General features: G+C 64.1%; 54 protein-coding genes and 2 tRNA genes (1 of these 56 running past the window's edge). 34 read left to right on the forward strand and 22 right to left on the reverse strand.

Going from position 1 to position 55,493, the window contains the following annotated elements; genetic code table 11:
* Positions 1 to 183 precede the first annotated feature (183 nt).
* Positions 184 to 1,707: a xylulokinase gene (gene xylB, locus AC0QTX_RS03315; RefSeq protein ID WP_474602407.1), complete on the reverse strand. Its 1,524-nt coding sequence runs from the start codon at positions 1,705 to 1,707 to the stop codon at positions 184 to 186.
* Between the two features lie 107 nt (positions 1,708 to 1,814).
* Between xylB and AC0QTX_RS03320 the strand changes: the two genes are divergently transcribed.
* Positions 1,815 to 2,564, forward strand: a complete 750-nt coding sequence (locus AC0QTX_RS03320; protein ID WP_474602408.1) for a sigma-70 family RNA polymerase sigma factor — start codon at positions 1,815 to 1,817, stop codon at positions 2,562 to 2,564.
* Positions 2,565 to 2,781: 217 nt separating this feature from the next.
* The gene (locus AC0QTX_RS03325; protein WP_474602409.1) at positions 2,782 to 3,213 is read left to right on the forward strand and encodes a hypothetical protein; all 432 of its coding nucleotides are present in this window, start codon (positions 2,782 to 2,784) and stop codon (positions 3,211 to 3,213) included.
* A gap of 20 nt (positions 3,214 to 3,233) precedes the next feature.
* Here the strand turns inward: AC0QTX_RS03325 and AC0QTX_RS03330 are convergent, their stop codons facing one another.
* Complete coding sequence (locus AC0QTX_RS03330; RefSeq protein ID WP_474602410.1) at positions 3,234 to 4,403, reverse strand: RtcB family protein; 1,170 nt, start codon at positions 4,401 to 4,403, stop codon at positions 3,234 to 3,236.
* Positions 4,404 to 4,419: 16 nt separating this feature from the next.
* Positions 4,420 to 4,713, reverse strand: coding sequence for a hypothetical protein (locus AC0QTX_RS03335; protein WP_474602411.1), 294 nt, complete (start codon positions 4,711 to 4,713; stop codon positions 4,420 to 4,422).
* 191 nt (positions 4,714 to 4,904) lie between these two features.
* Here AC0QTX_RS03335 and AC0QTX_RS03340 point away from each other — a divergent pair, with 191 nt between their 5' ends.
* The 3 genes from AC0QTX_RS03340 to AC0QTX_RS03350 are packed head-to-tail and all read left to right on the forward strand — an operon-like array spanning position 4,905 to position 7,737.
* Positions 4,905 to 6,614, forward strand: a complete 1,710-nt coding sequence (locus tag AC0QTX_RS03340) for an ArnT family glycosyltransferase (protein ID WP_474602412.1) — start codon at positions 4,905 to 4,907, stop codon at positions 6,612 to 6,614.
* A gap of 47 nt (positions 6,615 to 6,661) precedes the next feature.
* Positions 6,662 to 7,396: a glycosyltransferase family 2 protein gene (locus AC0QTX_RS03345; protein ID WP_474602684.1), complete on the forward strand. Its 735-nt coding sequence runs from the start codon at positions 6,662 to 6,664 to the stop codon at positions 7,394 to 7,396.
* Entirely contained in the window at positions 7,396 to 7,737 is a 342-nt protein-coding gene (locus AC0QTX_RS03350) for a lipid-A-disaccharide synthase N-terminal domain-containing protein (RefSeq protein WP_474602413.1), read from the forward strand. The genes AC0QTX_RS03345 and AC0QTX_RS03350 overlap by 1 nt, the downstream gene beginning before the upstream one ends.
* A gap of 44 nt (positions 7,738 to 7,781) precedes the next feature.
* Here AC0QTX_RS03350 and metC read toward each other — a convergent pair whose 3' ends face one another.
* On the reverse strand, positions 7,782 to 8,966 hold the full coding sequence (gene metC / locus AC0QTX_RS03355; protein WP_474602414.1) for a cystathionine beta-lyase: 1,185 nt from the start codon (positions 8,964 to 8,966) through the stop codon (positions 7,782 to 7,784).
* A 227-nt stretch (positions 8,967 to 9,193) separates the two neighbouring features.
* On the opposite strand from metC, the gene AC0QTX_RS03360 reads away from it, so the two are divergent.
* The 4 genes from AC0QTX_RS03360 to AC0QTX_RS03375 all read left to right on the forward strand — a co-directional run bounded on the left by AC0QTX_RS03360 (position 9,194) and on the right by AC0QTX_RS03375 (position 13,674).
* The gene (locus AC0QTX_RS03360) at positions 9,194 to 10,213 is read left to right on the forward strand and encodes an amino acid ABC transporter substrate-binding protein (protein WP_474602415.1); all 1,020 of its coding nucleotides are present in this window, start codon (positions 9,194 to 9,196) and stop codon (positions 10,211 to 10,213) included.
* A 126-nt stretch (positions 10,214 to 10,339) separates the two neighbouring features.
* A complete protein-coding gene (locus tag AC0QTX_RS03365; protein WP_474602416.1) occupies positions 10,340 to 11,551 on the forward strand; it encodes an amino acid ABC transporter permease in 1,212 nt (403 codons plus the stop codon).
* 8 nt (positions 11,552 to 11,559) lie between these two features.
* Positions 11,560 to 12,879 carry an ABC transporter permease subunit gene (locus tag AC0QTX_RS03370; RefSeq protein ID WP_474602417.1) on the forward strand — a complete coding sequence of 440 codons (1,320 nt, stop codon included), beginning with the start codon at positions 11,560 to 11,562 and terminating at the stop codon, positions 12,877 to 12,879.
* A gap of 78 nt (positions 12,880 to 12,957) precedes the next feature.
* Positions 12,958 to 13,674 (forward strand): amino acid ABC transporter ATP-binding protein, encoded by a 717-nt coding sequence (locus AC0QTX_RS03375; protein ID WP_474602685.1) that lies wholly within the window; start codon positions 12,958 to 12,960, stop codon positions 13,672 to 13,674.
* Between the two features lie 188 nt (positions 13,675 to 13,862).
* On the opposite strand, the gene sseA is transcribed toward AC0QTX_RS03375, so the two are convergent.
* The 4 genes from sseA to AC0QTX_RS03395 form a co-directional block, all read right to left on the reverse strand.
* A complete protein-coding gene (gene sseA, locus AC0QTX_RS03380) occupies positions 13,863 to 14,717 on the reverse strand; it encodes a 3-mercaptopyruvate sulfurtransferase (protein ID WP_474602418.1) in 855 nt (284 codons plus the stop codon).
* Between the two features lie 30 nt (positions 14,718 to 14,747).
* The gene (locus AC0QTX_RS03385) at positions 14,748 to 15,470 is read right to left on the reverse strand and encodes an alanyl-tRNA editing protein (RefSeq protein ID WP_474602419.1); all 723 of its coding nucleotides are present in this window, start codon (positions 15,468 to 15,470) and stop codon (positions 14,748 to 14,750) included.
* A 102-nt stretch (positions 15,471 to 15,572) separates the two neighbouring features.
* The gene (locus tag AC0QTX_RS03390) at positions 15,573 to 17,054 is read right to left on the reverse strand and encodes a cryptochrome/photolyase family protein (protein WP_474602420.1); all 1,482 of its coding nucleotides are present in this window, start codon (positions 17,052 to 17,054) and stop codon (positions 15,573 to 15,575) included.
* Positions 17,055 to 17,141: 87 nt separating this feature from the next.
* Positions 17,142 to 17,216: transfer RNA gene (locus AC0QTX_RS03395), tRNA-Asn, on the reverse strand.
* Between the two features lie 210 nt (positions 17,217 to 17,426).
* Between AC0QTX_RS03395 and AC0QTX_RS03400 the strand changes: the two genes are divergently transcribed.
* The 5 genes from AC0QTX_RS03400 to AC0QTX_RS03420 all read left to right on the forward strand — a co-directional run bounded on the left by AC0QTX_RS03400 (position 17,427) and on the right by AC0QTX_RS03420 (position 23,304).
* A tRNA-Cys gene (locus AC0QTX_RS03400) sits at positions 17,427 to 17,500 on the forward strand.
* Positions 17,501 to 17,522: 22 nt separating this feature from the next.
* Positions 17,523 to 18,185: a protein-L-isoaspartate O-methyltransferase family protein gene (locus AC0QTX_RS03405; protein WP_474602421.1), complete on the forward strand. Its 663-nt coding sequence runs from the start codon at positions 17,523 to 17,525 to the stop codon at positions 18,183 to 18,185.
* Between the two features lie 153 nt (positions 18,186 to 18,338).
* The gene (locus AC0QTX_RS03410) at positions 18,339 to 19,790 is read left to right on the forward strand and encodes a TolC family outer membrane protein (protein ID WP_474602422.1); all 1,452 of its coding nucleotides are present in this window, start codon (positions 18,339 to 18,341) and stop codon (positions 19,788 to 19,790) included.
* Between the two features lie 156 nt (positions 19,791 to 19,946).
* Positions 19,947 to 20,504 carry a PopZ family protein gene (locus AC0QTX_RS03415; RefSeq protein WP_474602423.1) on the forward strand — a complete coding sequence of 186 codons (558 nt, stop codon included), beginning with the start codon at positions 19,947 to 19,949 and terminating at the stop codon, positions 20,502 to 20,504.
* A 91-nt stretch (positions 20,505 to 20,595) separates the two neighbouring features.
* Entirely contained in the window at positions 20,596 to 23,304 is a 2,709-nt protein-coding gene (locus AC0QTX_RS03420; protein WP_474602424.1) for a valine--tRNA ligase, read from the forward strand.
* A 167-nt stretch (positions 23,305 to 23,471) separates the two neighbouring features.
* Here AC0QTX_RS03420 and AC0QTX_RS03425 read toward each other — a convergent pair whose 3' ends face one another.
* Positions 23,472 to 24,818, reverse strand: a complete 1,347-nt coding sequence (locus AC0QTX_RS03425) for an Nramp family divalent metal transporter (protein ID WP_474602425.1) — start codon at positions 24,816 to 24,818, stop codon at positions 23,472 to 23,474.
* A 226-nt stretch (positions 24,819 to 25,044) separates the two neighbouring features.
* Here AC0QTX_RS03425 and AC0QTX_RS03430 point away from each other — a divergent pair, with 226 nt between their 5' ends.
* The 6 genes from AC0QTX_RS03430 (at position 25,045) to AC0QTX_RS03455 (ending at position 29,832) form a co-directional block, all read left to right on the forward strand.
* A complete protein-coding gene (locus AC0QTX_RS03430) occupies positions 25,045 to 27,021 on the forward strand; it encodes an acetyl/propionyl/methylcrotonyl-CoA carboxylase subunit alpha (RefSeq protein ID WP_474602426.1) in 1,977 nt (658 codons plus the stop codon).
* Between the two features lie 54 nt (positions 27,022 to 27,075).
* Positions 27,076 to 27,513, forward strand: a complete 438-nt coding sequence (locus AC0QTX_RS03435; RefSeq protein WP_474602427.1) for a DUF1489 family protein — start codon at positions 27,076 to 27,078, stop codon at positions 27,511 to 27,513.
* A gap of 27 nt (positions 27,514 to 27,540) precedes the next feature.
* Positions 27,541 to 27,801 (forward strand): hypothetical protein, encoded by a 261-nt coding sequence (locus AC0QTX_RS03440; protein ID WP_474602428.1) that lies wholly within the window; start codon positions 27,541 to 27,543, stop codon positions 27,799 to 27,801.
* Positions 27,802 to 27,881: 80 nt separating this feature from the next.
* A complete protein-coding gene (locus AC0QTX_RS03445) occupies positions 27,882 to 28,238 on the forward strand; it encodes a hypothetical protein (protein WP_474602429.1) in 357 nt (118 codons plus the stop codon).
* 93 nt (positions 28,239 to 28,331) lie between these two features.
* Entirely contained in the window at positions 28,332 to 29,039 is a 708-nt protein-coding gene (locus AC0QTX_RS03450) for a glutathione S-transferase N-terminal domain-containing protein (protein WP_474602430.1), read from the forward strand.
* 82 nt (positions 29,040 to 29,121) lie between these two features.
* Positions 29,122 to 29,832 carry a DnaJ domain-containing protein gene (locus AC0QTX_RS03455; protein ID WP_474602431.1) on the forward strand — a complete coding sequence of 237 codons (711 nt, stop codon included), beginning with the start codon at positions 29,122 to 29,124 and terminating at the stop codon, positions 29,830 to 29,832.
* A 79-nt stretch (positions 29,833 to 29,911) separates the two neighbouring features.
* On the opposite strand, the gene AC0QTX_RS03460 is transcribed toward AC0QTX_RS03455, so the two are convergent.
* Positions 29,912 to 31,501 (reverse strand): SPOR domain-containing protein, encoded by a 1,590-nt coding sequence (locus AC0QTX_RS03460; RefSeq protein WP_474602432.1) that lies wholly within the window; start codon positions 31,499 to 31,501, stop codon positions 29,912 to 29,914.
* A 271-nt stretch (positions 31,502 to 31,772) separates the two neighbouring features.
* On the opposite strand from AC0QTX_RS03460, the gene AC0QTX_RS03465 reads away from it, so the two are divergent.
* From AC0QTX_RS03465 to AC0QTX_RS03480, 4 genes are all read left to right on the forward strand, one after another.
* Entirely contained in the window at positions 31,773 to 32,105 is a 333-nt protein-coding gene (locus tag AC0QTX_RS03465; protein WP_474602433.1) for a phasin family protein, read from the forward strand.
* Between the two features lie 271 nt (positions 32,106 to 32,376).
* Entirely contained in the window at positions 32,377 to 32,769 is a 393-nt protein-coding gene (gene clpS, locus AC0QTX_RS03470; protein ID WP_474602434.1) for an ATP-dependent Clp protease adapter ClpS, read from the forward strand.
* 28 nt (positions 32,770 to 32,797) lie between these two features.
* Complete coding sequence (gene clpA / locus AC0QTX_RS03475; protein ID WP_474602435.1) at positions 32,798 to 35,260, forward strand: ATP-dependent Clp protease ATP-binding subunit ClpA; 2,463 nt, start codon at positions 32,798 to 32,800, stop codon at positions 35,258 to 35,260.
* On the forward strand, positions 35,257 to 35,508 hold the full coding sequence (locus tag AC0QTX_RS03480) for a hypothetical protein (RefSeq protein ID WP_474602436.1): 252 nt from the start codon (positions 35,257 to 35,259) through the stop codon (positions 35,506 to 35,508). The genes clpA and AC0QTX_RS03480 overlap by 4 nt, the downstream gene beginning before the upstream one ends.
* 122 nt (positions 35,509 to 35,630) lie before the next feature.
* Here AC0QTX_RS03480 and AC0QTX_RS03485 read toward each other — a convergent pair whose 3' ends face one another.
* Positions 35,631 to 37,973 carry an HWE histidine kinase domain-containing protein gene (locus tag AC0QTX_RS03485; RefSeq protein WP_474602686.1) on the reverse strand — a complete coding sequence of 781 codons (2,343 nt, stop codon included), beginning with the start codon at positions 37,971 to 37,973 and terminating at the stop codon, positions 35,631 to 35,633.
* Positions 37,974 to 38,313: 340 nt separating this feature from the next.
* On the opposite strand from AC0QTX_RS03485, the gene AC0QTX_RS03490 reads away from it, so the two are divergent.
* On the forward strand, positions 38,314 to 38,895 hold the full coding sequence (locus tag AC0QTX_RS03490) for an NADPH-dependent FMN reductase (RefSeq protein WP_474602437.1): 582 nt from the start codon (positions 38,314 to 38,316) through the stop codon (positions 38,893 to 38,895).
* Here AC0QTX_RS03490 and AC0QTX_RS03495 read toward each other — a convergent pair.
* The 3 genes from AC0QTX_RS03495 to AC0QTX_RS03505 form a co-directional block, all read right to left on the reverse strand.
* Positions 38,892 to 40,067 carry a GNAT family N-acetyltransferase gene (locus tag AC0QTX_RS03495; RefSeq protein WP_474602438.1) on the reverse strand — a complete coding sequence of 392 codons (1,176 nt, stop codon included), beginning with the start codon at positions 40,065 to 40,067 and terminating at the stop codon, positions 38,892 to 38,894. The genes AC0QTX_RS03490 and AC0QTX_RS03495 overlap by 4 nt on opposite strands.
* A gap of 227 nt (positions 40,068 to 40,294) precedes the next feature.
* A complete protein-coding gene (locus tag AC0QTX_RS03500) occupies positions 40,295 to 41,047 on the reverse strand; it encodes a glycerophosphodiester phosphodiesterase family protein (RefSeq protein WP_474602439.1) in 753 nt (250 codons plus the stop codon).
* Complete coding sequence (locus tag AC0QTX_RS03505) at positions 41,044 to 41,514, reverse strand: RidA family protein (protein ID WP_474602440.1); 471 nt, start codon at positions 41,512 to 41,514, stop codon at positions 41,044 to 41,046. Before AC0QTX_RS03505 ends, AC0QTX_RS03500 begins: the two co-directional genes overlap by 4 nt.
* A 125-nt stretch (positions 41,515 to 41,639) precedes the next feature.
* On the opposite strand from AC0QTX_RS03505, the gene AC0QTX_RS03510 reads away from it, so the two are divergent.
* Positions 41,640 to 42,479 carry a cell envelope integrity EipB family protein gene (locus tag AC0QTX_RS03510; RefSeq protein WP_474602441.1) on the forward strand — a complete coding sequence of 280 codons (840 nt, stop codon included), beginning with the start codon at positions 41,640 to 41,642 and terminating at the stop codon, positions 42,477 to 42,479.
* Between the two features lie 17 nt (positions 42,480 to 42,496).
* Here AC0QTX_RS03510 and AC0QTX_RS03515 read toward each other — a convergent pair whose 3' ends face one another.
* Both AC0QTX_RS03515 and AC0QTX_RS03520 read right to left on the reverse strand, forming a co-directional pair.
* The gene (locus AC0QTX_RS03515) at positions 42,497 to 43,765 is read right to left on the reverse strand and encodes a DNA polymerase IV (RefSeq protein ID WP_474602442.1); all 1,269 of its coding nucleotides are present in this window, start codon (positions 43,763 to 43,765) and stop codon (positions 42,497 to 42,499) included.
* Positions 43,766 to 43,776: 11 nt separating this feature from the next.
* Positions 43,777 to 44,067 (reverse strand): DUF3572 domain-containing protein, encoded by a 291-nt coding sequence (locus AC0QTX_RS03520; RefSeq protein ID WP_474602443.1) that lies wholly within the window; start codon positions 44,065 to 44,067, stop codon positions 43,777 to 43,779.
* Positions 44,068 to 44,167: 100 nt separating this feature from the next.
* Between AC0QTX_RS03520 and AC0QTX_RS03525 the strand changes: the two genes are divergently transcribed.
* Positions 44,168 to 44,551, forward strand: coding sequence for a response regulator (locus tag AC0QTX_RS03525; protein ID WP_474602444.1), 384 nt, complete (start codon positions 44,168 to 44,170; stop codon positions 44,549 to 44,551).
* Between the two features lie 514 nt (positions 44,552 to 45,065).
* The gene (locus AC0QTX_RS03530; RefSeq protein ID WP_474602445.1) at positions 45,066 to 46,907 is read left to right on the forward strand and encodes an adenine deaminase; all 1,842 of its coding nucleotides are present in this window, start codon (positions 45,066 to 45,068) and stop codon (positions 46,905 to 46,907) included.
* A 213-nt stretch (positions 46,908 to 47,120) separates the two neighbouring features.
* On the opposite strand, the gene AC0QTX_RS03535 is transcribed toward AC0QTX_RS03530, so the two are convergent.
* From AC0QTX_RS03535 to AC0QTX_RS03555, 5 genes are all read right to left on the reverse strand, one after another.
* Entirely contained in the window at positions 47,121 to 47,966 is an 846-nt protein-coding gene (locus AC0QTX_RS03535; RefSeq protein ID WP_474602446.1) for an alpha/beta hydrolase, read from the reverse strand.
* Positions 47,967 to 47,973: 7 nt separating this feature from the next.
* On the reverse strand, positions 47,974 to 49,095 hold the full coding sequence (locus AC0QTX_RS03540; RefSeq protein ID WP_474602447.1) for an FUSC family protein: 1,122 nt from the start codon (positions 49,093 to 49,095) through the stop codon (positions 47,974 to 47,976).
* 74 nt (positions 49,096 to 49,169) lie between these two features.
* Positions 49,170 to 49,352, reverse strand: coding sequence for a hypothetical protein (locus AC0QTX_RS03545; RefSeq protein ID WP_474602448.1), 183 nt, complete (start codon positions 49,350 to 49,352; stop codon positions 49,170 to 49,172).
* A gap of 70 nt (positions 49,353 to 49,422) precedes the next feature.
* On the reverse strand, positions 49,423 to 49,797 hold the full coding sequence (locus tag AC0QTX_RS03550) for an SPW repeat domain-containing protein (RefSeq protein WP_474602449.1): 375 nt from the start codon (positions 49,795 to 49,797) through the stop codon (positions 49,423 to 49,425).
* A gap of 10 nt (positions 49,798 to 49,807) precedes the next feature.
* Positions 49,808 to 50,071: a glutaredoxin family protein gene (locus tag AC0QTX_RS03555; protein ID WP_474602450.1), complete on the reverse strand. Its 264-nt coding sequence runs from the start codon at positions 50,069 to 50,071 to the stop codon at positions 49,808 to 49,810.
* A gap of 260 nt (positions 50,072 to 50,331) precedes the next feature.
* Here AC0QTX_RS03555 and AC0QTX_RS03560 point away from each other — a divergent pair, with 260 nt between their 5' ends.
* Positions 50,332 to 50,598, forward strand: a complete 267-nt coding sequence (locus AC0QTX_RS03560) for a hypothetical protein (RefSeq protein WP_474602451.1) — start codon at positions 50,332 to 50,334, stop codon at positions 50,596 to 50,598.
* 22 nt (positions 50,599 to 50,620) lie between these two features.
* On the opposite strand, the gene AC0QTX_RS03565 is transcribed toward AC0QTX_RS03560, so the two are convergent.
* Positions 50,621 to 50,881 (reverse strand): hypothetical protein, encoded by a 261-nt coding sequence (locus tag AC0QTX_RS03565; RefSeq protein WP_474602452.1) that lies wholly within the window; start codon positions 50,879 to 50,881, stop codon positions 50,621 to 50,623.
* A gap of 149 nt (positions 50,882 to 51,030) precedes the next feature.
* Here AC0QTX_RS03565 and AC0QTX_RS03570 point away from each other — a divergent pair, with 149 nt between their 5' ends.
* The 5 genes from AC0QTX_RS03570 to AC0QTX_RS03590 all read left to right on the forward strand — a co-directional run.
* On the forward strand, positions 51,031 to 51,411 hold the full coding sequence (locus tag AC0QTX_RS03570) for a response regulator (RefSeq protein ID WP_474602453.1): 381 nt from the start codon (positions 51,031 to 51,033) through the stop codon (positions 51,409 to 51,411).
* A complete protein-coding gene (locus AC0QTX_RS03575) occupies positions 51,408 to 52,043 on the forward strand; it encodes an SGNH/GDSL hydrolase family protein (protein WP_474602454.1) in 636 nt (211 codons plus the stop codon). Before AC0QTX_RS03570 ends, AC0QTX_RS03575 begins: the two co-directional genes overlap by 4 nt.
* A 200-nt stretch (positions 52,044 to 52,243) precedes the next feature.
* Entirely contained in the window at positions 52,244 to 52,804 is a 561-nt protein-coding gene (locus tag AC0QTX_RS03580; RefSeq protein WP_474602455.1) for a hypothetical protein, read from the forward strand.
* 449 nt (positions 52,805 to 53,253) lie between these two features.
* Positions 53,254 to 55,197 (forward strand): methyl-accepting chemotaxis protein, encoded by a 1,944-nt coding sequence (locus AC0QTX_RS03585; protein WP_474602456.1) that lies wholly within the window; start codon positions 53,254 to 53,256, stop codon positions 55,195 to 55,197.
* 4 nt (positions 55,198 to 55,201) lie between these two features.
* Positions 55,202 to 55,493, forward strand: the start of a protein-coding gene (locus tag AC0QTX_RS03590) for a chemotaxis protein CheW (RefSeq protein WP_474602457.1). The gene runs 1,157 nt beyond the window's last position; 292 of the gene's 1,449 nt are visible here — the first part of the coding sequence; it begins with the start codon at positions 55,202 to 55,204; the stop codon falls past the right edge of the window.

A 55,493-nucleotide genomic window follows, 5' to 3' on the forward strand; every position in this document is an offset into this window, starting at 1 on the left:
GCAGGAAAGCCTGTCGTCGTGGCGGCGCCGATGAACAGGTCGACCAAGGCTTCTCCCGTAACCAAGATCATAGACTGACTCCTGATGCAGTCATGGCAGCATCCAACAAGAGGTGGCTATGCCGTAAGCAGCACGCGCCGGCCGCGAATCCAAGAGGATTTGGCTGTCCGGCCGCCGGTTTCCTCAGATCCTTTCTTCCGCCGCATGCGCGAATTCCGACCTGAGGCTTTGATAGAGGCTCCGGAACGCCTTGATCCGAGGCTGGTACTGTTCGACCAGGCGTGGCTCCGGCGCGATGGTCTCGAGAACGGCTGGCGCGGTGCAGACGTCTTCCGGGGCTTCTCCTGTGGCGGCAAGGCGCGCCAGGCGCGCCGCGCCGAAGGCCGGGCCCTTGTCGCTGCCTTGATAGCGCAAGATGGGAATGTTCAGCACGCTAGCGAAGATCCGCGTCCAGAAACGGCTTCTTGAACCTCCCCCGATGATGCCGGCTTGGGTCAGGGGCGTGCCGGCCTTCTCGAGGGCCTGCTTCGCATCGAAGAAACTGTACGCGACACCTTCGAGAACGGCCTGTATCAGATCCGTCTGCCGCGTGTCGGGCGAAAGACCAAAGAACACGCCGCGTGCATAAGGATCGTTGTGCGGTGTTCGCTCTCCCGTCAGATAGGGCAGGAAGAGAAGAGCGGATGGTCCTTGGTAAGCAGCCTCCGTTTCGAGCAGGCGCTCGCCGATCTCCCGCTTCAGGATATCGGCCGCCCAGGACAGGCAGCTCGCCCCATTCAGCATTGCGGCCATCTGGAACCAGCGATGGGGCAGGGCGTGACAGAAGGAGTGGACGACGGCTTCCGGCGCTGGGCTGTAGGCTTCGGTGGTAACGAAGAGTTGCCCCGAGGTTCCCAATGAAATGAAGGCCGCTCCGTCTCCTATGGCGCCGAGGCCGACGGCGCCCGCAGCTGCATCGCCTGCGCCACCAGCGACGACGACATCGCTGCGCAAACCCCATCGTCGGGAGAGCTCGGCTCTTACAATGCCCGAAGCCTGCGAGCCCTCGACAAGATTTGCCATGTGATCGCGGGCGAGACCGGTTGCAGCCAGCAGATCGTCTGACCAGTCGCGCCTGGCCTCATCGAGCCACCAGGTTCCGGCTGCATCAGACATGTCGGTGACAATCGCACCTGTCAATTTCAGGCGGATGAAATCCTTCGGGAGGATCACCTTGCAGAGCGCGTGGAAAGTCTCCGGTTCGTGCCTCGCCAGCCAGAGGAGTTTGGGTGCGGTGAAGCCCGGCATGGGAATGACGCCGGCTATACGCGAGAATTCGGGATGCCTCTCTTCAAGCTCCTGCGCCTCACGATACGACCGGCCATCGTTCCAGAGAACAGCGGGGCGCAGCGGCCTGTGGTCCTGGCCCAGCAACACCGCCCCATGCATCTGTCCCGACAGGCCGATGCCGCGCACATCGGCGAGTGCAGATGCGGCGTCTCTCAGCAAACCGTCCATGACCGCCTGAACAGCCTGCCACCAGGCCTCGGGGTCCTGTTCCGACCAGAGGTCTTGCGGGCGGGATATAGGCAGGGAAACCTCCGCCTCCGCAATCGTCGTCTGCCGCTCGTCGACGAGGATGGCCTTCACAGCCGATGTGCCGACATCGATCCCGAGATAGTGGGGCACGCTGCGCTCCTTGATGGTGCCGGCGCAAGGGCCGGCCATTGCCGCCAGCCTATAGCTCAGTCGCCTCCATGGGGCACGGGTGCAACGAAATCCAGAGGCCCGGCCATGAAAAATTCTCACAGCCGAATTGTCGCCAGGATATTTAAATGCCGGAGGCACGCCCCAAATATTGCCCTATGCCCGAGAAATCGAACAACCAGTCTCATTTGACCCATTCTGATGCGCCGTCCCCGGCGGCTGCGCTGAGCGCCAACGTCCGGCTGCATCTTGGAAAGCAGTTGCGGGCCCTTTACGGCGATCCCGCAGAAGACAAGCTGCCGCGCGATCTCGCGCGGCTGGTCGACCGCGTCGCCCAGGTCATCCGTGCGCACACGGAGCCCGTGGATCAGGACTTCGTCAACGGCGTGATGGACGCGCTGCCGAACCTGCGAGCCTTCGCTCTCTCCCTGACCGGGAAGGTCGATCAGGCGGAGGATCTGGTGCAGGACACGGTGCTCAAGGCGCTGACCAAGCAGGACACCTTCGAGTCCGGCACCAATCTACAGGCCTGGCTCTTCACGATCCTGCGCAACGGCTTCTACTCGACCCACCGCAAGACCAGCCGCGAAGTCGAGGACGGGGACGGGACCCATGCTGCCAGCATGATCGCCATCCCCGACCAGGAGGACAAGCTCGCGCTTCAGGACCTCTCCTCGGCTCTCGACAAGCTGCCGCAGGAACAGCGTGAGGCCATCATCCTCATCGGCGCCGAAGGCATGTCCTACGAGGATGCCGCCGAGGCCCTGGGCGTGAAGGTCGGGACGATCAAGAGCCGCGTGAACCGCGCCCGCAATCGCCTGGCCGAACTCATGGGCACACCCAGAACCGCCGATCACGACCACTCGGCGACCGCCTGACGTACCCGCCCGATGCCGTTCAGGCGTCGGGCCCGTGCCAGAGTCCGCATAGCCTGACTTTTGCTCCATGCACGGCCAAAACAGGCTGAGGCGAGTGTATGCGCCTGCCCAAAATATCAGCCGCTATCCATGGCCCGTTCCTCGAACTTTTCCCTGTGCTTCAAGGTTGAGCTTGTAGCTGGGTGGCTCGAGAAGCTCTTCTGCCAAGGAGGGGAGCATGGAACACAGGCCTCTGTCCGAACTCACTAGCGTCGCCGACCTGAAAATCCCTGAAGACGTCAAGGCTCCCGTCCTATCGAAGCGGGACCGCCTGGACCGCTGGATCGAGCTCCTGGAGCGGGAGCCCGACCGGGAGCTCAGAACCCTCGACGAAATCGAATGGAAGCCCAAGGCCCAGCGCCTCGCCATGCGGACCGACGGATCCGCCCTCACGGTGGCCTATTCCGATCCGATTCTCCGGCAAGCCGGGCTGCGCAGCGACACGTTCGGGGATGCAGTCGATTTCTTCCAGATCTCCGAGCACGACGCCCATATCGTTCTGTGCTCGTGCCATGGGGGAGAATCGATGCTCGCCGAGGAGGCGGCACGCCGCGTGCGGGGGATCCGGTCGCCAAGCCTCTGGGCGCTCTATTTCGGCTGGTTCCGATAAAGCCTTAGCCCTGGACGAGATCAGTCCTTGTAGGGATCGAACTCGCCGGGGCCCGCCATGGCCACGGCGAAGGGCCGGAGCGTGTGCTCGATCTCGATCGTTCCCTTATGGAAGGCCAGCACCTCCTCAAGGCGGCGATAGACCATGGGGCTTTCGTCCACGTCGCCGCCGCGCAGCAGAATGCCTTTCTCGCGCAGCCATGCGTCCATCTCGTCGCGGGTGAAGCGGGGAGGGCGGGTCCATTGACCTGCCTTGTTCTTCTTGCCCTTCGCCTCCATGCGGCCAAAGAGGCGTCCTGCGCCGTGGACCGTCGAGTAGAGGCTGTCGGCGCTCTCCGGGCTGTCGACACCGTGCAGGATCACCGCGTTATCCCCCATGGAGCCGCCGACGAAGCCGCGCTGGCCCGGGAAGGCTGGTGTCGCGCCCTTGCGCACCACCCAGTAATCCCGGCCCTCATGGGTCTCCCGCCAGACGAAGTTATGATGGTTGTGGACGGAATCGGTGATCTGCCCGCCGATGATCCTGCGGACGCGCTCCACCACCCACTCCCGTCCCGCATAGGCATACAGCCCGCCGAGCTTCACTCCGGCGAGGTAGCTTTGCCCGACCTCGCTGTCCTGATGGACGAGGGCCGGGTCGACCTCCATGCCGTCCTTGGCGCCGACGAGGGCCAGATGCTTGGTGGTGATCCTATGGCCGAGGCCGCGGGAGCCGAAATGCACGCCGATCCAGACGAAGCCCTCCTCGTCCTCGAACAGGTCGACGTAATGATTGCCTGAGCCGACCGTCCCCAGCTGCTGCCTGGCGACGGTCTTGAGGTCCTTGGCGCCGGCCTCATCCCACAGAGATGAATCGAAGAGTTCATGATCAACCTTGGCGGCATTCTTCTGGCCGATTCCGAAGCTGATCGTGCGTCCGATGTCCGAGAGAATGCGGCCTGCGTGGGCTGCGATGTCCTCGTAGCGGGTGTCGAGCCGGACCGCCATGTTGCCGCAGGCGATATCGAAGCCGACCCCGCTGATGGAGATATGTTCCTCATAGGCCACGACCCCGCCGATGGGGTGGGCATAGCCTAGATGACCGTCGGCGCAGAGCACGCCCTTGAAGGCGCTTCCCGCCTCCATGCAGCGGTGGAGCTGCCTGATGGTTTTCTCTTCGTGCTCGCCAAAAATGCGGGTATTCGCCGACACTCCGGTCTCCTATGGGTTATGGACGATTGTTGTAGCGCTCACGCAGGCGCTCGACTTCGCGCTGGAGGGCGTCGAGACCGCGCGCGATGTCCCGGCCCATGTTCTCGACGACTCCCGTGCCGGCAGCTACATCCGGACAGTCGAGAGTTCCATCACGGCGGTGCCGGGGCGTGATCCCGCCCTGGGGGGTGAGCAGATAGGCACAGCCCGTATCCTCGTCACGCCAGACCACGGGCCGATCGAGGGCCGTGGCCGGCTGCGCCAGCGTCGCCACAAGCGCAGCGGTGAACCAGCGGACAGATCTGTTCATGATCCACCTCTCGGTTGAACCTGACCTCACTGGCAATGCCCGCTTCAGGGCGCGTGTTCCTCAAGGGGCAGGCCGCTGCCTTCCGTCGATTTGACTTCGAGCCGGGTTTGGAGGACATGACGCGGTTTAACGGCCGTGTACCAAAGGGCATCATTGCCCGCACGATGGCTTTCCCGCCTCCGGAGTGATTGATGGACGGTTCTGTCCCCCAGCAACGGATGACCTTGCGCCACTTGTCCGTGGCGCAGCTGACGAGCGTCGTCGAGCGGAGCCATGCGCGGCTTTGCGCCGTGCTCGTGCTGCTGTCGCTCGTCTGTTTCCTGCCGGGCTTCACCACGCTTCAGCCCATGGATCGGGACGAACCGCGCTATGCGCAGGCCTCCAAGCAGATGCTGGAAACGGGCGACTTCGTGGACATCCGGTTCCAGGATGAGGCCCGGCACAAAAAGCCTGTGGGCATCTATTGGATGCAGAGCGCCAGCGTCGCCATCGGAGAGGCCCTGGGGGTGCCGGAGGCGCGGACCACCATTGCGCTCTACCGGATTCCCTCCCTGCTCGGAGCCATTGCGACGGTCCTGCTGACCTACTGGGCGGCCCTGGCGTTCTTCGGGAGGCGGGGGGCGTTCCTGACGGCGGCCCTGATGGCGACCTGCGTCATCCTCATGGTCGAAGCGCGCCTCGCCAAGACCGACGCCATGCTCACCGCCTGCTCGGTGGCCGTGATGGGAGGGCTCGCTCGGGCTTACCTGAGCCGAGGCGCCGGCGTTTTGCCGAGGCGGGCGCTGCTGATCTTCTGGACCGGCTTTGCCTTAGGGATTCTGATCAAGGGGCCGCTCGTCCTCATGTTCGCCGGCTTGGCTGCCGCGGTTCTGTCCTACAAGGAGCGTTCCGCCCGCTGGCTACTGACCCTGAGGCCCTGGTACGGCCTTCTCTTCACCCTTGCGGTCGTGCTGCCGTGGTTCGTCGCCATCGCCATCAAGAGCGGCGGCGAGTTCTTCGCGGCCTCGGTCGGGAAGGACATGCTCGGCAAGGTCGGTACGGCGCAGAAGTACCACTGGGCCCCGCCCGGCTTCTATCTGCTGTCCTTCTTCGCGACCTTCTGGCCGGGCGCGATCCTGAGCGCCATCGCGGTGCCCTTCGCCTGGATTCATCGCCGGGAGGAGCCTGTGGCCTTCGCTCTCGCCTGGATCGTACCGTCCTGGATCGTCTTCGAGGCGGTTCCGACGAAGCTGCCGCATTATACCATGCCGCTGCTTCCAGCGGTGGCGATCATCACGGTGATGGCGGTCGCCCGGCACTTCGTGGGGCCCCATCGACCGGCCGCGAAGCTGGCGACGGTGCTGATCCCGTTCATCCCGGTCGGCCTCGCCATCGGCCTGTCGGCGGTGGCCTGGTCCTTTGATGGCCTGCCGCCGTTCCGGGCACTGCCTGCGCTCCTCTTGTCTTCCCTTCTCGCCCTCTGGGCCTGGTGGCTGTTCGTGAGGAACAGGATGGTCCCGACTCTATGGGCTGGCTTCATGGCCTCGGCCTTCCTCTCTGTCGGCGTATTCGGCTTCGCCCAGCTCGATCTGCGCTCACTCAAGATCTCGGACCATCTCGCCGAAGTGGCGCGCAACGTGCCCTGCGGGAATCCGCAGGTCGCGACCCTTGGCTACCGGGAGCCCAGCCTCGTGTTCCTGGCCGGCACGAACCTCGACATGCTCGACAGCGGGGCGGAGGCCTCCCAGTTCCTGAGCCAGGGCGGCTGCCGGGTCGTGTTCGTGGACAGGCGATTCGAGGGCGAGTTCCAGGCCGAGAACGAGCGCCTGCAGCAGCGACCCGTGCTCTCGACCAGGGTTCAGGGATTCAATATCAACAGCGGGCGGCAGGTCGAGATCGCGGCTTACGCGACAGGCTTTTAGAGCCTGACATGCCCTTCGAAGAGGTGGCCGGGAACGGCCCTGCACGGATGACCGACCTTTCCACAAGCCCGCGCATCAGCGTCGTGGTGCCCGTCAAGAACGAGGCGCTCAACATCCTCCCCCTGGTGGAGGAGATCGAGCGGGCCTGTACCGCCCTTGCGCCCTTCGAGGTGATCTATGTGGACGATGGTTCGACAGACGACACCGGGCAGCAGGTTCTGAGCGCCCGCACGACGCGTACGTGGCTGCGCCTCGTGCGCCATCAGGCGAGCTGCGGCCAGAGCGCAGCCGTCCGGACCGGCGTTCAGGCCGCCCATGCCCCCGTCGTGATCACCCTGGACGGGGACGGACAGAATGATCCGGCCTTCATTCCCCAGCTCGTCGCTGCCCTGGACGATCCGGCCGTTGCCCTTGCGGCGGGGCAAAGGATCGGGCGCAAGGACGGCCCATACAAGAAGTGGCAGTCACGCATCGCCAACGGCGTCCGGGGGCGCATTCTGAAGGACGGCACCCGGGATACAGGCTGCGGGCTCAAGGCCTTCCGGCGTGACGTCTATCTGCGCCTGCCGTATTTCGATGCCCTGCACCGTTTCATGCCGGCCCTGATCAAGCGCGAGGGTTACCAGGTCGCCCATGTGGACGTGGTCGACCGCCCCCGTCATGCGGGGCGCTCGAACTACGGGATGTTCGACCGTCTGTGGGTTGGAATCCTTGACTTGGCCGGAGTGTGGTGGTTGATCCGGCGCCGCCGCCGCGTTCCCGCTGCCCAGGAAATCGTCTGATGCTGATGCGCCTGTCCCACGACCTGGGACTCTACTTCTACGACGTCATCGTCGCTCGCTTCGATCTCTGGGCCGCTTTCGGGGTCCTGGCCCAGCTCGTCTTCGGCGCGCGCTTCATCGTCCAGTGGATCGCCAGCGAAAAGGCTGAGAAGAGCGTGATCCCGATGGGGTTCTGGTTTCTCTCCATCGCCGGTGGGCTGATGACCATGGTCTACGGCTTTGCCCGGCGCGACATCGTCATCATCCTGCCCCAGACCCTGTCGATCTTCATTTACGTCCGCAACCTGATGCTGATCGCCAAGGAAAGGCGGCGGAAGGCCGAGACCGAGCTGCCGACGTGATGAGCCCTGTCACGCCGGCATCCGCAACCCTCGGCTTTTGAACCTCAGTCTGCTTCGCGCAGACGGGTGAAGCCCGCATCAAGGTCCCGCTTCAGATCCTCCAGATCCTCAAGCCCGATATGGAAGCGGAGCGCGTGGCCGCCCGGCTCCCATCGGGTGGCCGTGCGGTAGCTGGCGCAGTTGAAGGGAATCACGAGGCTCTCGAATCCGCCCCAGGAATAGCCCATGCCGAAGAGCGAAAGGCCGTCGAGCATGGCGGCGAGCGCCTGGTCCGAGCAGGGCTTGAGGACGATCGAGAACAGGCCCGACGAACCCTTGAAGTCCCGCTTCCAGATCTCGTGTCCGGGATAGCTTCCGAGCGCCGGGTGGAGCACACGGGCCACTTCGGGTCGAGCTTCGAGCCAGCGGGCCATCTCCAGAGCCTGCTTTTCGTGCTCGCGCAGGCGCAGCGCCATGGTGCGCAGGCCCCTCAACCCCAAGAACACATCCTCCGGACCAGGGCACATGGCGAAGGAATCATAGGTCTCGCGCAGGGCCTTGAAGCAGCGTTCATTGGCCGAGACCATGCCGAGCAGAAGGTCCGATCCGCCGCTGAGATACTTGGTGCCGGCCTCGATGGCGATGTCCACGCCGCGCTCGTGCGGCGGGAAGAGCAGGGGCGTCGCCCAGGTATTGTCCATGAGGACCACGGCCCCATGCCGGTGCGCCACCTCGGCGATGGCCGGGATGTCCTGCATCTCGAATGACTGCGATCCCGGAGCCTCCGTGAAGACGGCTGCGGAGTTCGGACGGAGCAGGGCCTCGATCCCGGCGCCGATCGAGGGGTCGTAATAGGTGGTTTCCACACCAAATTTCTTGAGCATCCCGTTGCAGAAGTGCCGGGTCGGCAGATAGACCGAATCCGTCATCAGCAGGTGGTCGCCGGCCTTGAGGCAGGACATGACGGCGACGGTGACTGCCGCAAGACCGGAAGGCGCCAGGACCGTACCCGCGGCGTGGGTGAGCTCCGTCCAGGCGATTTCGAGGGAATTCGTGGTCGGAGTCCCTTTCGTTCCATAGGAATAGCGGCCGCGCCGGTGCAGCAGGTCGTCGGTCGTGGGATAGAGCACCGTGGAGCCGCGATAGATCGGCGTATTCACGAATCCGTGCTGCTCGAAGGGCTCCCGTCCGGCATGGACGAGGCGGGTGCGTTCCGAGACGTTTTCAGGCTTTGGGGGGAGTTTTGACATCGGCTCAAGGGCTTGCTGAGGAGGTCCCGATCTGAAACTGCGCCGCCTCCGGCGTCAAGTCGGCCACGAATTGCCTCCCATCAAGACTTGACCAGTGATCAATCATTGAATTTGATGGATTTCGATGCCGTCTCGACCGAGGCGGCGTGGAACGGTCTAACCGAGGCTCGGCTGGGGGTAACCTGGAACCGTCGGGTCATGCGGAACTATTGGGAGAACATACCAACATGAAAAAGGCTCTCGTATCGATTGCCTTCGGTCTGACTGCCAGCCTGTTCGCCACGGGCGCATCGGCCCAGGCAACACTGAACAGCGTGAAGCAGAAGGGCTTTCTGACCTGCGGCTCGAACACGGGTCTCGCCGGCTTCGGCCAGCCTGACGCCCAGGGCAACTGGACCGGCCTCGACGTCGACCTCTGCCGCGCCATCGCGGCTGCGATCTTCGACGATCCGACCAAGGTCCGCTACATCCCGCTCGCCGCCAAGGACCGCTTCACGGCGCTCCAGTCGGGCGAGGTGGACGTGCTGTCCCGCAACTCGACTGCGACCATGTCGCGCGACACGCAGCTCGGCCTCGACTTCCCGGCCATCAACTACTTCGACGGCCAGGGCTTCATGGTCCGCAAGAAGCTTGGTGTCTCCTCCGCCAAGGAGCTGAACGGCGCCTCGATCTGCACCCAGCAGGGCACCACGACCGAGCTGAACCTCGCCGACTACTTCCGTGCCAACAACATGAAGTACGAAGTGGTGGCCTTCGCGACCTCGGACGAGACCTTCAAGGCCTATGACGCCGGCCGCTGCGACGCGTTCACCACCGATGCCTCGGGCCTGTACGCCGAGCGCCTGCGCGCCTCGGCTCCGGACGATCATATCGTCCTGCCCGAAATCATCTCGAAGGAGCCGCTTGGCCCGGCCGTCCGCCACGGCGACAACCAGTGGGGCGATATCGTCCGCTGGACCCATATGGCCATGCTGAACGCTGAAGAGCTCGGCGTTAACAAAGCCAATGTCGACCAGATGAAGACCTCCGACAACCCGGAGATCAAGCGCCTGCTCGGCACCGAGGGCAAGTTCGGCGAGACCGTCGGCCTGACCAACGACTGGGCCGTCCGTGTCATCAAGCACGTGGGCAATTACGGCGAGTCGTTCGAGAAGAACGTCGGCGAAGGCTCCCGTCTGAAGATCAAGCGCGGCCAGAACGCGCTCTGGACCAAGGGCGGTCTGCAATACGGCATCCCGGTTCGCTAAGCCAACCGAAACAGGGCGTCCGGATCTTCCGGGCGCCCTTCAAGAACACGCCTCGACAATAACAAAAAGCCGCTTGACCCAGGCACGAACAGGGGATGACGGCCTGGTATCAAGAGCCGCCAGAGGATGAACTCAGTGCAGACCGCTGTCAGTCAGACATCGCCCCCCAAGAAATCGTTTCTCTACGATCCGAAGGTTCGTGGAGCTTTTTATCAGGTCGTCCTCGTCGCGGCGATCATCTTCCTGTTCTACGTGGCCGCGACGAACGCCATCGAGAACCTGCAGCGCGCCAAGATTGCCTCGGGCTTCGGGTTCCTCAACAACACGGCCGGCTTCGACATCAGCCAGACCCTGATTCAGTTCAGCGCGGCCGGCGGCACCTATGGCGATGCCTTCATCGTCGGCCTTCTGAACACCCTGATCGTCTCGGCGATCGGCATCTTCTTCACGACCTTTCTCGGCTTCATCCTCGGCATCGCGCGCCTGTCCAAGAACTGGATGGTGGCGAAGGTCGCCATGGTCTATGTGGAGGTGCTGCGCAACATCCCGCTGCTGGTCCAGCTCCTGTTCTGGTACATCGCGGTGCTCGGGACCTTGCCGCAGCCGCGCAATTCCCTTGAGATGGGTGCGGGCTTCTACCTGAACTCCCGCGGCCTGTTCATGGCCAGACCCCTCTGGGCGTCCAACATTGGCGTGCTGGTTGCTGTCCTGTTGATTGGCCTCGTCGGCTCGTTCATCTACCGCCGCTGGGCCAGCAAGCAGCAGGAGCAGACCGGCCGGCAATCCCCCGTCGTCAAGGTGACGCTCGCCCTGGTTCTCGGCCTGCCGATTCTGACCTGGATCCTGCTGGCGCTGTTCGGTGCCAATCCCATCAGCTTCGAGTTGCCGCGCAAGGGCACGTTCAACCTCACCGGCGGCATGCAGATCCTGCCCGAATTCGTGGCGCTGCTTCTCGGCCTCGTCACCTATACGGCCGCCTTCATCGCCGAGGTCGTCCGCGCCGGAATCCTCGCAGTGTCGAAGGGGCAGACGGAGGCTGCGGGCTCCCTTGGCCTCAAACCGAACCAGATTCTGCGCCTCGTAGTCATCCCGCAGGCCATGCGGGTCATCATCCCGCCGCTGACGAGCCAGTACCTGAACCTGACCAAGAACTCGTCCCTTGCGGTCGCCATCGGATACCCCGATCTGGTGCAGGTCTTCATGGGTACCGTGCTCAACCAGACAGGCCAGGCCATCGAGGTCGTGGTGATCACCATGGGCGTGTACCTGACAATCAGCCTGCTGACCTCGTTCTTCATGAACATCTACAACCGCCGTGTGGCGATCGTCGAACGGTAGGAGATCCTATGAGCACCGCCGTCGATATGCCCAATTTCGTGCGCGCCAGGGAGGTGGAGGCTCTGCCTCCGCCCAATCTGGCTCGCGGACCCATTGCCTGGATCCGGCAGAATCTCTTTTCCGGTCCCTTCAACACGATCCTGACTTTGGTGGTTTTCTACCTCCTGTATGTCAGCGTTCCGCCGCTCCTGAAGTTCCTCATCATCGATGCGGTCTGGACCGGCACCGACCGCGCCGCCTGCCGCGCCGATACCGGCGGCAGCGAGAGCGGCGCCTGCTGGGCCTTCATCTGGGACAAGCTCAATTACTTCATCTACGGCTCCTACACGATCTCGGAGCGCTGGCGGGTGAACATCTTCTTCGCCCTCCTGGCCGTCGGCGTCGTGTGGCTCCTGTGGCTGAAGGCGCCGCGCCGTGATCTGGGGGCGGTTTATTTCTTCTGGGTGTTTCCGGTCGTCTCGTATGTCCTGCTGACGGGCGGCAACGAGAGCTTCAGCGGCCGCTTCTGGATCGGCTTTGCCATCCTTGGCGCGTTGGTGATTGCGCTCTTTGCCTTCGTGGCGGCCTTGCTCAAGGCCTCCCTGCGCCCGGCGCTCATCCTCGGTGGTGGCATCGTGGCGGTGATCGGCATCACGCTCGCGCTGGTCGATCTCGATTTCGGTCTCGCCCATGTGCCCACGTCCCTGTGGGGCGGCGTTCTCGTGACCTTGCTGGTGGCGACGGTCGGCATCGTGGTGTCGCTGCCGTTCGGCATCGTGCTGGCACTCGGGCGGAGATCGAAGCTGCCGATCGTCCGGATGGCCTCGGTGATCTTCATCGAGTTCGTGCGTGGCGTGCCGCTGATCACGGTTCTGATCATGGCGAACACCATGCTGCCGCTCTTCTTACCGGGCGACATGACGGTGGATCGCCTGCTGCGGCCGCTCATCGGGACGGCGCTCTTCGCCTCCGCCTATATGGCCGAGGTGGTGCGCGGCGGCCTTCAGGCCATGCCGAAGGGGCAGTATGAGGGCGCGATGTCCCTGGGCCTCAACTACCCGCAGATGATGTCCCTCATCATCCTGCCGCAGGCCCTGCGCATCGTGATCCCAGGCATCGTGAACACCTTCATCGGCCTGTTCAAGGACACCTCCCTTGTGGCCATCGTGGGCATCTTCGATCTGGTCAAGACCATCGAGGCGTCGCGCATCGATCCGGCCTGGGCGGCGCCCACCATCGGCATCACGGGTTATGCTTTTGCGGCCCTGTTCTACTTCGTCTTCTGCTTTGGCATGTCTCGATACTCCCTCGGGGTCGAGCGGCGCCTTGCGGCTGGTCAGAAACGGTAAACATCCATGGCAACGACAATGTCTGCTCAGCATATTCCTTCCGCCGCGATCGACCCGAACGCCCAGCCGGCGATCGAGATGATCGATGTCCACAAGTGGTTCGGCGAGTTCCACGTTCTGCGGGACATCAACCTGAACGTGCAGCGCGGCGAGCGCATCGTGATCTGCGGTCCATCCGGATCCGGCAAGTCCACGATGATCCGCTGCATCAACCGCCTCGAGGAGCATCAGAAGGGCCGCATCATCGTCGACGGCGTCGAGCTGCTGGACGACCTCAAGCGCATCGACGAAGTGCGCCGGGACGTCGGTATGGTTTTCCAGCACTTCAATCTCTTCCCGCACCTGACCATCCTGGAGAATTGCACGCTTGCCCCGATCTGGGTGAAGAAGATGCCCAGGAAGGAGGCGGAGGAGGTGGCCATGCACTACCTGACCCGGGTCAAGATCCCGGAGCAGGCGAACAAGTATCCGGGCCAGCTCTCCGGCGGCCAGCAGCAGCGCGTGGCGATCGCCCGCTCCCTGTGCATGAGCCCCAAGATCATGCTGTTCGACGAGCCGACCTCGGCGCTGGATCCCGAGATGGTCAAGGAAGTGCTCGACACCATGGTGGGGCTGGCCGACGAGGGCATGACCATGCTGTGCGTGACCCACGAAATGGGCTTCGCCCGTCAGGTGGCCGACCGGGTGATCTTCATGGATTACGGGCAGATCGTGGAGATGAACACGCCGGACGAGTTCTTCCGCAACCCACAGCACGAGCGGACCCGCCTCTTTCTGTCCCAGATCCTGCACTGAGGCTGATCGACCGAAATGCAAAAGGCCCCAAGTTCACTTGGGGCCTTTTTCTTTCACTTGTTTGTCCATCCTGACGTCATGGCCGGGCTTGTCCCGGCCATCCCGGTTCTGAAAGGCTCCGTGCTTCATCGATCGAGACACCGGCACAAGGCCGGTGATGACGTAGGGGCAAGGGGCTGTGAGGGTTGCTAATCCCTCTTCCCCGGTCCCGTCGCCACCGGCAGATCCTCCCGCGCTCCCCATTCGGCCCAGGCCCCGTCATAGATCGCCTTGATCGGGCGGCCTGCGACCTCGAAGGCGACGCCGAGAATGGCCGCCGAGACGCCGGAGCCGCAACTCGTGATCACCGGCTGGCGGAGATCGATGCCGGCCTCGGCAATCGCCTTCTCGAGTCCCTCCCGGTCCTTCAAGCGGCCGTTCTCGACGATCCGGTCGAAGGGCAGGTTGAGACTGCCTGGAATGTGCCCCATGCGAAGGCCGGGGCGAGGCTCGGGAGCATCGCCTTTGAAGCGATCGGCCGGGCGTGCATCGACCACCTGAGCGGCCTTTGATTGCAGCGCACCCTGCACGGCGGTTGCATCGGCGACAATGGAAGGGTTGAAACTGGGCGTGAAAGTCCGGGGAGCGCGAGGCTTCTCCGGTCCGCTCTCGACCGGCATCCCTTCAGCCTTCCAGGCGGGAAAACCGCCGTCGAGGATCGACACGTTGCGCGCGCCGAAAGCCTGGAAGGTCCAGCGGACGCGTGGGGCCGAGAAGAGGCCGGCGCCGTCGTAGACGACGATGGTCATGTCTTCGCTGATCCCCATGGCACCGACGGCCTTCGCGAAATCCTCCGGCGAGGGCAGCATGTGGGGCAGGGAGGACGCGGTGTCCTTAACGGTGTCGATGTCGAACCGGACAGCACCGGGAATGTGGCCTGCGAGATATTCAGCCTGCGGATCGCGGTTCTGAGTAGGCAGATACCAGGAGCCGTCCACAACCACGATGTTTCGATCGTTCACATGCTCCTGGAGCCAGGCGGTCGACACGAAGGGTTGAGACATGGGCCACTCCTCTCGAATGGGAGACAGGGTTCAGTCGGCAAGGGACAGGCGAACACGCCGGTTCTGCTTGCCCTTCTTCTCAATGTCGGTGATGAGGACCGTACCGATCTCAGCCGTGTGCCGCACATGGGTGCCGCCGCAGGGCTGTAGATCGATCCCCTCGATCTCCACCAGTCGCACCCGTCCGGACCCGCGCGGCGGCTTCACCGACATGGTCTTCACAAGACCGGGATTGGCATCGAGCTCCTCATCGGTGATCCAGCGCTCGGTGACGGGGGCATCGCGTGCAATGAGGGCGTTCAGTTTGTCCGTGATCTCACCCTTGTCGAGGCCCGAGTCCGGGATGTCGAAATCCAGCCGCCCGTCGCCATCCCCGATGGCGCCGCCGGTCACGGGGTAGGGCAGCACAACGCTCAGGAGATGAAGGGCCGTATGAACGCGCATGCGCTTGAAGCGCCGCGGCCAGTCGAGCTGCAGGGTCACGGTCTCGCCTTCCGACAGCCGGGATGCCGCCTCCGTTCCGACCAGATGCGCCACCTGCGAGCGATCGGCCGCGTAAACGGTGTTGGTGATCTCGATCCTGTCGCCATCGGCCTTCACGAGAGCGCCCACATCCCCCGGCTGCCCGCCGCCCTGAGCATAGAACACAGTTCGGTCGAGAACGATGCCGCCCTCCGGTGTGGTTCCGAGAACCCGCGCTTCGCAGGAGGTGGCATAGGCGTCGTCGCGGAAAAGCAGCATCGTGGCGGTCATGAGCGTCTCAACAAGTGGCAGGGCGGTTAGCCTTTGTGCGAAAGGCGGGGCGATGCTGACGGCAATGGGCTCGGCGGGTCAAGCTATTCTCTTCGTCGGATATCATGAGGCGGGTTCCGGCGCCGGACCTCGGAGGCTGCGAAAGGCCTGGAGGGCACGCTCTCGTGCCGGGCCATGATGAACGACAGGTGCAGGGTAGGTTTCGCCCAGAACAACGCCTGCCGCGCGAAGTACGCCGGGTGGAGCCTCCCAGGGTTTGTGGACGAAGCCCGGCGGGAGCCGCGAGAGTTCGGGCACATAGGTTCGAATGTAATCTCCCTCCGGATCGAACTTCTCGCCCTGGGATACCGGGTTGAAAATCCGGTGGAAGGGAGCCGAATCCGGACCGGAGCCTGCGATCCACTGCCAGCTGAAGGCATTGTTGGCCTGATCCGCATCGACGAGGGTGTCCCAGAACCAGGCCTCGCCCTGCCGCCAGTCGGTCAGCAGGTGCTTGACCAGAAAGGACGCGGTGATCATGCGCACCCGGTTGTGCATCCAGCCTTTCTGCCAAAGCTGGCGCATGCCGGCATCGACGATGGGATAGCCGGTGATGCCTCTCTTCCAGGCTTTGAGGGTCGCGCGATCGTTAGCCCATGGGAAGTTCTCAAACCGGCGGCTGTGCGGCCTGACCGGCAGATGCGGATAGAAATGGAGCAGCTGGTGGGTGAAGTCGCGCCAGGCGATCTCGCTCAGGAACTTCTGCGCATCCCGCTCCAAGCCGGGTTCGCCGGCAACCGCATTCATGACCGAATGCCAAACCTGGCGGGGGCTGATCTCCCCGAACCGGAGGTGCGGCGACAGGCGCGAAGTCCCTGCCTGCGAAGGCCTGTCCCGCCCCTCGGCATAACCTTCCAGCCCCGTCTCGATGAACCGGGCGAGCCCGGCTTGGGCAACCTGCTCACCCCGCTGCCATTCCCGTCTCATGCCGCCGGCCCAGTCGGGAGATGAGGGTTCGAGGCCGAGCTCCGCCAGCGGGACGGCTTGATCGAGGATGGACTGCGCCCAGACACCCCCTGCCACCCGGCGGGGTGCGGGAAGCGGAGGCTGGATGGACCGGGCGTTCACGGCCCGAAGGTAGGGGGTGAAGACCTGAAACGGCTTGCCGGCCTGGTTGGTGATCTCCCAGGGCTCATGCAGGAGCCGGCCATTGAAGCTGTGGGCCTTGGTGCCGCGATCCGCCAGGCGCTTCTTGACAGCGCTGTCGATGGCGATCTCGGCCGCCCCGTAACGGCGGTTCCAGTAGATTGCCGAAGCCCCGGTTGCTTGGACGACCTCTTCGACCGTCGCGAGAGCGGGGCCTCTGAAGATCAGCAGGTTGGACCCGGTGCTCTCCAACGCGTTACCGAGTGCCTTTAGTGATCCATGAAGCCACCAGCGAGCTGCGCCTCCAAGCGGACGGGCCCCCTCGGAAGCCTCGTCGAACACGTAAAAGCATAGAACCTGCGACCCGGTGGCTGCCGCGGCGGACAGGGCAGGGTTATCGCTCAGGCGATGATCGTCGCGGAACCAAACGAGGACGGGGGCGTGTGAATCGCTGCTCATGGCGGCACATTACAGTCCCGCTTCCGGGACGCGACACCGCAGAGCGAGGAGATCGACAGCTTGTGATCGAGGATCAGACGGATAGGTTGGCTCCGGCGGTAGGATTCGAACCTACGACCAACGGATTAACAGTCCGCTGCGCTACCGCTGCGCCACGCCGGAATAAGCCTAACCTCCAAAGAAGCTGATCTGTGAGCTTCTTGAGCGCCGCGGTGTCTTCGAAGACCGTTCCCCGGCGAGGTGGGAGGCATATAGCACGGGTTTCGGGCGTTGCAACCCCCTTCTTGGGGCACCGGAGTTCAAAAGGGGCTGTTGCTCTTTGGGGGGACGCTTGCTATGGAGCAGCCGTCGCGTTCGCGGCACGCCCCGGATGGCCTCGTGGCGGAGTGGTTACGCAGAGGACTGCAAATCCTTGCACCCCGGTTCGATTCCGGGCGAGGCCTCCAACAATTTCTGAAGGCACTGTCGATGGTCGATTTCGCTCAAGCGCGCCGTATCATGGTTGATGGCCAGCTGCGCACTTTCGATGTGAACGACATCCCCCTGCTCGATGCCATGGACACGGTACCGCGCGAGCTTTTTGTGCTCTCGGGTCGTGAAGAGCTTGCCTATATCGACCAGGATATTCTCGTCAGCGATGGCGCAGAGCGCCGCTACATGCTCTCTCCGATGATCCTAGGGCGTCTGGTTCAGGCTCTCGGGATCGAAGCGGGAGACCGCGTCCTCGACGTGGCCTGCGGCCGCGGCTATGCCTCAGCGGTGTTCAGCGAGCTTGGAGCCCGGGTGACGGCGCTCGAAGCCGACGATGTCCTTGCCGTCGCCGCAAGGCAGAGCCTGAGCGCTGCCGGCGCAGGAAACGTCACCGTCGTGACGGGACCGCTGGAGCAGGGCCATGCGGCCAACGCTCCTTATGACGCCATTCTCATCAACGGCGCTGTCGAGGTTCGCCCTGAGGCCCTGCTCCAGCAGCTTGCCGAAGGGGGGCGTCTTGCCTGCGTGAAGGGCCGTGGGCGCGCAGCCCGTGCAACCCTCTACGTGCGCACAGGCGATGCCATCGGTGAGCGCGCCATGTTCGAAGCGGCCGCTCCTTTGCTGGCGCCTTTCGTTCTGGCTCCTGGCTTCACGTTCTAATCCTTTCCAAGTCCTTTATTTCTGAGGCTCGCGGTGTCGCTTTTTTGCGCCACTCCGGCGCAAAAATGGAAATGAGCGCAGCGCGTTGTTGCCGACTCGGTTCCCTTGGGTATTGTTGCGCTTTGAGTCGGAACGATTTCTAGAATGGCCTCGATGGCGGTCGACGGCTTTGAATCGGTAGGGCAGGTGCGCGTGAACGAAAAGAATTCCAAGAAGACGTATCGCTTGCTCTTTGGGGCGATGACCTCGGTGCTCGTGCTGATGGGCGCCAGCGGGGCATCGGCGGAAACCTTGGAGAGCGCCTTGGCGCGTGCCTATGGCAACAACCCCGACCTGAATGCCCAGCGGGCCGGCGTTCGGGTCCGGGATGAGGACGTCGCGCAGGCGAAGTCCGGCTACCGCCCGCGGGTCAATGCAACGGCAGATATCGGCCGGACCTTCACGGAAGCCGATACGGGCAGGCCGAGAACTCCCTTCGGCGGCGGAAGCAGCATCAGCCGTCTGACGCCCCGTGGGTTCGGCGTGGAGATTACCCAGCCCATCTTCGACGGATTTCAGACCAGCAACCGGGTTCGCGCAGCCGAATCCGGCGTGCTTGGGTCACGAGAACAGCTCAACACGACTGAGCAGAGCGTGCTGCTCGATGCCGCGACGGCCTATATGGACGTCCTGCGGGATACGGCGATCCTCGACCTGCAGCGCAACAACGTCGAAGTCATCGACGAGCAGCTGCGGCAGACGCGAGACCGCTTCAACGTCGGCGAGGTGACCCGAACCGACGTGGCCCAGGCGGAAGCCCGCATTGCAGCATCCCGGTCCGAGGCGAGCTTGGCCGAGGCCAATCTGCGCAACAGCATTGCCGTCTATCGCCAGGTCGTCGGCGTCGACCCGCAGCAGCTGGCCCCTGGACGTCCCCTTGACCGCCTGACGCCCCGCTCGATCGATGCCGCCGTGAAGATCGCCCTGAGCGAGCATCCGGCCATCAAGGCACGTCAGCATGCCGTGGATGTGGCTGAGCTGCAGGTGAAGGTTGCCCAGGGCGCTCTCGCGCCGCAAGTGGGGGTCGCAGGATCGGTCGACCAGCGCTACGACCGGCAGTCGGAGGGGGACAGCGCATTGTCGGCCTCCGTGGTCGCCCGCCTGACGGTTCCGATCTACGAGGGCGGTCAGGCTTATGCTGCCACCCGGCAGGCCAAGGAGGAGGCCGGTCAGCGTCGCCTCGAAGCCGACTCGGTGCGTGATCAGGTTCGCGCTGCCGTGCAGTCTTCCTGGGGACGTCTGGAGGCGGCCCGCGCGCAGATCCAGGCCGCACAGGCGCAGATCGATGCCGCTGAGACCGCACTCAGCGGCGTGCGCGAGGAGGCCCGCGTCGGCCAGCGCACGACCCTCGACGTGCTGAACGCCCAGCAGGAACTTCTGACGGCCCGCGTCAATCTCATCCAAGCTCAGCGCGACCGGGTGGTTGCCTCCTACAGCCTCGTCAATGCCATGGGGCGGCTCAACTCCCGCGCACTGGCCTTGAAGGTGAATCACTACAGCCCGAAGATCCATTACGATCAGGTCAAGGATCTGTGGATCGGCACATCGACGCCTGACGGACGTTGATAAGCTTCGGGGCCAGAGCTTTTTAGTTCTGGCCCCGCTTGTTTTCACGAGTGCTAAGTAAAATACTTAACGAACATTCCTCAGAATGTGATTCTTGCGTAGTTTGATTTGGATGTGGCTATGGGTTCCTCGAGCCTGAAAGTTAACGAGCCATCGATGGAAGATATTCTGGCTTCCATCCGGCGTATCATCTCCTATGACCATGAGGAGCCGCTGCCCTCCGAAGCCCAGGAGCCGATTTCCTCACCCCTGAAGAACGTTCTGGACATCGCGGAACTCCACGTATCGCCATTGATGGGCACGAGCGCCAACGAGTCGCTCCTGGGTCCCTGGAGCCGAGGAGAGGCCGCCTTCGACGATTTCCGTCCCGAATCCGAATCCGAGCGAGACGTGAAGGGGTTCAAAGAGCCGGAAGATCAAGCGCCCGCGCCGATCGTCGTGCCCGAGCCCGTCCTGAAGGCTGCTCGGACAGCGGCCAAGCATGCTCCCGAGGCAACCGATAGGCTTCTCTCGAGCGAGGCCAGTGCCTCGGTGTCCGGCGCTTTCAGCCGCTTGAGCGAGACGGTCAAGCCCGCTCAGCCTCAGACCGTCGAGGATCTGATGAAGGAGATGCTGCGGCCGATGCTTAAAACTTGGCTCGACGACAATCTTCCTTCCATGGTCGAGCGCCTGGTCCGGGCGGAAATCGAGCGCGTGACCCGCAGCCGGGGGTGAGATTGCCCTCCGTCTGTTGACTTCAGCCGGTCGGTCCGGTTTGTAGCCGTCTTGCTTGCGCGTTATTCGCGCCAACTGGCCGGTACCTATCATGATGGACAAGTCGTTCGATCCCTCCGCTGTCGAAGCACGCATTTCCACCCGCTGGGAGGAGGCCGAGGCCTTCAAGGCTGGTCGCGAGGATCGCAAGAACGCCGTACCCTATACCATCGTCATCCCGCCGCCGAACGTGACCGGCTCGCTCCACATGGGGCATGCCCTCAACAACACGATTCAGGACATTCTCTGCCGCTTCGAGCGGATGCGCGGCAAGGACGTGCTCTGGCAGCCGGGTATGGACCATGCCGGCATCGCCACCCAGATGGTCGTGGAGCGTCAGCTGGCCGAGCGCCAGATCCAGCGCCGCGACCTCGGCCGCGAGGAATTCATCAACCGCGTCTGGGAGTGGAAGGAAGAGTCCGGCGGCAAGATCAAGAGCCAGCTCCAGCGTCTCGGCGCCTCCTGCGACTGGTCGCGCGAACGCTTCACCATGGACGAGGGCCTGTCGCAGGCCGTGCTGAAGGTCTTCGTGGACCTGTACAAGCAGGGCCTGATCTACAAGGACAAGCGCCTCGTGAACTGGGACCCCAAATTCCAGACGGCGATCTCAGACCTCGAGGTCATGCAGGTCGAGGTGAAGGGCAACCTCTGGCACATCCGCTATGCCATCGAGGGTGTGCCCGACCGCTCCATCACGGTCGCCACCACCCGGCCCGAGACCATGCTCGGCGATGTGGCCGTGGCCATCCATCCGGAGGATGAGCGCTACAAGGACCTTATTGGGCAATTCGCGATCCTGCCCCTGGTGGGCCGGCGCATCCCGATCGTCGCCGACGAGTATTCGGACCCCGAGAAGGGCACCGGCGCGGTGAAGATCACGCCTGCGCATGACTTCAACGATTTCGAAGTCGGCCGCCGCCACAAGCTGCCGCTCATCAATATCTTCGGCACGGAAGCGCAGCTTGCGCTCGCCGGCAACGAAGACTTCTTCGGTGGGCTCGCTCAGACGGACGATCTCAAGGCCGTTCTCGCTCTCGATGGCCTCGACCGTGTCGAGGCGCGCAAGCGCATCGTCGCGATGCTCGAAGAGCGCGAATTCCTCGTCCAGATCGAGCCGCATGCCCATACGGTTCCGCACGGCGACCGCTCGAACGTGGTGATCGAGCCCTACCTCACGGACCAGTGGTACGTGAACGTGAAGCCGCTCGCCGACCGCGCTCTCGATGTTGTGCGCAAGGGCCAGACGAAGTTCGTACCCGAGAATTGGGAGAAGACCTATTTCCAGTGGCTCGAGAACATCGAGCCCTGGTGCGTCTCGCGCCAGCTCTGGTGGGGCCACCAGATTCCCGCCTGGTATGACGACCAGGGCAATGCCTATGTGGCCATGAGCGAAGAGGAGGCGCGCGCCGAGGCTCGCGCCAAGCACGGTCAGGACGTTGCGCTCAAGCGTGACGAGGACGTGCTCGACACGTGGTTCTCGTCCGCCCTGTGGCCGTTCTCGACTCTCGGCTGGCCTGCCGACGCGCCGGAGCTCAAGCGCTATTATCCGACCAACACGCTTGTGACAGGCTTCGACATCATCTTCTTCTGGGTCGCCCGGATGATGATGATGGGCCTGCATTTCATGGACGAAGTGCCCTTCGACACGGTCTACATCCACGCCCTCGTCCGCGACGAGAAGGGCGCCAAGATGTCGAAGTCGAAGGGCAACGTCATCGATCCGCTCGACGTTGTGGAGCAGTACGGCGCCGATGCCCTGCGCATGACCCTGGCGTCGATGGCCGCGCAGGGACGCGACATCAAGCTCTCCGTGCAGCGCGTGGAGAACTACCGCAACTTCGCGACCAAGATCTGGAACGCAGCGCGCTTTGCCGAGATGAACGAGTGCCGGCGCGTCGAGGGCTTCGATCCCAAGACCGTGACGGAGACGCTCAACAAGTGGGCGCTCAGCGAATGCGCCAAGGCGATCAGCGAGGTTTCCGCGGGCATCCAGGCGTACAAGTTCAACGAAGCAGCGGGCGCAGCCTACCGCTTCGTGTGGAACGTTTTCTGCGATTGGACGCTCGAGCTCTCCAAGCCCGTGCTGCAGGGCGCCGATTCTCCGGCGAAGATCGAAACGCGGGCCACGATCGCGTTCATCTTCGACGAGATCTGCAAGCTCCTGCACCCGTTCATGCCTTTCCTCACGGAGGAGCTGTGGGCGATCAAGGGCGAGGACGGTCCGCGGCGCGAGGCGATTCTGGCGCTGAGCGCCTGGTCCAACCTCGATCACCTCGTCGACGAGAACGCCGAGGCGGAGATCGGCTGGGTGGTGGACCTCGTCAACGAGATCCGCTCCGCCCGTTCGGAGACGAACGTGCCGGCAGGCGCGCAGATCCCCCTGCTGCTCGTGGCATCCTCCTCCGACGTGCAGGCCCGCGCCGGCCGCTGGGGCGATATCGTGAAGCGCCTTGCGCGCATCTCCGACATCTCCTTCGCCGATGCGGCTCCGAAGAGCTCGATCCAGCTCCTCATCCGCGGCGAAGTGGCGGCCCTGCCGCTGGAAGGCGTGATCGACCTCGATGCCGAGCGCGCCCGCCTCGCCAAGGAAATCCAGAAGCTGGACGTGGATGTGGCTAAGATCGACGCGAAGCTCGGAAACGCGGACTTCATCAAGCGCGCGCCGGAAGAAGTGGTGGATGAGCAGCGCGAACGCCGCGATGAGGCGCTGACCCGCAAGACGAAGATGGAAGAGGCGCTCGGGCGATTGAAGGACGCGTAACAGCCCCCTGTCATTCCGGGGCCGCGTAGCGGAGCCCGGAATCCATATCCGCAAGGGTGAACAGAAAAGGCGCTGCGATGATCGCAGCGCCTTTCTCGTCTGTGTTGTGTTTATGGATTCCGGTCTCGGCTCTGACGAGCCGCCCCGGAATGACAGTGTGGCGCCCGCTACCCCAGCACGAAATCCACCAGCAGCTTCACGTTCAGCACCACGATCACCACCGCGATGAGCCCGGCGAGGGCCGTGAGCCAGCGCGGCGTGACGAGGGCGCCCATCTTGGCCTTGGAGGCAGTCATCGTCACAAGCGGGATGATGGCGAAGGGGAGTTGGAGGCTCAGGATCACCTGGCTCAGGATCAGGAGCTTCGCCGTGCCGCTCTCGCCATAGGCGATGGTGACGGCCGCCGCAGGAATGATCGCGATGCCGCGGGTGATGAGGCGGCGCATCCAGGGCGCCATCTTGAAGTTGATGAAGCCCTCCATGACGATCTGGCCCGCCATGGTAGCCGTCACGGTGGAATTCAGGCCGCAGCACAGGAGCGAGAGGCCAAAGAGCATTGGGGCGATGGCGCTGCCGAGCAGGGGCTGCAGCAGCGTGTGGGCCTCGCCGATCTCGGCAATCTCCGTGCGGCCCGTGTGGTGGAAGGCGGCTGCCGCGAGAATGAGCAGAGAGGCGTTGATGGTGAGCGCGAACATCAGCGCGATGGTGGAATCGAGGGTTGCGAAGCGCAGCGCCTCGCGCCGCTCCTTCAAAGTATCGCCATAGGCGCGGGTCTGCACGATGCCGGAATGCAGGTAGAGGTTATGCGGCATCACTGTCGCGCCGAGGATGCCGAGCGCGAGGTAGAGCATGTCCGGGTCGGTTACGATCTGGGTCGTCGGGGCAAAACCGGTGATCACGCCGGACCAATCCGGATCGGCCATGGCGATCTGAATGCCGAAGCAGACGGCGATGACGCCGAGCAGCGTGATGATGAAGGCCTCGACCCAGCGGAAGCCGAGATTCTGCAGGTAGAGAATCAGGAACACGTCGAGCGCCGTGATGATGACGCCGATCTCCAGCGGAATGCCGAAGAGCAGATTGAGGCCGATGGCCGTGCCGATGACCTCGGCGAGATCCGTGGCGCAGATGGCAAGTTCCGCCAGCAGCCACAGCCCCCAGGCGACGGGCCTCGGGTAAGCGTCCCGGCAAGCCTGGGCGAGGTCGCGGCCGGTGGCCACCGCCAGCCGTGCGCAGAGCGACTGCAGGATGATCGCCATGATGTTGGAAATCAGCGCCACCGAAAGCAGGGCATAGCCGTATTTCGAACCGCCCGCCAGCGAGGTCGCCCAGTTGCCGGGGTCCATGTAGCCGACAGCCACCAGATAGCCCGGCCCCATGAAGGCTGCTGCCCGTCGCCAGGTCGATCCCGGCCGCACGGTGATCGAGCGGTTGACCTCCGGCAGGGAGGGCAGGTCCGAGGAGCGCCGCCATGCGGCTTTTTGCACGAGGGAGATAGGGGCCGGCTGGTCCATGGGCACTTTCTGCAGTTGCAAATTATTTGCAATAGAAGGCTAGCGTGGAACAAACGTTCGAGCAAGAGGAGAGTTGCACAAAGTTGCACCGGGAGCTGGGTCTAACCACAATGGGAAGGCCAGTCTGTTGGAGTCGGCGCCCTCATGGAGGTTCCCGCGTGACAAGTCCCTTGAGGTTTGCTCTAGGTTTCCCAAAACCCGAACGGATATCGAATAAGGGATGGACATGCTCGAGAGCGTCCTGATTGCCAATCGCGGCGAGATCGCGTGCCGCATCATCCGCACTGCCCAGCGGCTGGGAATGCGCACCATCGCGGTCTATTCGGAAGCCGATGCGGATGCGCTCTTCGTGCAGATGGCCGACGAGGCTCATCTCATCGGCCCGCCGCCCGCCCGCGAGAGCTATCTCCAGATTGATAAGATCATTGAGGTCGCCAAGCGTACGATGGCCGCCTCCATCCATCCCGGCTACGGCTTCCTGTCGGAGCGGGCCGAGTTTGCCGATGCCTGCGCCAGAAACGGCATCGTGTTCGTCGGTCCGCCGGCCTCCGCCATCAAGGCCATGGGCCTGAAGGATGCCGCCAAGGCCCTCGTGCAGCAGGCCGGGGTGCCGGTGGTGCCCGGCTACCACGGCGCCAAGCAGGATCCGGATTTCCTGCGCCAGAAGGCCTATGAGATCGGCTATCCGGTTCTCATCAAGGCGGTTGCGGGCGGTGGCGGCAAGGGCATGAGGCGGGTCGAGAAGGCGGCAGACTTCGATGCAGCGCTCGAAAGCGCTCAGCGCGAGGCCCAGAACGCCTTTGGCGACCCACGCGTGCTGGTGGAGAAATACATCCTTTCGCCGCGCCACATCGAGATCCAGGTCTTTGCCGACCAGCATGGCAACGTGGTGCATCTCTTCGAGCGCGACTGCTCGCTCCAGCGCCGCCACCAGAAGGTCATCGAGGAGGCGCCCGCTCCCGGCATGCCGCCCGAGATGCGCGACGTGATGGGCCGGGCCGCCGTCGAGGCCGCCCGGGCGGTCGGCTATGTGGGCGCCGGGACCGTCGAGTTCATCGCTGATGGCCGCGAGGGCCTGCGCCCGGATCGCTTCTATTTCATGGAGATGAACACCCGCCTGCAGGTGGAGCATCCGGTCACGGAGGCGATCACGGGGCTCGACCTCGTTGAACTGCAGTTCCGGGCTGCATCCGGCGAGACTCTGCCGTTCGCCCAAGAAGATCTCACCATCGGCGGCCATGCGGTCGAGGCGCGGCTCTACGCGGAGGATCCGGAGAAGGAGTTCCTGCCCTCCACCGGAAAGCTCTGGGCGCTGGAATTTCCGGAAGGCGAGGGGATCCGCATCGATACCGGCGTCGAGGCCGGTGCCGAGGTGACGCCCTACTATGATCCGATGATCGCCAAGGTCATTGCCCATGGCGCGACCCGCGAGGAAGCCCTGGTCAGGCTGGCGGAGGCGCTCGGGCAGACGATCGTCGCCGGCCCGAAGACCAACGCCGGCTTCCTCAAAAAGCTCTGCGAGGCTGAGGGCTTCAGGGCAGGGCAGTTCGACACGGGCTTCATCGACCGCAACCTCGATGCGCTCGGGGTCGGGCCTCAGCCGCGCGACGATGTCGCCGTATCGTTCGGTGCGGCGGCGCTCATTTCGCGGGAGATCGAGCGGCTGCGCATGGCCGAACTGCAGAAGAGCGACGAGCCATCCTCGCCATGGTCGGCGCCGGACGGCTTTCAACTGCTCGGAACCCGCAGCGTCGGCATGCCGCTTCTTGCGGATGGCGAACGGGTCGAGGCGCGGGAGGTTTTCAGCTCCGAGCATCCCGGTGCGAGCACGGTCGCGGTCGGCACTGGCGATCCCTGGGCCGACGAGGACATCGATCGGGAGATCGAGGCGCCGCACGGCTTATACATCCTGCGCCATGGACGTCAGACGCTGGTGCAGCCCTACGACCCCTTCGACGTCGATCTCGAGCACATGGACGAGGGCGGCTCGGTGAAGGCGCCCATGCACGGCAAGCTCGTGGCCGTGTTCGTGCAGCCGGGCGACCGGGTCGAGAAGGGGCAGTGGCTCGCCATCGTCGAGGCGATGAAGATGGAGCACGTGCTGGTGGCACCGTCGGATGCGGAGGTGGCGGAGATTGCCGCCGAACCTGGCGCGCAGGTGGCGGAAGGCGCGCGCCTGATCGTGCTCAAGACAGAGGAATAGCCTGCGGCGCATCGCCGGATTTCGGATCCTGCCGGCGCATGGTTGAAAGCGAACATGGCCCTTCACCTGATCAAACTCTGCGTCGGCTGCGACTCGATCACCGATCTCGAGGAATGGATCGAGGAGAACCGTGCGGTTCATCGTCGGCTCGGGCGCGACTACGAGCAGACGCATACGACCCGCATGGTGCCCAAGCGGGTGGAAGAGCTTTTGGGCGGCGGTTCGCTGTACTGGGTCATCAAAGGGCAGGTTGCAGCCCGGCAGGCGCTTCTTGATATTCGCCCCTTTACTGATGGAGAGGGCATCGGGCGCTGCCGGCTGGTGCTGGACCCGAGAGTGGTTGCCGTGGAGCCACGGCCCTACAGGCCGTTCCAGGGCTGGCGCTATCTCGTTGCCAAGGATGCTCCGCGTGATATCGATGGCCACACAGGCGATCTGGCCAAGATGCCCGAAGACATGCGTCGGGAACTGGCCGAATTGGGCCTTCTCTAACTTATGTGAATCCTTGGAGGCGCTGCAATGAGGCTCCCGTTCATCCTGTGCCTGCTTCTGATTGGCGCAGCCGGTCCGGCGCTTGCGAAAGAGTGCCGCACGCCGCACCTGCCTCCGGGCATGGAAGTCAGGCTGCCGCCTGGGTGCGAGGAGCCCCTCCCGGCAGGCCGTCCGAAGGCGGAAAGTCGGGGCAGCCATAGGGCGGAGCAAGGCTTCATCAATCTCGGCAACGGAACGCAGGTGCGGATCAGCGGCCGCGTCAGGGCGGAATACGGGGTTAGCCGTTAGACTTATTTGCTGGGGATCTTCCTGGAACCTCGCTGCCGCGATTCGCATTGGCTCAGCAGTTCAGTTGAGTGGAGGTTCCGATGCTGATGTGTGCATCCGAAGGCCGGCACTGGCGTTACGAGGTCTGTGAGCATGACGACGGGTATCTCGTCCAAATGCGCGATCTGACGACCGGGGAGCTGGATGAAGAATTCTCCACCATCTTCCGCACCCTGCCGGTGGCGTTCGCCTATGCCGAAATGTCTGCGGCCTACGAGCGCTATGCAGCCTGCGAGCTGGAGCATTCGGAGGACGAGCAGATCGAGTTCGATGTGGAAGCCACCGAGCGTCATTTCATCGATCTGAGCGACAGGCTTCACGATTCGGGCATCAACGGCATCGTCGTCCAGGCCTGGGAGCGCGAAAGCCAGCGCGGCGCGACCCGCCTCCTGCACTGAGACTTGATCGGCAGGCAGCGGCTTCGCGTTTGCAAGCCGCTGTCATCTCACTAGCATCGCTCCATCACGACTCACGTCAATAATGGAGCTTCCATGGCCGATCTGTCCGCTTTCCCCATCGCCAGCCGCTGGCCAGCCCAGAATCCCGACCGCATCCAGCTCTATTCCACGCCGACTCCGAACGGCGTGAAGGTCTCCATCATGCTGGAGGAGACCGAACTCCCCTACGAGCCGCATTACATCGATATCGGCAAGAACGAGACCTGGATCCCCGAGTATCTGGCGCTGAACCCGAACGGCAAGATCCCGGCCATCATCGATCCGAGCGGACCCGGCGGGAAGCCGCTCGCCCTGTTCGAGTCGGGCGCCATCCTCCTGTACCTCGCAGAGAAGACCGGTCAGCTTCTGCCGTCCGACCCTGCGCGCCGATATGAGACCATTCAGTGGGTGTTCTTCCAGATGGCCGCGGTCGGCCCCATGTTCGGGCAGCTCGGCTTCTTCCATAAGTTCGCCGGCCGCGAGATCGAGGACAAGCGGCCGCTGGAGCGATACCGCAACGAGTCCAAGCGCCTGCTCGGCGTGCTTGAAACCCGGCTCGAGGGTCGCGACTGGATCATGGGCGAGGACTACACCATCGCCGACATCTCCCTGCTGGGATGGGTGCGCAACCTGATCGGCTTCTACGGCGCAGGGGAACTGGTGGAGTTCGACAGCCTCAAGCGGGTGCCGATGTGGCTGGAGCGGGGCCTTGCCCGTCCGGCGGTTCAGCGCGGCCTCACCATTCCGACGCGTCCGGACTGAGCCTGCGGCCGCCGCATTCTTCCAGGCGGCGATTTACATCCGTCCCATCCCGGCCCACATGTTGGGATGGGAACCTAAAACCATGATGCTACTTTTCGGAATCACCGCGGTCGCCCTTCTTTGGTGGCTGGGCAAGACCTACACGCGCACGGACCCAAAGGCGTTGGCCAAAGCCGTCAGGACCATAGGCGGCGTCGCCGCGCTGGGTGCGGCCGTGTGGGTGGGCGTCAAAGGCCAGCCCGGCCTTGCGATCCTCATCGGCGGGCTCGGCGCCTGGGCGCTGGGATGGAATTTTCTCAACATTCCCGGACCGTGGAGCCGCCTCCAGCCGCTACCGGGTCGCTTCTCCCGGATCCGTTCGGCCATGATCGAAATGGAGATCGACCATGGGAACGGCGCCATCGAGGGCAGTATCCTGGTCGGAGCCTTCGCAGGGAGGCGCCTCTCCAGTCTCGATCCGCAGAGCCTGCGCCGCCTCTACGATGAATGCAGTGCCCACGACCCGCAGGGAGTCCCCCTGCTAGAGGCGTATCTTGATCGCCGGTTTGCCGGCTGGCGTGAAAACGCTCAGGGAGATCGTGACACGCGGACGCGCACTCATGCGCAGTCGGGCGTAATGACGAAAGAAGAAGCCTATCAGATCCTGGGGCTTCAGCCGGGCGCGGGCCTCGAGGAGATCCGAAAGGCGCATCGGACCTTGATGAAGAGGCTCCACCCCGACCATGGAGGCACGGCGTATCTTGCGGCTCGTGTGAACGAGGCGCGAGAAGTCCTGCTGGGCCGACATCGCTGATACTCCACGCGCGATCCGGTTGTGTTCCGACCGAGACGGTGCAAGCACACGCACCGTCTCGAGGTTCTTCAATGCAGTCTCAACCGCGGGAGGCGAAGCAGTTCACGCCGCTCTTCTTGAGCTGCTTGCAGGCCTTCGCAGCATCATCCGATTCCGAGAAGCCGGAGAAGCGGGCGCGGTAGAGGGTGCTGCCGTCGACGCTCACCTTCTCGGTGAACGGGGAGGCCTTGCCGAGCAGCTTGCCGAAGCGGCTGCGGGCTGAGTCGAGCATCTCCTTGGCCTTGGTCTCGTCATCCGTCGCGCCGAGCTGGATCACCCAGCCGGACACTGCCGGTCGCTCGACCTTCTTCGGCTCGGGGGCTTCGACCTTGAGCGAGGCGGTCTTGGTCGCGAGGGGAGCAGACGCGGCAGGAGCCGTCTCGACGGGCTTGGCCTCGATCTTGGCCACGAGAGCAGCCTTCTGCGCCGGCGGGATCTGGGCCGGGGCGGCCTGGGGCGGCAGCGCCGCATAGGCCTGGGCGTTCAGCGGCAGCGGCTCCTGCCCCTTCTGCCAGCGCACCGAGGAGGTGGAGGAAGGGGTTGTGGTGGAGCTCGCGCCGGTTGCGGAGGCCACGACCGGGCGCAGGGTGTTCAGGTCGAGCGGCTTGCGCTGCGGGGCAGGTTGAGGCGTCGTGGCCTGGGCCATCGGAGCCTCCGGGGTGGCGGAGGCGAGCCTGACCGGAGCCTGGACGGGAGCCGGCTCGACCGGACGCGGAGCCGGAGCTTCGGCCACCATGGCGGGCTGAGCGGAGCCTTCGACCACCGGAGGGACAATGCGGGCGCCGGCATAGGCGCGGGGCAGATGATTGTCGATCAGGCCGGCCATCTTCTGGTCGCGGGAGGCGCCGGAGCGGCCGCCGAGCACCACGGCGACGATGCTGCGGCTGTCGGTGTTGACCGAGGTCAGCAGGTTGAATCCGGACAGGCGTGTATAGCCGGTCTTGATCCCGTCCACACCCTCGACCTTGCCCAGGAGCCGGTTATGGCCGCGGATCGTGCGCTTGCCGTATTGGAAGGAGCGCGTCTCGAAATAGGCGAAATACCTCGGGAAGCGATCCTGAATGGCCCGGCCGAGAACCGACAGGTCTCGCGCGGTGGTGATGTTCGGCGGATCGTGCGGCAGGCCATGCGGGTTGTAGAAGGCGGTGGAGCTCATGCCGAGTTCCCGCGCCTTGCGGGTCATCATCTGGGCAAAGGCCTCTTCAGACCCGGCGATGTTCTCGGCCACCACGACGGACACGTCATTGGCCGACAGAGTGACCATCGCCTTGATGGCATCGTCCACCTCGATGGTCGAGCCGGGGCGCAGGCCGAGCTTGGTCGGCGGCTGGCTGGCGGCATAGGACGAGACCGTCAGCGGGGTGCTCAGGCTCATGCGGCCCCGCTCGAGCTGTTCGAACAGCAGGTAAAGGCTCATGACCTTCGTGATGGAGGCGGGGATGCGGGGCGCGTCGATGTTCTCGCCCTGCAGGATCTTGCCCGTCTTCGCATCGACCACGATGGACGCCGCGGGAGGGCTGTAGCCCCCGCCGGCGGGGGCCTTGCGGCGTGCCGCCTCAGCCGGGGAAGTAACGGTGATGGCAAATGACGCAACGATACCTACGAGAGCCCATGCCTTTCGGTGTCCCATCCAAACCGAACTCATGCTGAAAAATCCCTGTTTCGTCTGGTTTTTAGGCCCTTGCGCCTGGCTCTCTAAAAGGAACCGTTGCCGGCGCAACACATGCTCTGACGGTAAGAGGTTGCGGTTACGGGGGCGTTAACAGGGATGATTCTCTTGGACGGCTTATTGTGCACTGCACAATAAAACTTGACAAACTTTTGTGCGCTGCACATACAGGACTCCGTCAGCTACTCAGCAGTGCCGACCATCATTAAACGACTTATTGTCGAGGTTCACAATGCTTCAGCCGTTCACCCAGATTCAGAAGCTCGGCCAGGACAACCTGGACGCCACCATGAAGGCGCTCGGCGCTTTCTCCAGCAATTCCCAGGCGATCGCTACCGAGGCGGCCGAGTTCGCTCGCAAGTCCTTCGAGCACACCTCCTCCACGGTCGAGAAGCTGCTCGGCGTCCAGACCCTGGACAAGGCGGTCGAGATCCAGACGGCCTATGTGAAGGGCGCCTATGACAGCCTGGTCAACCAGTCGACCAGGATGGGCTCGCTCTACTCGAATCTGGCCTCCGAGACGCTGAAGCCCTACGAGGGCCTCCTCTCCAAGACCGCTGCCTAAGGCAGCTCAGTCTCATATCCTTTAGGATGAAGCGCCCGGCCTCGTGCCGGGCGCTTTGCATTGGGGGCTCGAAACTGGAAGCTTGGCCGCCGCTAAACCCCGGTCGCGAAGGCGTGACCAACATGTCGCTCTTTTCATCCATGCTGCGACCACCCATCTGGTTGATCTGGCGGACTGAATGGAGCGACTATAGATTTGGCTTATGGTGTGGCTCGGACCGGGATGTGGGCCATAGCTGAGCCGAGAAGAGAAGAGGGGCGGTCGTCCGACGATGCTGCGGTTAGCTTACGGTACTTTGATTCTGTCGGGGCAGTCTCCGATTTCGGCTGCCGGCGGGTCACAGCCTCCTGGAGGCGATGATGGCGGTCGCTCCAACACGGCCATCATCACGAAAACCAAGCCGCGCACGAAACGGCCGAACCTTTACCGCGTTCTCCTCTTGAACGATGATTACACCCCGATGGAGTTCGTGGTGCATGTGCTGGAGCGTTTCTTCAACAAGAACCGGGAAGATGCGACCCGGATCATGCTGCACGTACATCAGAACGGCGTCGGGGAATGTGGAGTTTTTACCTACGAAGTTGCCGAGACCAAGGTGACCCAGGTGATGGATTTCGCCCGGAAGCACCAGCATCCTCTGCAGTGTGTAATGGAAAAGAATTAGCCGAGCCCCGCTCATAAAGGACAAGCCGTTGCCGAGCTTTTCTCGCAGTCTTGAACAAGCCCTTCACCGAGCCCTCGCTCTTGCTGGCGAGCGCCGCCACGAATACGCAACCCTCGAACACCTTCTCCTGGCTCTGATCGACGACCAGGATGCGGCTGCCGTCATGCGGGCCTGCAATGTCGATCTCGAAGTACTCCGCCGCAACCTGGTGGACTACGTCGACAGCGAACTCGCCAACCTCGTGGCAGACGGGCGCCAGGATTCCAAGCCGACGGCCGGCTTCCAGCGCGTGATCCAGCGGGCGGTGATCCATGTCCAATCCTCGGGGCGCGATGAAGTGACGGGGGCCAACGTGCTGGTCGCCATCTTCGCCGAGCGGGAGAGCCATGCGGCCTACTTCCTGCAGGAGCAGGACATGACCCGCTACGACGCGGTCAACTACATCAGCCACGGCATCGCCAAGCGCCCGGGCCTTACCGAGAGTCGTTCGCCGCGCGGTTCCGAGGAAGAGTCGTCGAATGAGCGTCCCACCCAGGACGAGGGCGATGCGAGAGCCAAGAAAAAGGGCGATGCGCTCGACGCTTACTGCGTGAATCTCAACAAGAAGGCGAAGGAAGGTCGGATCGATCCGCTCATCGGCCGCGAGTCGGAAGTCCAGCGCACCATTCAGGTTCTGTGCCGCCGCCAGAAGAACAACCCGCTCCTCGTCGGCGATCCCGGCGTCGGCAAGACCGCCATCGCGGAAGGCCTTGCCCGCAAGATCGTCCAGGGCCAGGTGCCGGAGGTTCTGAAGGGCGCGACCGTCTTCTCCCTCGACATGGGCACGCTCCTCGCCGGCACCCGCTATCGCGGCGACTTCGAAGAGCGCCTGAAGCAGGTGATGAAGGAGATCGAGGCGCATCCGAACGCCATCATGTTCATCGACGAGATCCATACGGTGATCGGCGCCGGCGCCACCTCCGGCGGCGCGATGGATGCCTCCAACCTCCTGAAGCCTGCACTTGCCCAGGGCTCCTTACGCTGCATCGGCTCGACCACCTACAAGGAATACCGCCAGTATTTCGAGAAGGATCGGGCCCTCGTGCGCCGCTTCCAGAAGATCGACGTGAACGAGCCGTCCGTGCCGGATGCCATCGAGATCGTGAAGGGCCTGAAGCCCTATTTCGAGGACTTCCACAAGCTCAAGTACACCAACGACGCCGTGAAGGCGGCGGTGGAGCTGTCGGCCCGCTACATCAATGACCGGAAGCTGCCGGACAAGGCGATCGACGTGATCGACGAGACCGGCGCGTCGCAGATGCTCCTGCCCGAGGGTCGCCGCAAGAAGACCATCGGCATCAAGGAGATCGAGGCCACCATCGCCACCATGGCCCGGATCCCGCCCAAGACCGTATCCAAGGACGATGCGGAGGTGCTCGCGCACCTGCAGGACACCCTCAAGCGGGTGGTCTACGGGCAGGATAAGGCCATCGAGGCGCTCTCCTCGGCCATCAAGCTGGCCCGCGCCGGGCTGCGCGACGCGGAAAAGCCCATCGGGTCCTATCTCTTCGCCGGCCCCACGGGCGTCGGCAAGACCGAGGTGGCCAAGCAACTCGCCACGTCGCTCGGCGTCGAGCTCCTGCGCTTCGACATGTCGGAGTACATGGAGCGGCATACGGTCAGCCGCCTGATCGGCGCGCCTCCCGGCTATGTGGGCTTCGACCAGGGCGGTCTCCTGACCGACGGCATCGACCAGCATCCGCACTGCGTGCTCCTGCTCGACGAGATCGAGAAGGCGCATCCGGATCTGTTCAACATCCTGCTCCAGGTCATGGACCACGGGAAGCTGACGGATCACAACGGCAAGCAGGTCGATTTCCGCAACGTGATCATCATCATGACCACGAATGCGGGCGCCGCCGACATGGCCCGTCCGGCCTACGGCTTCACCCGCACCAAGCGGGAGGGCGACGACACCGAGGCCGTGAACAAGCTGTTCACGCCGGAATTCCGCAACCGTCTCGATGCGATCATCTCCTTCGGTCACCTGCCCAAGGAAGTGGTCCAGAAGGTCGTCGACAAGTTCGTCATGCAGCTGGATGCCCAGCTCGCCGACCGCAATGTGTCGATCGAGCTCACCGACGAGGCCCGGGACTGGCTGGTCGAGCACGGCTATGACGAGGCCATGGGCGCCCGCCCCATGGGCCGTCTGATCCAGACGACCATCAAGACGCCGCTTGCCGACGAGGTTCTCTTCGGACGCCTCAAGGACGGTGGAGCGGTCAAGGTCGTGGTCAAGACCGACGAGATCGGCCTGCAGAGCCTCGGCTTCGAATATGTGGAAGGCCCGGTGAAGCCGAAGCCCGAGAAGGTCGTGACGAACGCCAAGAAGAAGCCCAAGGCGAAGTCCGCGTCCACGAGGACCAAAAAGTCGGTGAAGCCGAAGGGGTCTGATGGTAATGGTGGCGGCGGTGTCCGCACCGTTCCAAAGGTACCGTTGGTTAGAGCATGACGACTGACATCCACGAGGGGCCGCTTCAGGCCTCCCGCACCATTGATGCTCCGGCGAAGGCTTCGTGGCGTGAGAAGCGCTACCAGCGGCGGCGTCGGCGCGTCTGGCTCGAGGAGATCCTCGGCTGGATCCTCGTGCCTGTGATCATCCTCGGCTGCTACTGGTTCCTGGAAGTGGGTCTGAGCGCTCTCGGCACCTCGCCGGCGGCGATCATGGAAGGCATTGAAGCGATCATCGCCACCCTCTAGGGGGCATTCCCAGCCCGAGTTCATGCAGAGCCGTACCGGATCGCTATCCGGTACGGCTTTTATTTTGCCCTGTTCGCATCGTGCGGACCCTCGAATGCAAAACCGCCTCCGGGTCCGGGGCTCTAGGCAATCGGAGCATCGACGGTGCAGACGATCCCCGTCGAGGCGAAGTCGATCGTTGCTTTCCCGTGGAGATCCTGAGCGAGGCTGCGCTCGACGAGGCGGGTGCCGAACCCTCTGCGTTGCGGGACCTTCACCGCCGGCCCGTTCGTCTCGCACCAGGTCAGATGCAGGCGCCTTTCCGAGACCTCGTTCACCGACCAGGCAATCCGCACTTCGCCGCTATCGTTGGCTAGGGCGCCGTACTTCACCGCGTTCGTGGCGAGTTCCTGGAGGGCCATGGCGATCGCCAGCGCCATTCGGGGCGACAGGCGAACGTCCGGCCCTTCCATATGGATGCGTCTCTCCCGCTCGTGGCGGTAGGGCGCCATGGCTTCACGGACGATCTCGAGGAGGCCCGCGCCTTCCCAGTTCTCCCGCGTGAGCACGTCGTGGGCACGGGAGAGGGCGAGCAGGCGCGCCTCCATGGCCGAGCGGGCCTCCCCCATGGTGTCGGCGTTGCGGAGGGTCTGGGAGGCGATGGACTGGACGGTCGCCAGGGTGTTCTTCACCCGATGATTGAGCTCGTGGATCAGGAGCTGCTGGTGCTCCTCCCACCGCTTGCGTTCGGTGATGTCCATAACGACGCCGCGGGACCTGATGATGCGGTTCTTCTCGTCCCGCACATACTCACCGCGCCCGTCAACCCATCGGATCGTACCGCCGGGCATCATCAGACGAAGCGTCCATTGGAAACTGCGGAAGCCGGTGTCCTCCTGCTCCCTGTCACGTTTGCTGAGGATCTGCGCGACGTCCTCGGGGTGGTAGCGGTCGCGGATATCCGCAAGAGTCAGCACGTGATCGGGAGGGTATCCGTAAAGCTCGCTGAGCCGAGGCGAGGGGTTCATCCTTCCTTCGATGTGGTCGAAGTCGAAGATGGCGAGCGAGCCGGCTTCGAGGGCGGCCATCAGCTCCGCCTCCCTCTCGATCAGGGCCTGCTCGGCTTCCTTGCGGTCGGTGATGTCCAGGAGTACGCCGATCGTTCTGGTCGGAAACTCATTGGGACCGAGCAGCATCTCGGCGCGCATGAGGAGCCAGCGCAGCGATCCGTCGACTCTGTAGAATCGATATTCGACCTCGAAGAACCGCTCTCCCTTCTTGAGAGCATCCATGGCGGCGGCACTCAGCCGCTCCCGGTCGCCGGGATAGTACCGCGTGCGAAGGTCGGCGACATCCAGCTCCGCATCCGCCGGATACCCGAGCATGCGGTTGAGCTCGGGGCTCGCCGTGATGCGGTCCGTTGCCGTTTCATGCTCCCAGACGGCCATGCGGCCTGCGTCGACGGCCAGCCGCAGGCGATCCTCGCTCGCCCGAAGGGCGGTCTCCGCGCGAGCCCGCTCAAGCGCATCCCAGATGCGTTCCGCAACGTCCTCAACGAGTTTGACTTCGCTGCCGGTCCAGAACCGTGGCGACCGGTTGTGAACGTAGATCGCCGCGACCATCCGGCCTCGTTTGATCAGGCTGACTGTCACAACGGACGAGAATTCCAGATAGGCGAAGGCGGCAAGGTGTTCCGGCGAGTTGGTGCGCGGGTCCTCGGCGGCATTGTGGACGACCAGGGTATCGCCGCGCCGGAGCGCGTCGTGAATCTCAGGACCGAACGCTGCAAGATCATGGGTCCCGGTCTGGGGCGCCACCATGCCGTCCGTCCAGTTGCGTTCGGTGGTGAAGAAGCGAGCCGTTTCCTCGACCTCGCCGAATCCGACACGACTGACCCCGAGATGCTCCCCCAGCATCTGCTGGGCAGCGACGATGACTTCCCTCGGTTCATTCAGGCCGCGCAAACGGTCGCTCAGGCGAACGAGGAACTCGAGCCGCTGCTCGCTCAGCACCTTCGAGGTGGTCTCGTGTACGACGCAGAGAACGCCCGCAACATCGCCGCTCTCGTCATGAATGGGGCTGTAGGAGAAGGTCCACCTGGTCTGCTCCGGATACCCTTTCCGCTCGATGGTGATGGGCAGATCCTCGAAGAAGCTGGCCTCGCCGGCGAGAGCCTGCTCCGCGATCGGCCCCATCACGTCCCAGGCCTCCGACCAGATCTCCCGAAACGGACGGCCGAGGGCCTCCGGCTTCGCGCCGAGCATGGGTCTGTAGGCATCGTTGTAAAAGGCGGTCAGTTCCGGTCCCCAGACCAGGAAGGTTGGAAACTTCGAATGGAGCAGCATGCTCACGGCTGTGCGCAGGGAGTGCGGCCATGTCTCGATGGCGCCGATTGCAGTCGCAGACCAGTCGAAACGGCGGACGCGCTCGCCCATGGCGCCGCCATTGGCAAGGAAGTCCGGCAGAAGCGCGAGACGGTGCTGCATCACGGGAGCTTCCAGCAGGGCGGGCTTGATGTCATTGATGACCTAGGAACCTGAAACGGTGAAAAATCGTCCCTGTCGGGCTGCATCGGGGATCGGGAGCAGACAACTCCATGAAACTTCGACGGGATGGAAGATGGGTTCGAGGCCGCACTGCACATATGAACCATTATTCCGGGATTTCCAGGACCCCGACAAAGACTTGTCGGCGCCTTGGGGCCAAGGACGGCACCCCGCAACCAGTCCGATGGTTTGACCTCGACTCGGGCAGCTTCTAGCCTGGATGTGCTTTCGATCCCGCAACGGTATGTTCTCGACGGGCTCGGATGATCACGAGGTCCCCATGACGAGACTGATCGGCCTTTCGGGAAGCCTGCGGCAGGCCTCGTACAACACCGCGCTTCTTCGCAGCGCCGCTGGCCTGATGCCGGAGGGTTGCGAACTTGTGGTTGAGGCCATCCGGGGCATTCCGCTCTACGACGGCGACCTGGAGGCAGCCCAGGGAATCCCGGAGAAGGTTGCAGCACTAAAGGAAGCCATCGCCGCTGCGGATGGCCTGCTCCTCGTGACCCCGGAATACAACAACTCGATTCCCGGTGTGTTCAAGAACGCCATTGACTGGCTCTCCCGCCCCGACGCGGACATCAAGCGCGTTTTCGGGAACAAGCCTGTAGCCGTGATCGGCGCTTCGCCCGGCGGCTTCGGCACCATTCTGTCCCAGAATGCCTGGCTTCCTGTCCTACGCACGCTGAAAGCCGATTTCTGGTCCAGCGGCCGGCTGATGGTCTCGCGAGCCGGAACGGTCTTCAATCAGGATGGCACGCTCACAGACCAGAAGATCGAGGACCAGCTTCGGAAATTTCTCGAAGGCTTCGTCGCCTTCGCGCGTGCTGCGCGGCAAGGTGCGCCTGCTGCCGGCAGCTAATCCTCTTCCCGATGCTTGAACGGGGTGGCCTCCTCCAACTCCTCGGCGGCTTCCGACACGTAGAGGCGCTCCTGATCGAGATAGGCTTCAATGGCGCGACGCAGTCCTGGATCGGCGATATCATGCGCCGATGAGGTGAGAACGGGCCGGTAGCCCCGCGCCAGCTTGTGCTCGCCCTGGGCTCCTGCCTCGACCCGGTCGAGGCCGCGTGCGATGGCGAACGCGATGGCCTGGTAATAGCAGACCTCGAAATGCAGGAACGGATGATCCTCGATGCAGCCCCAGTTGCGCCCATAGAGGCGCTTGTCGCCAATGAAGTTGATGGCGCCTGCGATGTATCGGCCGTTGCGCTTCGCCATGACGAGCAGCACCCGGTTCGACATCCGCTCTCCGATCAGAGAAAAGAAGGAGCGGTTGAGGTAGGGACGGCCCCATTTGCGGGAGCCGGTATCCATGTAGAAGGCGAAGAAGGCGTCCCAATGCGCCTCGGTGATGTCCTTGCCCGTCACCCACTCGATGCTGATGCCAGGGCTAAGAGCGTCGCGCCGCTCGCGACGGATCGCCTTGCGCTTGCGCGAGGCGAGCGCCGCCAGAAAGTCGTCGAAGCTGCCATAGCCTTCGTTGAACCAGTGGAACTGCTGGTCGTCCCGGCGCAGGAAGCTTTCAGAGGTGAGGGCGTCGAGATCGTCCTGCTGCAGGAATGTCGCATGGATCGACGAGGCGCCGGTCTGATCCCGCAGCGCCCGGAGGCCGGCCATGAGATAGGAGCGGGTCTCCGCCGCCCGGGGGCTGTTCTGCACGAGGAGGCGGGGTCCAGTGACGGGCGTGAACGGCACCGCCACCTGGAGCTTGGGATAGTACCGCCCTCCGGCCCGCGTATAGGCATCCGCCCATGAATGGTCGAACACGTATTCGCCCTGAGAGTGGGATTTGAGATAGCAGGGCGCGGCGCCCAGCATCCTCTCGGCTTCGTCTTCGACAAGGACGTGCAGGGGCGCCCAGCCGGCCTTTGCGCCGACACAGCCGGAATCCTCAAGCGCCGAGAGAAAGGCGTGGGACACGAAGGGATTGAACGGATCGTCGTCGCCTGATCCCGTGCCGAGGGCACAGGCATCCCACTGGTCGGCAGGAACCGCCTTCAGGCCCTGGGCAATTTTGACTTGAACGCTCACTGGGTGGAGGGACCCCGCCGTTAGGGATTAAGAGCTAATCACTCGGCGGGATCCTTGCAACATCAGTCTGTGGTAGCTCTCCCCTTTGTCATCCCGGGGCTGCGGAGCAGAGCCCGGGGTCCATAACCGCTGACGGAGCAGAAAGAAGCGCGGTGAATGCCGCTGCGTTCCTCTCGTGAATGTCGCGGTTATGGATCCCGCCTGCGCGGGCATGACAAGAGGATGGATCAGGGCAGGAAGCCCTCGAACACCATCTGGTCCGCGTGCTTCTCGGCATGAGCGCGTTCCTCAGGCGTCCGCACGGTCCAGGTCATGACCGGCAGGTTTCCGAGGAGCCTGCTGAGATGGGTCGAGGCGCAGGGGATGTCCTTGACGCGCCATGACAGGAAATGCGGCTGCGACTCGCCGAAATGGAGCAGGTTCGCCATCCGGTGCTTCTTCTCAGGCGTCAGGAAGCTGTCGGCTTTCGACGCATATTCCAACTCGCCGATGAAGCCGCGCGTGATGTGCGGCGCATGCTCGCGCAGGTGGGTCACGATGTCCGGATCGAAGGATTTGATGACGAACGGGCCGCTGTAATCCGCCATGATTTCGATCACGCGCTTCGTCAGCCGCATGTCGCCGTTGAACTTGCTCTTGATCTCGACGACCAGCGGCGTGCGCCCGGCAATGGTGCCGAGATAATCCTTGAATGAGGGAATTTTGTCTCCGCCGATCGTGCCCGCGACGTCGATCCGGGTCAGATCGGAGAGCTTGCGCTCGGCGACAAGACCCGTTTCGCCCGTGAGGCGGTCGAGCTCGAAATCGTGAAAGACGATGGCTTCGTTGTCGGCGGTCAGCTGAACGTCGAGCTCGATGGGGAAGCCATGCGCGATGGCGGCTTCCGCGGCCGAGACCGTGTTTTCGATGACGCCTTCGGCTTTGTTGTGAAGGCCGCGATGGGCGATAGGCTTCGCGACGAGCCAGCCGGGAATACTCATTGGACTTCGAACATCCCTTCGACCTCGACGCAGGCATCGAGCGGCAGTTCCGCCACGCCGACGGTGGAGCGGGCATGGCGGCCGGCATCGCCCAGCACCTCGACCATCAGGTCCGAGGCGCCGTTCATGACGGGAGCGAGCGCGGCAAATGTCGGCACCGCGTTGATGAAGCCGCCGAGGCGGACGCAACGCGTGACCTTGTCGAGATCGCCCACGGCAGCCTTCAGCTGGGCGAGAAGATTGATGGCACACAGGCGTGCAGCCTCCTGGCCGACCTCAGGCGAGACCTCCGCGCCGACCTTGCCCTTGTGAGCATCGGCCATCTTGCCGTCGAGCCCAAGGCAGAGCTGCCCGGAGATGATGACGAGGTTGCCGGTTCGGACAAACGGCACGTAATTCGCAACCGGTGCCGCCGGGGTCGGCAGGGTGATCCCCAGTTCCTGAAGTTTCTTGTCGACTGCGCTCATGGAAGCCTCGATGTGTGACATCATCCGGACGGAGTAGTGGCGGATGAGCCGGAAGGACGCAAGCGGGAACATTGCCCTGTCCGCAAGAGGAGCCTATCTTGGCTCCCGTTGCGTCGGGAGAAGATATGCGTTTGTTCGTTGTGGCCTCCGGCCTGTCCATCGCCTCGCTGATGCCCGCACTCGCGGAGACGGGCAAGGCCCCGGTTCAACTCGCGCCCCATCGGGCCGTCTACGATCTCTCGCTCCTGCGGGCCGGCGGCTCCAACGGTGTCGAGAGCGCGAGAGGGCGCATCGCCATGGAATTCGGCGGCGATGCCTGCGATGGCTACACCCTGAAGTACCGTCAGGTGACGATCCTCAACAGCAGTGAGTCCGGCGCCAACACCATGGACGTCCAGACCGCCACCTATGAGGCTGGCGACGGCCGCTCCATGCACTTCAAGTCCACGTCGTTCCGGCAGGGCATGATCAAGGACAGCGAGGTTGACGGCGACGCCAAGATCACCCCGGAAGGCACGCTCAACGTCGATCTGAAGCAGCCGAAGAAGGCCGCGTTCGGCTCTGCCGGCGAGACGGTGTTTCCGACCGAGCACCTCAAGCGCCTCATCGAGGCCGGACGCCGGGGCGATACGACCCTGTCGATCAGGGTCTATGACGGCTCCAACAAGGGCGACAAGGTCTACGACACCCTCGGGTTGATCGGCCGCAAGATCGAGCCGGGCGCCGCCCTCGCATCCCTGGAGGAGGCTGTTCGGAAGGACGATCTCGCCTCCCTGGCGCGCTGGCCGATCACCATCAGCTATTTCGAGGAAGGCAAGGGCGACCGCACTCCGGTCTACAGGATCTCATTCGAGCTCTTCGAGAACGGCATCAGCCGGGACCTCAAGCTCGATTACGGCGATTTCGCCCTCAAGGGCGAGCTGAAAAGCCTCGATGTTCAGAAGCCTGGTCCCTGCCAGCGCTAGAATATCGCCCATACCAGCTAAGGCTTGCGCAGCACGATTCCCTTCTGAAGTGCACCCGCGCCGAACTTGTCGCGGATCTTGTCGATGGCGGCCTCCATATGGGCCTGCCGCACCACGGACTGGTCCGCAAGGTCGCCCTTGTCCGCATCCGCTGCATCGCACAGATCTGCGGCGCCGATCCCGATGAGGCGAAATGCGGTGCCGTCGCAGGAGGCCTTGAGGAGCTGGCGCGCGGGGTCGAAGAGGCGGGCGGCGAGCTGGGTCGGGGCGAGGCCGGAGCGGGTCCGGGTGAGCAGCCGGAAGTCCTTGTCCTTCAGCTTCAGGGTCACGCTGCGCCCGGCCAGGCCCGACTTCTTGAGGCGGCGCGAGACCTTCTCGGAGAGCCGCCAGAGGATCGGCTCCAGTTCGTCGAAAGACCGCAGGTCCGTTTCGAACGTGGTTTCCGCCGAGATGCTCTTGGTCTCCCGATCCGGCGTGACGCTCCTGTGGTCCTCGCCCCAGGCAAGCCGGGACAGGCGCTGCGAGTCGCGGCCCAGAGCCCCGAACAAGGTCTTCAGGTCCACGTCCCGCAGGTGGGCAATCTGCGTCACTCCCACCTTCGCGAGCCGTCCCTGAGCCGAGCTGCCGATGCCGGGAATGATCCCGACCGGCTTGTCGGCCAGGAAATCCGCGGCCTCCTCGCGCCCGATGATGGAGAAGCCCCGCGGCTTCTGGAGATCGGAGGCGATCTTGGCCAGGAACTTGTTGTAGGACAGCCCCACCGAGATCGAGATGCCGATCTCCTTCTCCACCTTGCGGGCGAAGCGGGCCAGCGTCAGGGCGGGGCTGCCGTGGTGCAGACGCTCCGTCCCGGTGAGATCCAGGAAGGCCTCGTCGATGGAGACCGGCTCCACCAGAGGCGTCAGCTCCAGCATGAGCTGACGCACCTCGCGGCCCGCCTTGCTGTACTTCTCTCGGTTCGGCTTGATCACCGTCGCGTGGGGGCAGAGCTTCAGCGCCTGGAACATCGGCATGGCGGAGCGCACCCCATAGGTGCGCGCCACGTAGCAGGCGGTCGACACGACGCCGCGCTTGCCGCCGCCGATGATCACCGGCTTGTCGGCAAGGCTCGGATCGTCCCGCTTCTCCACCGCGGCGAAGAAGGCATCGCAGTCCACATGCGCGATGGAGAGGCGGTCGCGCTCCCTGTGCCGGAGCAGGCGAGGGGACCCGCACGCCGTGCATCGTGCCGCCAGGGGGCTGGCGGCCAGCATCAGACAGTCACGGCAGAAGGGCGCGGCGCTCATGGGCGAAGAAGCTACTCGAATTCGGAGGGTGAGAGGGTCCAGCGGGCCCCCATGATGTGCTCGGGCTTGGTGTTCAGCTCCTTGGCCAGCGCGATCAGCAGCGGCTCGTCGGAGACCACGTAATCGAGGATGCCGGCGAAGAAGCCGGGAGACGAGGCGGCGGAGCGAATGGTGTCCGGCCCCAGGCCCGAGACGGCCAGGAACCGGCCGAGGCGCTCCTCGTCGCTGGTGATGAAGGAGAAGGCCCCCACTGCGACATTTTCGGCCTCCTCGCGGGTAACTCTTTTTAAGGGTGTGTTCATGCTGTCAGTTTGCATTTCATCAATAGGTTTGGACCTAACTATACCATCAGACGAAAAATTCGGGCCGGTGAAGTGCGTTTTGGGCCCCGGGAAAGCGCCAATGAAGAAGACCGTGCTCATTGTTGAGGATAACGAACTCAACATGAAGCTCTTCAACGATCTCCTCGAGGCCCATGGCTATGCGACCCTCAAGACCAGCCATGGCATCGAGGCCATGGAGCTGGCCCGGGCCCACAAGCCGGACCTGATCCTCATGGATATCCAGCTGCCCGAGGTTTCAGGCCTGGAAGTGACCCGCTGGCTCAAGGCGGACGAAGAGCTCAAGTCGATTCCCGTCATCGCAATCACGGCCTTCGCCATGAAGGGCGACGAGGAGCGGATCAGGGAAGGCGGCTGCGAAGCCTATATGTCCAAGCCGATCTCGGTGGCCAAGTTCATCGCAACCGTGAAGACTTACCTTGAGGCAGATGGCAAGCCTGGATAACTTGGGTTAACGGGTATCCGGACTGAATCCGCAGCTTCAGCAAGCCGATTCATCTCCTTGAGATACCTTGGCTTTAATTTTTTTGGGAAAATGCCGCTTTTTGGCCACATGGGCGCTTGCATCGCCCCGTGTTTCTTATACGTTCGTCAATAGTTTCCGCCCAGAGCGGAAGAAATGCCCTACGGATGCTCAGGTCCGCCGCATCTCCTGGGACTTCGTGGGCTCGGCCAGCCCGGGAGCAGATCGTTGCCTCCTCAACGCTGCTCCCGGCTGGCCACCAACTTTTCCAATAGGGCGCCGCAAGGCGCCTTTTATTTTGGCCAGCGTTCCGCACGGTCGGATTCGGTCCGAACCCCCGTTTCTTCAAACGAATCAGCTACTTTCTTTTAAGCCAAGCTTGTCCTTAAGGAAATATGCCCTTAGGGCAGACCCCCTAGGGGCAGGCTATCCATGATGCGGCTCTGGCCCAGCCCTGCTACCCTGGGAGGGCAGTTCTCAAACGGGATGAGGGATCATGGACCATCGCACACCTTCCTTGCCGCCCAAGACGGCGCTGACCCGCTTTTCCGTCGCCCCCCTGTCCACCATGACCCGGCGCATGGCCGATGTCGCGTCCGGCCGGGCGCCGGCCGATCTCGTGATCACCGGCGCCCGGGTGCTGTCCACCTACAGCGAGCGCACCGCGCAGGACAGGGAAGTCTGGATCGCCGGCGGACGCATCGCCGCCGTAAAGCCGGCCGGTTCCTACCGGCAGGTCGGGGGTGCGCCGGGCCGGGTTTACGATGCGAGGGGCGGCATCATCGCACCGGGCCTGGTCGATCCGCACATCCATATCGAGAGCAGCATGATCACGGCCTGCGCCTATGCGGAGGCGGCGCTGCTCAACGGCACCACCACGATCTTCTGCGACAGCCATGAGATCGGCAACGTGATGGATGCGGCCGGCATCGAGATGATGCTGGAAGATGCGCGGCATGCCCCCCTTTCCATCTTCCTCACAGTTCCCAGTACGGTTCCTGCGACCTCGCCGGATCTCGAGACGGCGGGCGGCGACCTCACGCCCGAGAAGATCGCCGCGCTCTTCGACCGCTGGCCCGAGGCGGCGGCGCTCGGGGAGAAGATGGATTTCGTGCCCGTAACGGCGGGGGACCCGCGCAGCCATGCGATCCTGGCAGCCGCCCTGGAGCGCGGAAAGTCGGTCTCGGGCCATATCTACGGGCGCGAGTTCGTGGCGGCCTATGCGGCGAGCGGCGTCACGGACACGCACGAGGCCATCGACCGGGACATCGCCGACGACCTGCTCGATGCGGGGATCTGGATCTTCCTGCGCGGCGGCCCGCCGACGACGCCGTGGCATTCGCTGCCCGAGGCGATCAAGACCATCACGGAACTCGGCTCCTGCCATAAGCGCATCTGCGTCTGCACGGATGATCGCGATGCGGACGATCTCATGATGTTCGGCATGGACTGGGTGACGCGCGAAGCGCGCCGTGCGGGCATGAGCCGTGAGCAGGCCTGGAGCATGGGCTCGCTGCATCCCGCCACGCGCTTTGCCATGGACGGTGAGATCGGCGGCCTCGGCGGAGGACGCCGGGCCGATCTCGTCCTGCTCAACGACGATCTCGAGGTGCAGAACACCTGGTATGGCGGGGAACTTGTGGTCGAGGCCAAGAAGATCACGCCTGTGCTCGATCAGGCCCTCTCCAACCGCTACCGCTATCCGGAGGAAGCCTATCGCACGGTGCATATCCCAAGCGTGCCGAAGCTGATCCCGGACCTGCTGACGGAAGCCTGCACGGCCAATGTGATCCGCGTGGCGCTGCCGGGCATCGTGCTCTTCCACGACAAGGTGCAGCTGCAGAAGGAGGAGAGCTGGGACGCTCTGCTCTCGAAGAACGGCCTCACCTTCGTTACCGTGATCGAGCGTCATGGCCGCACGGGCGGCAAGGGGGTTGCGCACGGACTGCTCAAGGATTTCGGCCTCAAGAGCGGCGCCGTGGCGAGCAGTGTCGGACACGACTCCCATAACGTCATCGTTGCGGGCACCAACGAGGCGGACATGCGCATCGCGCTCGAGACGCTCATCGAAGCCCAGGGCGGCGTCTGCGTGGTCGATCAGGGTAAGGTCGTGGCCATGGTGCCGCTGCCCATCGCGGGCCTTCTCTCGGACAAGCGCGTGACGGAAGTGGCCGAGGAGACCCGCGCCCTGAAAGTTGCGTGGGAGAGGGCCGGCTGCAAGATCCCCTATATGGGATTCAACCTGATCCCGCTCTCCGTGATCCCGGAGATCCGCATCACCGACAAGGGGCTGGTGCTGGTGCCGGAAATGGAACTCGTGCCGCTCTACGAAGGGTAGGATCGTCCCTCATCGTCATGGCCGGCCTTGTGCCGGCCATGACGATGCTGTGAAGCACGGCGCTTCAAGCAATCGAGATCACCGGCACAAGGCCGGTGATGAGGTGAGGAGGGTGGTCGGTCCTTTATGAGCCAAACTCTCAGGATGAGGACAATGCTTCTCAAAACGTAGATGGCCGGCCTTGTGCCGGCCATGACGGAATGCGGAACGAACTCACCGAAGCTTCTGCGGCGCAGCCTTTTCAAATTCCGCCAGCGCTTCGCGCATCGCAGCCGCGAAAGCGGGGTGCTGGTAGAGATCGTTGTGCCCCGCATCGGCGATCGTGCGATCGAGAACGAGATTGGGAATGACGCTCCGCAGGGGCTCGCTGCGGCGCGCCGGCACGATGGTGTCGCGACCTGCCGCAATCAGCGCCGTCGGCGTCTGCCGATCCTTCACCAGATCGATGGTCGGCATGTGATGGCGCAGGAGGAGGTCTGTGGGCGCCCAGGAGAAGTGCTCGCGCGCTAGGGCTTTCAGGGAGTCGAATGGTGTGACCAGGATCAAGCCTGCAAGCGTTCGGTGATGCGCCAGATAGGCCGCCACGCCGCTGCCGATGCTCAACCCCACGACCACCACCTGCCGGGGGCGCTCCCCCTCCAGATGATCGAAGATCGTCAGGGCATCCGCGAACAGCGCCCTTGCGCCCGGCGTGCCGCTGCTCGGCGGATAGCCCCGGTAGTGGAAGGCGATCACCTCATGGTCGGGAAAGAGGCCGTGCAGGGTGAGGGCGACCGCATCCGCATTCCAGGCATTGCCGCCGAAGCCGAGCAGGAGAGGCTTTGCGCCGGACTGGTTCCCGAGACGCACGCCGACCAGTCGGTCGCCATCGGGTGTCGTCAGTTCGAGGCGCTCGGCAGAAGGAGGAAGCGGAGGGCGGTTGGCGGCCGCCATCTGCGCGGGAAACAGCATCCTGGTCTGGAACAGGGCCGTGACGAGCACCAGGACCGCATAGAGAAGGGCAATGCCGAGAACGAGCGTGAGAAGCCACATGGGTGCCGACTTGGATGTTCGAGCCACAGGCACATCAACTCCCTGGAGCCGCTTTGGTGCGTCCCGTGGCCAGCTCGTCGGTGCGGGCCATGAGGTCGCTCAGGTTCTTCTGGAACTGCTCGAAGGCAAAACCCAGCGCGAACACGCGGCCGAACGCTTCTCTGGGAAGGTCGCGGACGAGCGCATCGGCGCGCAGCGCGTCCGCATCGCTGGTGAAAGCCTTCAGCGCCAAGCGAAAGGCCTCGGAATCCGGCGGCTTGGTGCGTCGCCGGAGGGCTTCCGCCAGATTCAGGAGCAGGGCGCGGGCGGCGTGATGCAGCGCCGTGAGGGAGGGCCTCAGCCTGTCCAGAACCGGCGCGGGCAGAGGGGTGGAGGCCGCGCGGCCGATCATCACGAGATCATGGCGCACCCGGTAGAGAGTGCGGATGAGCGGCTCGGGATCGGGAGCCTCGGTGAGGTGAGTTCGGCGCTCCCGCGCCGCCTCATCGGCGGCCGCTTCCGCCTTCTTCAGGGCTGAGCGGATCTGCGGATGGAGCTTCTGCAGGGCCGAGCGGCCTGACGGATCAGCCGTCAGTTCATCGATGAACACGGAGACGAGCTCCGCATTGAGCGTGACGACCTTGGCGGCCGCTTCCGTCATCAGGGTATGGGCCCGGGCGGGCAGCACGAATAGGGCGACGAGCACCCCTACGACGTTGCCGAGCGTGATCTCGAGCACCCGGTCGAAGGCTGACGCGAGCGGCCCGATCGCCTGTCCCACAGGCGGCAGGAGCATGATGAGGGACGTGATAGGCGCCACGCGAAACGCCGGCTTGACGGCCGCGAGGAGTGCCAAGGGAAACAGGGCCACGATGAGGGCGATCCCCAGGGTCGCTGCCGAACCATGCGGGACGAAGGCGGCGATCAGGCCGCCATAGACCGCTCCCGCCAGGGTGCCGCTGAACCGCTCGACGGCGGCCTTGAGAGAGCCTCCGACGCTCGCCTGCATTACGACGACGGCCGTGATGACGGCCCAGTAGCCTTGCGGCATCTGGAAGAAACGGGTGACGGCATAGGCAAGAACGCCGGCCACTGTGACCCGCAGCGCCAGCTTCAGATCCGCGCCCCGCGCGCCCACTCGATCGCCTGCCCGTTCGACCCACCCAGACAATGCCATGCGATTCTCCGAACGCCGAGCATAGAGGGTGGTTTACAGGATCTGCTACAGCGATGGCATCCGGACGAGAGGGCCTATCCGTGCGGCATGACCACGAGGCTCGATCCGCAATCGTCGCAGATGCCCAGGCTGGGCGACGCGATCATCTGTGTGGAGCGGCATTCCGGGCAGCCCTTCAGGGCCATTCTGAGGGATCCCACCATCAGGTGGGCGCTTTCACGATGGGCCTCACTTGCCTGCACGATGCTCTCGAACATGGCCGCCTCCCTTGTGGCGCCATGATGCTGCGCTTCCCCGGAATGCCCGTCAACGAAGCTTTCTGGGTATTCAGGCCGGTTCCCTGTGTCCGCTGGACAGAGCCGTCTCGAAGCGTGTGATCAAGCACGCCACGACGGAGAACAGACCGAAGAGAACGTGCGGCCAGAGCACCTGATCGGCAAAGCCGAACAGGAACGGCGAGGCCGCCAGTACGATGCCGCCGAGCCCGTCGAGGATCAGATGCATCGGCATTGGAAGGATCTTCAGGAGGCCGAGCTCGTAAGCGGTCAGAGCGGAATACAGGATCGCACCCGCGCCGAACACGATGGCGACCCATGTGGCGGCCGGCACATCCGCGAAGCCGAAAAGCCACGGGCTCGCCATGAGCGCAATGCCCCAAAGGTAGTCGATCACACCATGCATGAAGGTGGGGAGGAAGCGCATGATGAGGCTTTCAGGACCGGGCAGCGCCTTGAGCGCCGCCCATGTTCTGGTCGAGCCACTGAATGATGTCCCGGCTCTCCAGGATGGGCTCCCCATCGGCCACGAGGCAGGGCACCTGGGTCTTTCCGGTCAGCTGCTCGAGCCTGTCCTTCGCTCCTTCCGATTCATTGACTTCCATGAACGCGATCTGATCTTGCAGCCCGCGCTCTTCGATGAAATCGCGGACGCGGGCCGAATAGGGGCAGGCCCATTTGTGGATGAGTTCGAGCTTCAAGGTCTCGTCCTTTCGGGTGCTGTTACTTGAGGGAGCGACGGCGCCGGCGGAGCAGCGTAGCGATCCCGACGATGAGGGCGGACAGCAGGATGATCGTGCCGATCGTCATCAGCCAAATGGCGCCGCCCTCCATGGGGTCTCTCCCTCACGATCTGTTCGCCAACGTCGGCGGCGTCCCGCTGTTCCGTAAGGGGGCCGGTCTTGTGTAGGCACTCCCTCGCTCTACTTCGCCAGACTTCAGCGAAAGGGCATGGCGGCGCATGAGCAGGATCGAGTGGCGGCAGGATCGGGTGGCTGGCGTGCCGCTCAACCGCCATGTCGGCTTCGTCGGAGCCATCGAGGTCGGCAGCGTGGCCTACGACGGCAGCAACAGGTTCTGGATCTGGTCGACGCCTCTGCAGGAGGACATCTGGGGCTATGGGCCGACAGAGCAGGCCGCTAGGACCGCTCTCGAGTTGTGGCTGGCATCCTGGCTGGAGAACTTCCGGCCTTTCTTCCAGGCTGGCAGCGAGCCACCGCCAACCTGATTCACGTGGGATAAATGTGTGATCAGACCCGCGTGCTGCGGCCGCGGCCGAGGAAGTAGTAGAGCAGGGCCGCAATGACGACGACCGCGACGATGATCCAGAGCCAATCCATGCCTTCCCCTGCGGCAGCGCCCGGAGTGGCGCCCGTCGTCGTTCCCGACGGAGAGGTCGTTCCGCCGCCAGGGGTGCCAGGCGTTCCGCCCGGTGATGTCTGGGCCATGGCGATGGTGCTCCAGACAGTCAGCATCATGGTCAACAGGGATACCTTGAGCGTCTCGATCATCTGATCTCTCCTCGTCCCGACATCGGGCATAGGATCAACGTCCGCCCACGACACCACGTTCCGGGAGGGTGGGCAGAGACTGCGCCGGAACAAGGGCGGCGTCCCCAAGTTGTCGCGACACGCCTTCTTCTTGGGACAAGGAACGTGCGGTGCTTTCGCAAGACCAATTACCGTTGATCGTCTTGGTGGACGAGGAGCCGACCATCAGGCAGGCCGCCGCCCGCCATCTGCGGGAGGCTTCCTTCGAGGTCGTGGAGGCAGCGGATTCGGACGAGGCCCTGAAGCACCTGGAGGGTTCGTCCGCGGTCCATGGCCTCGTGACCGACGCCCACCTGCCCGGCGGGATCGATGGGCACGAGCTTGCCGGCTTGGCGCGCAAGCGCTGGCCGGACCTCGCGGTCGTCATGATGTCGGGCCATTCGGACGCCACCTCGGGCCCCGTGCCGCCGGGCGGCGAGTTCGTCGCCAAGCCCTATTTGACCACCCACCTGGTCCCAACCCTGAACCGGCTGCTGGGGAGAGGCGCATGACCCATGTGGTTCTGCTCGGCGACAGCATCTTCGACAACGGCGCCTATGTGCGGCCCGGCGAGCCGGATGTGATCAAGCAGGTCCAGGGGAAACTGCCAGGGGGCTGGAGAGCAACCCTCTGCGCCGTGGACGGGGCCGTCACGAGCGGGGTCCTGAGCCAGCTGTCCCGGGTGCCCTCGGATGCGAGCCATCTTGTCGTGAGCGTCGGCGGCAACGACGCCCTGCGGCACAGCGGGATCCTGCGCGAGGGGGCACGTTCGGTCGCCGAGGTGATCGGGCGATTTGCATCCGTACAGGACGAGTTTGCCCGCAACTACCGCGCCATGCTGGACCTCGTTCTCGAGCGGCGACTGCCGACCGCCGTCTGCACGATCTACGATGCCCGCTTTCCCGATCCCCAGGAGCAGCGTCTTGTCGTAACGGCGCTGTCGATCTTCAACGACGTCATCAGCCGCGAGGCTTTTGCCCGCAGGCTCCCCTTGGTCGACCTGCGTCTCATCTGCAACGAGCCGGACGACTACGCCAACCCCATCGAGCCTTCGGCGAAGGGCGGGGACAAGATCGCCGCGGTGATCGCCCAGGTCGTGGCCGGGAATACCATTTTTCCACGCTCGCAGGTTTATGCACGCTGAGAGACTGAGCCCGCGAGAGCGAGGAAGTTGATGCATCGACCGCCCCTGTTGCTTCCGGCCTCGAGCATTTCTGAACAAATTGTCAGAAATCTCTGTTTTCAAAGGAAAAGCAGCGTTTGTCGGCTAAGCTGCGAACCAAATCTCAAGTTCTGAATTGATTTTACATTGAAGGGTATTTGCCGCTTCTCACGAGGTCGACCATGAAGAAGTTCGCATTACTGGCAAGTGTTGCCATCATCTCTGTCGGGAGCATCGGAACGGCTGACGCCCAATATCGACGTCACCGCGGCGGCTGGGATCGGGGCGGAGCGGTTGCCGCCGGCCTGATCGGCGGCGCCGTTCTCGGCGGGTTGCTCACCGCGGCTGCCACTCCCTCCTACGCCTATCCGGGCTATGGCTACTATCCCTACGGCGCTCCGGCCTACGGCTATCGTTCCAGCTACAGCTACGGCTACGGTTATCCGGCGGCCTATCCGGCCTACAGCTACCCGGCTTATGGCTATTACTCGGCACCCGTGACCCGGGTGGTCTACCGGCCGGCCCCTGTCTATCGGACCCAGGTGGTCTATCGCGAGCCGCGTGTCGTGAACCGGGTCGTATACCGCGAGCCGCGCTACCGCACCCGAGTCGTTTACCGTGATGGCGACCGTCCCCGCGTCGTGCGCGCCATCCGCCGGGACGTGGTGAACACCGGCTCCATCTGGCGCGAGCGCCAGAACGACCGTGTCCGCCGTATGGAGGATATGCGCTCAAGCCGCTGAAGCCTGGTGAGCAGCCCGGTCGGGCTGCTTCTCCATGCGCGATGGAAGATCAAAAACCGCCCTCCCGGGGGCGGTTTTTGCATGAGCCGTCCTGCGGGATCCTGGGCTGGAGCCCGCTCGGCAGCTAGGCATGGCGGTATCGCAACCGGGATGAAAATCACCACCTGTAACGTCATCCTCGAGGAGGCAGCCTGACGAACAGAGGCAACAGCAGCCTCCGGCCCAACCCAGGTGCCTCAGCAGAAACGGCTCTCGATTGAGAGGTTTCAGGGCCGCTGCGGAAGCCTGAGCTTCTTTGTCGGGGAGCAATCCATCCGGCGCCTTGCTTGGCCGATCCAGGGGCATATAAATCACAAGCATTCTTCGCCCATTTCGACTAAGCCAAGGGTCGGCTTCTTGGTCGAGGCGGCGCGGCCTGACACTCTTTCGATAAATCTCAAGGGATCCCAATGGCATTGGTCAAGACGTCCGCACTGGCGGACAGGGGTGGCTCACGATCGCCGGGCGACGAGGGAAGTCCTCAGGGGGCTCAGTCTCCCGCACGAGGAGCGGCGTCCCAGCGGCGGACCCTTGAGCGTGTCAGAGCCAGGCAGCAGAAGGCCGCAGAACGCATCGGCGCCGCTACTGAGGAACTGGCGAGCGGTGTGACGGAGGCATCATCGGCAGCCGAGGAGTTGCGTCGCGCCATGGAGCAGATCGCCACCGGAGCCGAAGAGGCGGCCGGTGCCTCCCAGCAGTCGCTCTCGGCGATCGTGAGTTTGGGTGCCTCGTTCTCCGAAGCCCGGACGCATGCCGAGTCCGCGCGAGCCAAAACCACCAGCCTCCGGACACTTCTGATCGAAACCGGAGCTCAGATCGACACCTCCGTGGCTGCCGTCGCAGCCAACGCGGCACGCCAGAGGGCCATGGTCGACATCGTGTCTCTCCTGGAGAGCCAGGCCACCCAGATCGGAGAGATCACCCGCGTGGTCGGCGATGTGTCCGACCAGACCAACCTTCTGGCGCTGAATGCAGCCATCGAGGCGGCGAGGGCCGGGGAGAACGGGCGCGGTTTTGCCGTTGTGGCCGACGAGGTGCGGGCTCTCGCCGGCACCTCGGAGAGAAGTGCGCAGGACATCCAGACCCTGGCAGAAGGCATCGCCGGGGAGGTGCGGTCGGTTGCGGAGAAGATCAGGACGGCGGCCGAAACCGCCTCCGGCGAGGCTCAGATCGGTCGCGCCGTGGTCACTGCCCTGGACAAGATCCGGTCCGATGTTGCCCTCCTGGCCGAGGGCAGCCAGTCCATTCTTGTTGCAGCCGTCGAGGCGGAGGCGGCCATCCGCGAGGCGCAGCGTGGGGCCGAGCAGGTCGCCAGCGCCGCCGAGGAGCAGGCTGCCGCCGCAGCTGAAGCCCAGCGGGCTGTGCAGCAGCAGAGTGTGGCGCTGGACCAGAGCCAGCAGACCGCTCAGGCCCTTGCCGCCCTGGCGGACGACCTGCAGGGAAATACGGCGGGATCCTCCAGCGCCGAGCAGGTCGGATCGGCCGCCGAGGAACTGTCGGCAGCCATTCAGGAACTCTCGGGAGCCGCCGGCGAGATCATGACGGCTGTCGATCAGATCAGCCGGGGCGCGCAGATGCAGGCCGCGGCCACGCATCAGGCCAACGTCGCCGTGCAGCAGATCGAGCGCGCAACGGCCGCCTCGCGGGATGTTGCCACCGCGGCCGTCGAGCGCATCGGGATCCTGGCAGCCGACCTGGAGGACAACCGCACCGCGACCATGCGACTGGTCTCAGGGGTTGAGGATGGCTTGCGGGAGACCCGGGCGGTCATCGGATTGATGGGAGGCCTGGACGAGTCCAGCAGACGCATCGAGAAGATCGTCGATGGCATCGCCCTCGTGGCCGTGCAGACCAACATGCTGGCCGTGAGCGGCTCCATCGAGGCTGCACGGGCCGGTGAGGCAGGGCGCGGCTTTGCCATCGTGTCCGGGGATATTCGCAATCTGGCTCGCGATGCCTCCGAGAATGCCGACCGCATCAAGGACGTGGTCCGCCAGATCCGCGACCAGATCATCATGGTCCGGCGCGACCTGGAGCAGAGCGCCGCCATAGCCGAAGCGGAGGCTACCAAGAACGCCCTGGTGGCCGAAAGACTGGGGGCCGTGGAGGCCGACGTCGGCGCCCTCCGTCAGGGCAGCGCCGCCATCCTGTCCGGCTCTGAGACGATCCTGACGGCGGTGCGCGAGCTTCGGCTTGGCGCGGAGCAGGTCGCAGCGGTGGCCGAGGAGGCCGGAAGTGCTGCCGCGCAGGCCGCCGCCGCGGCACGCCAGCAGGCGCGGGGAGCCGAGGACCTGGCGGCAGCCATCGAGGAGATCGCCTCCCTGGCTGACGAACTCCAGATGGTGGAGGCGTGAGACCATGACCGGGGCGGCCCCTTCGGCTGTCGAGCAGTCGTTCCTGACGGTGCATGTGGGCGACGAGCGCTTCGCCCTGCCGGCGTCCGATGTGGCCGAGGTGATCCGGCCTCCGGCCGTGACCCGCGTCCCGCTAGGTCCGCCAAGCCTGCTCGGAGTGGCTAACCTGCGAGGCGCCGTGATGCCGGTGGTGTCGCTGCACAGCCTTCTCGGGCGTGAGGGCATTTCCTCCTCGCAGGGGCGCGTGGTCGTGATCGATCGCGGCACTCCGGTGGGGCTCCTGATCGACAGGGTTG

Source organism: Microvirga sp. jy35 (genome assembly GCF_056148915.1).

Coding starts and splice junctions, on each gene's coding strand:
- AC0QTX_RS03410 (WP_474602422.1), top strand. CDS start 18,339: ATGGCGGTCGACGGCTTTGAATCGGTAGGGCAGGTGCGCGTGAACGAA.
- AC0QTX_RS03480 (WP_474602436.1), top strand. CDS start 35,257: ATGACGACTGACATCCACGAGGGGCCGCTTCAGGCCTCCCGCACCATT.
- AC0QTX_RS03460 (WP_474602432.1), bottom strand. CDS start 31,501: ATGGGACACCGAAAGGCATGGGCTCTCGTAGGTATCGTTGCGTCATTT.
- AC0QTX_RS03375 (WP_474602685.1), top strand. CDS start 12,958: ATGATCGATGTCCACAAGTGGTTCGGCGAGTTCCACGTTCTGCGGGAC.
- AC0QTX_RS03565 (WP_474602452.1), bottom strand. CDS start 50,881: ATGATCGAGACGCTCAAGGTATCCCTGTTGACCATGATGCTGACTGTC.
- AC0QTX_RS03420 (WP_474602424.1), top strand. CDS start 20,596: ATGATGGACAAGTCGTTCGATCCCTCCGCTGTCGAAGCACGCATTTCC.
- AC0QTX_RS03545 (WP_474602448.1), bottom strand. CDS start 49,352: ATGTTCGAGAGCATCGTGCAGGCAAGTGAGGCCCATCGTGAAAGCGCC.
- AC0QTX_RS03510 (WP_474602441.1), top strand. CDS start 41,640: ATGCGTTTGTTCGTTGTGGCCTCCGGCCTGTCCATCGCCTCGCTGATG.
- metC (WP_474602414.1), bottom strand. CDS start 8,966: ATGTCAAAACTCCCCCCAAAGCCTGAAAACGTCTCGGAACGCACCCGC.
- AC0QTX_RS03385 (WP_474602419.1), bottom strand. CDS start 15,470: ATGACCGCCACGATGCTGCTTTTCCGCGACGACGCCTATGCCACCTCC.
- AC0QTX_RS03530 (WP_474602445.1), top strand. CDS start 45,066: ATGGACCATCGCACACCTTCCTTGCCGCCCAAGACGGCGCTGACCCGC.
- AC0QTX_RS03320 (WP_474602408.1), top strand. CDS start 1,815: ATGCCGGAGGCACGCCCCAAATATTGCCCTATGCCCGAGAAATCGAAC.
- AC0QTX_RS03335 (WP_474602411.1), bottom strand. CDS start 4,713: ATGAACAGATCTGTCCGCTGGTTCACCGCTGCGCTTGTGGCGACGCTG.
- sseA (WP_474602418.1), bottom strand. CDS start 14,717: ATGTCTCAACCCTTCGTGTCGACCGCCTGGCTCCAGGAGCATGTGAAC.
- AC0QTX_RS03390 (WP_474602420.1), bottom strand. CDS start 17,054: ATGAGCAGCGATTCACACGCCCCCGTCCTCGTTTGGTTCCGCGACGAT.
- AC0QTX_RS03525 (WP_474602444.1), top strand. CDS start 44,168: ATGAAGAAGACCGTGCTCATTGTTGAGGATAACGAACTCAACATGAAG.
- AC0QTX_RS03340 (WP_474602412.1), top strand. CDS start 4,905: ATGGACGGTTCTGTCCCCCAGCAACGGATGACCTTGCGCCACTTGTCC.
- AC0QTX_RS03445 (WP_474602429.1), top strand. CDS start 27,882: ATGCTGATGTGTGCATCCGAAGGCCGGCACTGGCGTTACGAGGTCTGT.
- AC0QTX_RS03515 (WP_474602442.1), bottom strand. CDS start 43,765: ATGAGCGCCGCGCCCTTCTGCCGTGACTGTCTGATGCTGGCCGCCAGC.
- AC0QTX_RS03505 (WP_474602440.1), bottom strand. CDS start 41,514: ATGAGCGCAGTCGACAAGAAACTTCAGGAACTGGGGATCACCCTGCCG.
- AC0QTX_RS03540 (WP_474602447.1), bottom strand. CDS start 49,095: ATGGCATTGTCTGGGTGGGTCGAACGGGCAGGCGATCGAGTGGGCGCG.
- AC0QTX_RS03490 (WP_474602437.1), top strand. CDS start 38,314: ATGACGAGACTGATCGGCCTTTCGGGAAGCCTGCGGCAGGCCTCGTAC.
- AC0QTX_RS03560 (WP_474602451.1), top strand. CDS start 50,332: ATGAGCAGGATCGAGTGGCGGCAGGATCGGGTGGCTGGCGTGCCGCTC.
- AC0QTX_RS03345 (WP_474602684.1), top strand. CDS start 6,662: ATGACCGACCTTTCCACAAGCCCGCGCATCAGCGTCGTGGTGCCCGTC.
- AC0QTX_RS03450 (WP_474602430.1), top strand. CDS start 28,332: ATGGCCGATCTGTCCGCTTTCCCCATCGCCAGCCGCTGGCCAGCCCAG.
- AC0QTX_RS03435 (WP_474602427.1), top strand. CDS start 27,076: ATGGCCCTTCACCTGATCAAACTCTGCGTCGGCTGCGACTCGATCACC.
- AC0QTX_RS03440 (WP_474602428.1), top strand. CDS start 27,541: ATGAGGCTCCCGTTCATCCTGTGCCTGCTTCTGATTGGCGCAGCCGGT.
- AC0QTX_RS03455 (WP_474602431.1), top strand. CDS start 29,122: ATGATGCTACTTTTCGGAATCACCGCGGTCGCCCTTCTTTGGTGGCTG.
- AC0QTX_RS03365 (WP_474602416.1), top strand. CDS start 10,340: ATGAACTCAGTGCAGACCGCTGTCAGTCAGACATCGCCCCCCAAGAAA.
- clpS (WP_474602434.1), top strand. CDS start 32,377: ATGCTGCGGTTAGCTTACGGTACTTTGATTCTGTCGGGGCAGTCTCCG.
- AC0QTX_RS03325 (WP_474602409.1), top strand. CDS start 2,782: ATGGAACACAGGCCTCTGTCCGAACTCACTAGCGTCGCCGACCTGAAA.
- AC0QTX_RS03425 (WP_474602425.1), bottom strand. CDS start 24,818: ATGGACCAGCCGGCCCCTATCTCCCTCGTGCAAAAAGCCGCATGGCGG.
- AC0QTX_RS03575 (WP_474602454.1), top strand. CDS start 51,408: ATGACCCATGTGGTTCTGCTCGGCGACAGCATCTTCGACAACGGCGCC.
- AC0QTX_RS03430 (WP_474602426.1), top strand. CDS start 25,045: ATGCTCGAGAGCGTCCTGATTGCCAATCGCGGCGAGATCGCGTGCCGC.
- AC0QTX_RS03550 (WP_474602449.1), bottom strand. CDS start 49,797: ATGCGCTTCCTCCCCACCTTCATGCATGGTGTGATCGACTACCTTTGG.
- AC0QTX_RS03500 (WP_474602439.1), bottom strand. CDS start 41,047: ATGAGTATTCCCGGCTGGCTCGTCGCGAAGCCTATCGCCCATCGCGGC.
- AC0QTX_RS03585 (WP_474602456.1), top strand. CDS start 53,254: ATGGCATTGGTCAAGACGTCCGCACTGGCGGACAGGGGTGGCTCACGA.
- xylB (WP_474602407.1), bottom strand. CDS start 1,707: ATGGCCGGCCCTTGCGCCGGCACCATCAAGGAGCGCAGCGTGCCCCAC.
- AC0QTX_RS03415 (WP_474602423.1), top strand. CDS start 19,947: ATGGAAGATATTCTGGCTTCCATCCGGCGTATCATCTCCTATGACCAT.
- AC0QTX_RS03370 (WP_474602417.1), top strand. CDS start 11,560: ATGAGCACCGCCGTCGATATGCCCAATTTCGTGCGCGCCAGGGAGGTG.
- AC0QTX_RS03580 (WP_474602455.1), top strand. CDS start 52,244: ATGAAGAAGTTCGCATTACTGGCAAGTGTTGCCATCATCTCTGTCGGG.
- AC0QTX_RS03485 (WP_474602686.1), bottom strand. CDS start 37,973: ATGCAGCACCGTCTCGCGCTTCTGCCGGACTTCCTTGCCAATGGCGGC.
- AC0QTX_RS03350 (WP_474602413.1), top strand. CDS start 7,396: ATGCTGATGCGCCTGTCCCACGACCTGGGACTCTACTTCTACGACGTC.
- AC0QTX_RS03465 (WP_474602433.1), top strand. CDS start 31,773: ATGCTTCAGCCGTTCACCCAGATTCAGAAGCTCGGCCAGGACAACCTG.
- AC0QTX_RS03405 (WP_474602421.1), top strand. CDS start 17,523: ATGGTCGATTTCGCTCAAGCGCGCCGTATCATGGTTGATGGCCAGCTG.
- AC0QTX_RS03360 (WP_474602415.1), top strand. CDS start 9,194: ATGAAAAAGGCTCTCGTATCGATTGCCTTCGGTCTGACTGCCAGCCTG.
- AC0QTX_RS03520 (WP_474602443.1), bottom strand. CDS start 44,067: ATGAACACACCCTTAAAAAGAGTTACCCGCGAGGAGGCCGAAAATGTC.